The sequence below is a fragment of the Rhizobium sp. CC-YZS058 genome, from assembly GCF_034720595.1.
Taxonomy (GTDB): domain Bacteria; phylum Pseudomonadota; class Alphaproteobacteria; order Rhizobiales; family Rhizobiaceae; genus Ferranicluibacter.
Genome location: NZ_JAYESJ010000001.1, coordinates 1,785,053 through 1,842,723, shown reverse-complemented (window position 1 = coordinate 1,842,723; position 57,671 = coordinate 1,785,053). Strand labels below are relative to the sequence as shown.

The following is a 57,671-nucleotide window of genomic DNA, read 5'->3' as shown; positions in this document are numbered from 1 at the left end:
ACCGACCGTACCCGGGCTTCTTCGTTCTGATATCAGGCGATCCGCTCAGTTCTGCTTGGCAGCCTTCTGGGCTTCTTCCAGCTTCTTGCGCGCTTCCTCGGCCTTCTTCTGCATTTCTTCCTGCAGCAGGCGCTGGCGCTCCTGCAGCTTCGACTGCTCGATCGGCTGGCCGTCGAACACGCCGGTAAAGCCCTCGAGCGACATCTTGATCGGGTTCGGCGCGCGCTGGAAGTTGATCGAGGTGAACACCACCTCGCCGCCCTTCTTCAGGCTGGCGATCATCGCGTCCGTCAGCGGCGCTTCGGCGACGCATTTGTCGGGCATGCAGACGCCATAATCGAGCTTCATCGGCTTGCCGCCATCGATCTGCACCTGAACGCCGGCCGGGATCAGGCGGGCAGAGGGGACGGAGACCTGGATGATCTTGCGGTTCACCTTGCCCTGGACGCTGATCAGGCCTGCGGCGGTGATCAACTGGCCATTACCGGCGGTCAGCAGGTTCTGGACGATGCAGACATCGTTGTCTTCCTGCTTGGTGCAGACCTTGAACCAGCCCTGCGGCGGGCGCTGGCCGGCAGCAGCCTGCTGCGCGAAGGACGCGGACGGCAGAGCGGCGACAGCAACGGCGCCGGCAAAGGCCGAAACCACGGCCTTTTTCATACGGGTGGGCTTGAAGGTCATAACGTGTTCCGTCTCCTCAAAGATCGTGATCGGTGGATGCGGCGGGCGCCGCGGGTCCCCTTGTCAGCCGCCGCTGCTCTGTTCAGCAAATGAGGCATTTGCATGACTCCTGCGCGACCCGGCCCCCGCCAGTTCTGCAGGTCTGTTACAATGTCAAGGCGACGATATCCAGCCTCCCCGCTTCATTTTGACGAATGTCCGTGCAGCAGAGGCGGCTTTTGGCGCGCTGTGATTGCAGCGCCTGCGTCGAAGCCGCTTTTTAGCGATCGGCTGTTTCATTCGAAGCACATCATGTTAATTTGCCGGGAATCACGACGACCGATTTAGGAGAACAGCTTGCGCGCACTGGTTCTAGGGCTCGCCCTTCTTGCCGCGGCGATCGCCCCACGCGGCGCCTCGGCCGATCCCGTCCACGCCATCGCCATGCATGGCGCCCCTGCTTTGCCGGCCGATTTTAAGGCCTTTCCCTATGTCAATCCCGCGGCGAAGAAGGGTGGCCATGTCGCCTACGGCGTCGTCGGGACCTTCGACAACTTGAACCCCTTTATCCTCAAAAGCATGCGCACCACCGCGCGCGGCATGCTGGACCCGGAATATGGGAACCTGGTCTATGACAGCCTGATGAGCCGGTCGCGCGACGAGCCCTTCTCGCTCTATGGCTTGCTCGCCGAAACGGTGGAATGGGACGAAGACCGCACCTTCATCCAGTTCAATCTGAACCCGAAAGCCAAATGGGCCGACGGGCAGCCGGTGACGCCGGAGGATGTGATCTTCACCTTCGAGCTGTTCCGCGACAAGGGGCGCGTCCCGTTCTCGACCCGGCTGGACAAGGTTTCCAAGATGGAGAAGGTGGGGGAGCGCAGTGTCCGCTTCACCTTCAACGAAAAGAGCGACCGGGAGTTTCCGCTGCTGATCGCCATGACGCCGATCCTGCCGAAGCATGCGACCAAGGTCGACACCTTCGATCAGACGACGCTCGAATTTCCGCTCGGCTCCGGCCCTTACCGCGTCAAGTCGGTCTCGACCGGGCAGCGGATCGTCTACCAGCGCAACCCGGACTATTGGGCCAAGGACCTGCCGTCCAAGGTCGGCATGGACAATTACGACGAAATCTCCGTCGAGTATTTCCTGCAGGATTCGACGCTGTTCGAGGCGTTCAAGAAGGGCGAGATCGATCTCTATCCGGAAGGAAGCCCGACACGCTGGTCGCGCAGCTACACCTTCCCGGCGGTCTCCTCCGGCGAGGTCATCAAGGACACGTTCACGCCCAAGACCCCGTCCGGCATGCTGGGCTTCGTCTTCAACCTCCGCCGCCCGATCTTCCAGGACATGAAGCTGCGGCAGGGTCTGGCGCTGGTCTTCGATTTCGAATGGGCCAACAAGAACCTGTTCGACAATGCCTATACCCGGACGCAGAGCTTCTGGCAGAACTCGACGCTCTCCTATCTCGGCAATCCCGCCGACGACCGCGAACTGGCGCTGCTCGGCGATATCCGGAACCGGATCAACCCCGCCATTCTCGACGGCAGCTACCGCCTGCCGGTCACCGACGCCTCGGGGAGAGATCGCAACGTCCTGCGCGAGGCGGTGACCCTGCTGCGCGAGGCGGGTTACTCGATCAAGGACGGCAAGATGGTCTCGGCCGAAGGCCGTCCTCTGAGCTTCGAGATCATGACGCAGAACGACAGCCAGGAGAAGATGGCGCTCGCCTATCAGCGTTCGCTTGCCGCGCTCGGCGTAGAAGCCAATGTGCGCACGGTCGACGACAGCCAGTACCAGCAGCGCAGCCAGTCCTTCGACTATGATGTGATCATCAAATCCTATCCCTCGTCGCTTTCTCCTGGCATCGAGCAGGTGGGGCGTTGGTCGTCGGTCTCCCGCGACCGTCCGGGCAGCGACAATTTTGCCGGCGTTGCGGACAAGGATGTCGACACGCTGGTCAACGCCATTCTCCAGGCGCGCACCATCGAGGATTTCACAGCCGCGGTGCGGGCGCACGACCGGCTGCTGGTCTCCAACACCTTTCTCGTGCCGCTCTACCATGTGCCCGCCCAGTGGGTGGCCCGGCACAAGCGGATCGGGCGACCGAGCACGGTCCCGCTCTACGGCTATTCCCTCAGCACATGGTGGGACCAGAGCGTTCAATAGGAGTGAAAACGTGCAGCATATCTCGATCGACGTCGTGTCGGACGTCGTCTGTCCCTGGTGCTATCTGGGCAAGGCGCGTCTGGACAAGGCCATCGACGCGCTGAGCGCAACGGTGTTCGTCACCGTCAACTGGCGCCCCTACCAACTGAACCCCGATCTACCTGCGGAAGGCGTCGATCACAAGGCACATCTGGCTTCGAAGCTCGGTGGGCAGGAGGCGGTGGACCGCGCGCATGCCATGCTGAGCGGTCTCGGACGCGAAGAGGGTCTCACCTTCGATTTCGATGCCGTGACGATCTCGCCCAATACGCTGGACGCCCATCGCCTGATCCGCTGGGCGGCCGCCGAAGGGGGCGATGTGCAGACGAAGGTCGTCGACGCCTTGTTCGAAGCGAATTTCAGCGAAGGCCGCAATGTCGGCGACCGGGACACCCTGCTCGCCATCGCGGGCGAAAGCGGCCTCGACCGCGCGGTCATCGCGGCGTTGTTTGCTTCCGACGCGGACCGCGAAGCCGTTCAGCAGGAGATCGCCATGGCACGCGAAATGGGCGTGACTGGCGTTCCCTGCTTCATCATCGACGAGCGCTACGCCGTCATGGGCGCGCAGACGGTCGATGTCCTCACCGACGCGCTGCGCGACATTGCCGCCATGAAAACCGGGTCAGGCCTCAACTGATTGCCAAAGCCGCACAGGATAAGCCGGTGGCGCAAGCCGCCGGCTTCGTCACTTCGGTTCGACTTTAGCGGCGCGGACCGCGAGCCACGCGCTCGATCTCCTCGCGCACCAGCCGCTCGACGAGCGTCGGCAGGTTGTCGTCCAGCCATTCCTGCAGCATGGGCCTCAGCATGTCCTCGGCGATTTCGTCGAAGGAGCGGCGCGGCCCCTGGTCGACGGCCATGGCGAGGTCTGTGAAGGCGCGTGACACCTGCTCGCTGACCGCGGCCGAGACGATCGCAGGCATCGGCCGCTCGCCGGCGCGCGTCGGCGAGGCGGCGTGATCGGCCGCAACTGGGGTCGGCGTGTCGCTGGCGGGGGCGCTCTCGACGATCGCGACCGGCTCCAGAGGCTTCTCTTCGCGGACGGCATCCGCGACGGGGGCGACGACCGGCTCTTGCTTGGAGAGCTCCTCCGCACGAATGGCCTTCGGCACGGGCGCCACTGGAGCCGATTGAGCCGGCTGGACCGCATCGCGCAGGATCGCCGGCGGCTCGGACCGCGCTGCGGCAACCGGTTCGGGGCGACCCATCTGACGGTCGGATGCTGCGCGAACGCGAGCGGCCACATCGGCAAGCGAAAGCGGCGGCGGAACGATCGGCGTCTGCGCACTCACGCGCGGCGCGGGCTCGGCCGACCGGTCCGGCTGCGACAGGAACTGAGGTGCGGCGTCCGGCTCGCCGGAATGGGTGGAAACGCCGAGAGCAGCGACCTGCTCGGCCTCGAATTCGGCCGCCAGCATCTCTTCGTCGATGGTCAACTCGATCTCTTCGAGATCTTCTTCGCCATAGGGACGGTCGCTGCGATAGGTGCCGGCGTCGTTGGCAGGCTGGCCAGGGCCCACCGTGTCGTTGCTTTCGATGATCCGGCGGATGGAGGCGAGAATCTCGTCCATCGACGGTTCACGCGCTAGGTTCGACTGGGCCATGATTGTCCTCGCTTCTGCCGCACCGCCGCCAGCGGGCGTCTACTCTGATTGGCCGAGCCTAGGCGCATTTGCACGCTTTCGGAACCGACCGAATCAACCAGAGGCGATGATGCACAGTTTTCTTAACGCCGTCACCTCGCCGCCTTCGGGCTGCGAGCAAGCCCTGGTCGGCGCTCGACTTTCTGCCTGCCAGGCAGCGTCAGCGTCCATCCACCGTGCGCAGCCCGAACCATTTGTCCTGCACGGCCTCGTAGTGGATTTCGGGACGATATTCGGCGACCTGAAGGTTCTGGCCCGTCACGGTCAGCGCGCCCATGGCAGCGAGCAGCGAATAGCTGGCGACGACGGCGTTGCGCTGCGACGAAGCAAGGCTTTCCTTGGCGATCAGCACGCTCTGCTGCGCGTCGAGCACGTCGAGCGTGGTGCGCTGACCGACCTTGCGCTCCTCGATCACGCCGTTCAGCGCCTGCGTCGCGGCGCGGATCTGCTGCTTGTTGGCGGAGATCGCCGCGACCGCCGCCTCGTACTGGGCATAGGCGCTGACGACGGTTTGCTGCACCTCGGCCCGCGCGGAGTCGACGAGGATACGCTGCTGGCCGAGCCGCTCCTTGGCCTGGCGAATCTGGCCATATTCGGCGCCACCCTGGTAGATCGGAATTTCAAGCCGCGCCGTGATCGTGCCCTGCACGCTGTTCGGCCGGTCGGTGTCGCTTGTCTCGCGCGAGACATTGCCCTGGATCGTCACGCCGGGCAGCATGGTGCCTTCCGCCTGCTTCACCCGGTAGCCTGCCGCATCGACATTGTACTGGGCGGCGAAGATGCTCGGATTGTCCCGCAGCCCGGTTGCGACGGCGAGATCAAGCGTGCGCGGCATGCCGATCTTGGCCGGCACCGGCTGCTTCACATCGCGCGGCGCATCGCCGACGATCTGCACATAGGCCGCCTCGCTCTGCTTGAGCTGCGACACGGCATTGACCAGCAGAGCCTGCGCGCTGGCAAGCTCGGCCTCGGCCTGGCTGACGTCGGTGCGCGTGCCCTCGCCCGCCTGCAGCCGCGAATCCGCCGCGTTCAGCTGTTCTTTCAGGAACGCCAGGTTCTGCCGACGAATGGCCACAACCTGCTGGTCGCGGGCGATATTGGCATAGGCTTCGGCAGCGCTCAGAAGGATCGAGATCTCGTTGGCACGCAGCTGCGCGCGACCGGAGAAGACGATCGATTCGTTGGCGCGCACATTGTTGAGGGTCTGGAAGCCGTCGAAGATTCGCTGCGTGATGGTGATGCCGGCGGAGCCGGTGCTGTAGCTCTCCCTTCGTGGCGAGCCGTCAGAATCGATCACCTGCGTGGTGCGCAGGATCTGCGCGCCGACCTGCGGGCGGTATCCGGATTTCGCGATCGGCACGCCTTCGTCTGCGGCGCGCAGCGCGGCACGGGCCGCGTTCAGGTCAGGATTGTTCGCATAGGCCTTTGCCAGGGCGTCGCTCAAAGTCTCAGCCGATGCAAGAGCCGGGAATACAAGGGCAAAGGCCACTGCTGTCATCAATCGCTTGCTGCGAAGCATCGGGTGATCGCCCTGAGTTTGCGTCCGACTTCGGTCATCCGTCCCTTGCGCATCACGCAGGGGGAACTCGCCGAATCCGGCTCTTATGATAGCCACCACTTTCACGTATCATGGTTAATAACCTATTGATCAGGCGCCTGAACAGCGTGCAGCGCAACGATCCAAAAGGAGTCCGAGACGATAATTCAGCTGTCGCCGACGAACTAGAATACAAATTCCTTGGCGAGCCGGAAGCCCGGAAGCGCCTTGACGGCGGTGTTGAAGCCAAGACGCTCCGACGTGCGAGCCCCTTCGCGCAGGAACAGCTTGGCGCGCGAGGCATTGCCGTAGCCGACCACGGCCACCAGGCGTCCGCCATCCTTCAATTGGTCAAGCAGACCCGGCGGAACGGTTTCGACGGCACCGTGGATGAAGATGACATCGAAGGGCGCCAGCTTCGGGCAGCCGGCCTCGAGCGGGCCGGTCACGACGGTGACGGTGGAGAGCCCCAGCGACGCCAACGTGTCTTTCGCCGTGGCGGCAAGCGCGTCATCGCTCTCCAGCGCAACAACCTGGGTCGCGATATGGGCGAGGAGAGCCGCGCCATAGCCCGTTCCGCTGCCGATCTCGAGTACGCTGTCGCTTTTGGCGATCTCGGCAAACTGCAGGAGCTTGGCGAGCGGCGACGGCTCCATCAGGTAGCGGCCACCCTCGGCGTCCGAGAGGGCGATGTCGGTGTCGATATAGGCGAGCGCCTTCTTGCGCTCTGGGACGAAAGCTTCACGCGGCACGGAAAGGAAGGCGGAAAGCACCGAATGCGACGTCACATCGGTCGTCCGGATCTGATTGTCGACCATCTTGGTCCGCGCTGCCTGAAAATCCATCGCCCTGCCTCTTCGGAACATGCTGCCCTCCGGCATGGGGGTCTCGACCGAGACGCTCGCACATGCGGAAAGTCCTAAGCTTGCTCTTAAATGCCCGTCACACGCCTTTCAAGCGGGAATCCATGGGCGACGCGCAAGCGGACAGTCTGTGGCATCACCGCATCGGTTGGGCTTCCAGGCCGACCAGACCGATCTTCGTATATCCGGCCTGCTGGATCAGGTTCATCATTCCCATCAATTGCTCATAGGCGACACTCTTGTCGGCCCGCAGAAGAACACGCGTTTCCTTGGCTCCGTTCGTCATCGCGTCGAGCGCGCTCGCGAAACCCTCGCGTGCGACCGCGTCATTGCCGAGCGTCAGGCTGAGATCGGCCTTCAAGGTGACGAAGACGGGCTTGTCGTCGCGCGGGCTTGGCTGGGCGGCGGATTGGGGCAGATCGACCTTGGTGTCGACGGTCGCCAAGGGCGCGGCGACCATGAAGATGATCAGCAGCACCAGCATGACATCGATGAAGGGGGTGACGTTGATCTCGCTGTTTTCCTCAAGATCGCCGCCTTTGTCGCCGAGACGCGTCGCCATGTCAGCGGCTCCTCGCCAGGCCCGCCTCGGCGGCGGGTGCCGCGCCGCGGCGCGCCAGACGCAGATCGAGATCGCGGCTCAAAAGGCGCTCCACTGCCGATGAAGCATCGGCCAGAACGGCGCGATAGCCGATGATCGAGCGGGCGAAGATGTTGTAGATGACGACGGCGGGGATGGCGGCGACGAGGCCGATGGCGGTGGCGAGCAGCGCCTCGGCAATCCCTGGCGCCACGATGGCGAGGTTGGTGGTCTGCGACCGGCTGATCCCGATGAAGCTGTTCATGATGCCCCAGACGGTGCCGAACAGGCCGACGAAGGGGGAAATGGAGCCGATCGTCGCAAGGAGGCCCGTCCCGACAGCGATCCTCCGTCCGGCGGCCGCCTCGATGCGGGCGAGCCGCGAGGCAACCCGTTCCTTCACGCCCTGCCCCGGAACGAGGTCGATCACCATCTCGGACCGCGTCACCTCTTCCCGCGCTGCGGCCAGCATTGCCGCCGCCGGTCCCGCCAGATCCTCGCCTCTAGACGCATCGGCCAGGCCCGCGGCGGCCACGAGACGATCGACGGCCCTGCGCGCGCGCCGCTTGGCCGCACTAAGTTCCAGCGTCTTGCCGATCAGGATCGCCCAGGTCGCGACCGAAGCCAGCGCAAGCGCGCCCATCACGCCCTTCACGACGTAATCTGCCGCGAGGAACATTCCGATCGGAGAGAGATCGTGCGGCAGGCCGGAGGCAGCGGTCGCGCCAGGCTGTGCGTCCCCAGCCGGCCGAGGACCATCTCCCGCTGCTGCGGCTTCATCGGGAACAGGGCCGCTCGGGGCCATGGCAGTTGGCGGCGGATTGCCGCTGCCGTCCGCCTGCTGGGCCGCGGCTGGACCAGCTGCAACCAGGGCCAGCAGAAGGCAGGCAGCAGGAGCAAGGCGACGCGGCGAGCGGCAGAGGACGGACAGGCGCATGCAAATCTCCATCATTCCCGCAGCCATGAAAGGGCGGCGGTGTGCGTACGAAGCGACATAGGACAGCACGCCCGGCCCTGGCAAGATTACTGGAGGAAAAAGATCATGTTTATTGCGGAGCCGCGTCGCTCTCTTCGTCGGGTTCGAACCGATCCTGCCGCCAGTCATAGGTCCTGTGCCGCTGCCAGGGGCGGTTGAGCGGGCCGAAGCTGGCGTCCATGCGATAGCCTCGCGCTGCGCCCGGATCAGGGAAGAGCATGACGGCGCCGCTGCGCCTCAAACTTGCGGCGGTGAAGAGCAATGCACCGCTTCGACACCCGGGAAAGCGCGGGCTGGAGCCGGTGACCACGATGGCTGCCACATCGCAGGCGAAACCCACGAGACGCACATCCTCGACGGTCATCAGCAGGTCGCCCGATCGAAGGCGCGCGGCACACCATTGTCGCGGCACGCAGGTGAAGACCCCCTCCTCCGCAGCGCCGGCAAGCGCATCGCGCTTCTGCTTGATCCCGTCCTTATCCCCAGGCGGCGGAAGACGGCCACCCGGATGCGGACGCGGCGGCAGCAGGAAGTCAGGAAGCGTGAGGTCCTCACGCTCCTTCGGCGCCCGATGCGGCGGCAGGCGCAGCGCCCTCTGCCACTGGTCATAGATGAAGGCCGGCGGACGCGCGCGATTGCTGGCCGTCGCCCCTCGCGCCTCCAGCGCCACGAGCCGACCATCTTCCGCGATGATGACGGCCGGAGCGGGCAGCGGTGTCAGCGCGGCGATGACGAGACCGATGGCAATCAAGAGAAGACCGGACACGGCGAGCGGCGTGCGGAAGACGCAGGCAAGACAGCCGCCGAGTGCGATCAGCAGGAAGGCCATCGCAGGGATCTGGCCCGTGATGATCTGCCCACCGAGCCCCGCAACGAAGCGGGCCGCGGCAAGCATGGCCTCCACGCTCCAGCCGAAGAGAAACAAAGCCGGAGAATCGAGACCGAGCGGCATGAGCAGCATGGTGAGCAGCGCCGATGGCATGATGACCGTGCCGATCAGCGGCATGACCAGCAGGTTTCCGAGCAAGCCATAGGCCGGAAGCCGGTTGAAATGCGCCGCCGCATAGATGAGGGTCGAGATGCCGCCGATGACGGCGCTCAGGACAAGTCCGGAAAAAGCGGTCAGGCCCGTCTGCGCCCAGGCAGGCAGCACGGCGGAGCGCTCCCGCCGCGCCTGGATATCGCGCCAGCGGGCATAGAGCGCGACAAGCGCCAGCGTTGCCGAAAAGGACATCTGGAACCCGGGTCCTGCCACTGCGGAGGGCTGAACCGCAAGGATGAGAAGCGCGGCCAAGGCGATGTTCCGCAGCGTGATTGACGGTCGATCCAGAAAGACGGCGATCAGCATCAACCCGATCATGACATAGGACCGGACGGCCGAAACGGCGCCGCCCGACATCAGCAGGTAGAGCGTGACAAGCAGGAGGGCGCCGCTGGCGGCGATCTTCTTGATGGCGACTCGGTGCGCAAGGCCCGGCAGCGTGGCGAGAAGGAGGCGCAGCCCGATCAGCAAGGTCCCGGCCGCCAGCACCATGTTCATGCCGGAGATCGCGAGCACGTGGCCGAGGCCCGACAGCCGCAGCGCCTCGACGGTCTCCTCGCTGATCGCCCGCTCCTCGCCGGTGACCAGCGCCGCCGCCACCGCGCCGGCATCCCCGCCGATCGTGGTGCGAATGCGCGCGCCGACCAATTCCCGGACTTGTGAGAGCGCAGTGAACGTACGATCGGGAAGACCGACCGACTGCGTCTCGTCCGGCAGAACCTCCAGCCGACCATAGGCGTAGCCGACCGCACCCTGCCCGCGAAAATAGGCGTCGAAGGCAAAGTCGTTCAGGCCGGGCAGCGCCGGCCCGGACGGCGGCGCAAGCCGAAGCCGGCCGCGCACACGGCGCCCCACCTCCACAGGCTCCGCAACGCCGCGGACGAGAAGGCTGATGAGCCTTGGCGGACGGCGCAGATGCGGGGCGCTCGTGTGATCGATCCGAACAGTGTAGCGAAAGCGTTCCTCGCCCGCGACCTCGCGCGACATGACGCGCCCCGTCACGGTCGTCGTCACCGCACTGTCGAGGAGGATCGTGTCGGCACGGCCGGTCTCGACCGCCGCCGCCATCATGCCGAACAGACCAGCCGAAGCGAGGGCGATCACGCATGGTCCCAGCCCGCCGGCATGGCGAACGCGACATGCCGCTACGGCAAAAATGCATGTCAGCACTGCAAGAAATGCAAAATGAGGGGGTCTGGGCATCTGGAACCAGAGGAGAGCCCCCAGCCCCATCGCCACCGGCAGGAGGAGAAAGAGATGACCGAAGGCGCGCTCCTCGGCCATCCACTGCGGGATCGACCGCCGGAGGGCGGGAAGGGCCACGCCGGGCCGACCTCTAGGTCTTGCGGCCGCAGCCGGATCGCCACGCAACAAAGGGGGTGGAATGACCGCCTCCGCCCGCGGCTCCTCCCCCTCGCGCAAGGCTGCGCGCTCGCCGAGCGTGCTCACGAGCGGCCTTCCGTGCACCCCTGTTTGCGGCTTATCCCGCCCCATCCGCTCCGACCTGCCGAACGAGGCGCAACTGTGACAAAAATTAGACGACCCTACAATTCGTCGGGGCTGCCCAGTAATTAGGCAATCGCGACGCGCTTCGCGTCGCTGTCGCGGTGCATAGCGGACAGGTTCTTGCTTTTACTGAAGAATTAAGGTCTGCTCGTCATACTCGCCCTGCCGCTGTGCGCTGCAGCATCTGCCTTTCGTTCAGCTTGGCAGTCTTGGGCAAATACGGTAGCACAAGATAGACGGTACCAATTTTGGCACAGTTCTGTGCCGCTCGCCGCAAACGGAGGATCGCCTCATGGCAGATAAAAGTGCAACGGTAACGGTCAATGAAAAGTCCGTCGACGTGCCGGTGCGATCCGGTTCGATCGGGCCGGATGTCGTCGATATCGGCACGCTCTACAAGCAGACCGGCTGTTTCACCTACGACCCCGGCTTCACCTCGACCGCATCCTGCGAATCCAAGATCACCTATATCGATGGCGATGAAGGCGTTCTCCTGCATCGCGGCTACCCGATCGAGCAGCTGGCCGAGCAGGGCGACTTCCTCGAGGTCTGCTACCTCCTCCTCTATGGCGAACTCCCGACCGCTGCGCAGAAGAAGGATTTCGACCATCGCGTGACGCACCACACCATGGTGCACGAGCAGATGAGCCGCTTCTTCACCGGCTTCCGCCGCGACGCCCACCCCATGGCCGTCATGTGCGGTTGCGTCGGCGCGCTGTCGGCCTTCTACCATGACTCGACCGACATCACCGATCCGCACCAGCGGATGGTGGCCAGCCTGCGCATGATCGCCAAGATGCCGACCCTGGCAGCCATGGCCTACAAGTATCATGTCGGCCAACCCTTCGTGTATCCGAAGAACGATCTCGATTACGCGTCCAACTTCCTGCGCATGTGCTTTGCCGTGCCGTGCGAGGAATATGTCGTCAATCCGGTTCTGGCCCGCGCCATGGACCGCATCTTCATCCTGCATGCCGATCACGAGCAGAACGCTTCCACCTCGACCGTCCGCCTCGCCGGCTCGTCGGGCGCCAATCCCTTCGCCTGCATCGCCGCCGGCATCGCCTGCCTCTGGGGTCCGGCTCATGGCGGCGCCAACGAAGCCGCGCTCAACATGCTCGCCGAAATCGGCACGGTCGATCGCATCCCGGAATATGTGGCACGCGCCAAGGACAAGAACGATCCGTTCCGCCTGATGGGCTTCGGTCACCGGGTCTACAAGAACTACGATCCGCGCGCCAAGATCATGCAGAAGACCACGCACGAAGTTCTGGCGGAACTCGGCCACAAGGACGATCCGCTGCTCGAAGTTGCGATGGAACTGGAGCGGATCGCGCTGACCGACAGCTACTTCATCGAGAAGAAGCTGTACCCGAACATCGACTTCTATTCGGGTATCACGCTGAAGGCGCTCGGCTTCCCCACCACCATGTTCACCGTCCTCTTCGCGCTGGCCCGCACCGTCGGCTGGATCGCACAGTGGAACGAGATGATCGAGGATCCGGAACAGCGCATCGGCCGTCCGCGCCAGCTCTATATCGGCGAACCGAAGCGCGACTACGTTCCCGTCCCGAAGCGCTGAGACGCTCCGGGCACAGCCCGGCGGACGGAGACGAGAAAACGGAAACCCGGCTCATCGCAGCCGGGTTTTCCATGTCTGCGGCTATGCACCTTCCGATGGGAGCGCGGTATCGGGGACGGACGGGCATCCGCGCGGCTGTTGCGCGCCACGGCGAACCGGAAGCGGGATGGACTGCATGAAGGGAATGCACTCCTCGATCTCGTCCGGTAAATAGAAGCGGAACGCGCCTTGCGGGCCACGCACCATCGCGCCGAGGTACCGCCAGGACGAGGACTGGAGAAGCTCCTCGCTCGTTGGCGTGAGGAAGCTCGGCGGTTCGCCGGCCGCCTGGCGGATCAGACGCAGAGTCCCACCGCCGGCAACAACCGCCAGGGTGATCGCATCGACCCGGTAGAGATTGAAGCGCGGCTCCGGCCAGCTTTCCGAGAACAGCGGCCCAGACTGGCTCGTCCCGAACTGATCGCGGACCAGCATATCGAACATGCCGACGCCGCCTGGCCCCGACCAGCGCCTGAGCGATAGGGTTCCGCCCATCGAAGGAACCGGAACCTCCAGACATTCGCTCGGCAGCAGCATCACCACCGACGCAGTCGTCATCAGGAGCACGACTGACAACACAGCACAGCCGACCTTGATCCTGGCCGACCGCAAGGGCCAAGCCTGCGTCCGCTTCATCGTTGCTTCCAGCACAGGGCCCGACTCCTTCCATGAGGCATCACAAATATACAGGAAAGGCGCAGGTCGTGAAGGACTGATTCCGGGCATGATGCGTGAGCCTTTGCGTCTTCCGCCGCCATCGACTATATCCGCGCGATGACAAACGCTTCTTCCCTCCCCCCCATTCATGTCATCGGCGGCGGCCTGGCCGGCAGCGAGGCTGCCTGGCAGATCGCCGAAGCCGGCATTCCCGTGATCCTGCACGAAATGCGCGGCCTGCGGCCAACGGAAGCGCACAAGACCGATCATCTCGCCGAGCTCGTCTGCTCCAACTCCTTCCGCTCGGATGACGCAACCAGCAATGCCGTCGGCGTTCTGCATGCGGAAATGCGGCTGGCGGGATCGCTGATCATGGCCTGCGCCGATCGCAACCAGGTCCCCGCCGGCGGCGCTCTGGCGGTGGACCGGGAGGGCTTCTCCGCCGCAGTCACGAAGGCGATTGCCAGCCACCCGCTGATCCGCCTGGAACGCGGAGAGGTTCAGGGTCTGCCGCCGCAGGACTGGGGTCTTTCGATCGTCGCGACGGGTCCCTTGACCGCGCCGGCCCTCGCCGCCGCCATCCAGGCGGAGACCGGTGCGGATGCGCTGGCCTTCTTCGATGCCATTGCCCCGATCGTCCACACCGAAACGATCGACATGGATATCTGCTGGTTCCAGTCGCGCTACGACAAGGTCGGGCCGGGCGGCACAGGACGCGACTACATCAACTGCCCGATGGACGAGGCCCAATACAACGCCTTCATCGACGCGCTGGTGGCAGGCGATCGCACCGGATTCAAGGAATGGGAAGGCACGCCCTATTTCGATGGCTGCCTGCCGATCGAGGTCATGGCGGAGCGAGGCCGCGAAACCCTGCGCCACGGCCCGATGAAGCCGATGGGGCTGACCAATGCGCACCGCCCGGATGTGAAGCCCTATGCCGTCGTCCAGCTGCGCCAGGACAATGCGCTCGGCACGCTTTACAACATGGTCGGGTTCCAGACGAAGTTGAAATACGGCGCACAGGCGGAAGTATTCCGCCTGATTCCCGGTCTCGAACAGGCGGAATTCGCACGGCTCGGCGGGCTGCATCGCAACACCTACATCAACTCGCCGATCCTGCTCGACGGGTCGCTGCGTCTGAAATCCCGACCGTCACTGCGCTTTGCCGGCCAGATCACCGGCTGCGAAGGCTATGTGGAAAGTGCGAGCATCGGCCTGCTTGCCGGTCGGTTCGCCAGTGCCGAGCATCGCGGCGAAACCCCCGTCCTCCCGCCGGCGACAACGGCCTTCGGGGCCCTGCTCGGCCACATCACCGGCGGACATCTGACCGCCGAGGACGAAGTCGGGAAATCCTCATTCCAGCCGATGAACGTCAATTTCGGACTGTTCCCGCCGCTGGAGCCCGGGGCCATCACCAAGCCCGAGGGCGTCAAGCGGTTTCGCGGCAAGGAAAAGGCGATCGTCAAGAAGCAGCTTACAGCAGCGCGCGCCCTGGCCGATTGCGCCGCCTGGCTCGAAGGCCCGGTCAGACTGCCCCGATCGGCGTAGAGGGCGACGACGACGGCGTGAAGCTGCCCAGGATCCACAGTGCGATTTCGGCGGCGACGGCCGGGCTCTCGAAGCGATAGGTGCCGTCGAAGCGCGGATGGTCGAGGAAGTGCAGGGTCACCGAATCGGCGGCACTGGCCGGTGTGGCCTGGACACGACCCGGATCCATCAGGTGGCAGATGAAATGCGCGCCCTGGCTCAGCATCATCCCCGCCTTGCCGTCATGAAGACGCACGACATAGGCAGAGCCATCGACCGTGGCATGGATGGCGCGGATCGGCTCGTCGGGAAAGGCGCGGTTGAAGTCGAGAATGGCCTGCCCCTCGTCAGGTGCCGCGGCTTCGGCTTCCGTGCGCATCTTCATCCGCTGGAAAAACGCCGCTGCAGCCACCAGAGCCGCAGCCAGTATCACCCAGGAAATCATCCTTCACTCCCGTTCCGGGCCGCAGGGTCCGCCAGCCTGATCGTCACAGTGCCAATCCAGTCGCCGCGTAGATGACGCGCTGACTATCAGGCTCCGCCCGCATGGCTTTTCGCATGGCAAGCTTGCCCGGAGGCGTCGGGGCGGACTGACATTTCCCTCTACCACCGTCCGGTCCGCGCCGCGCGCCACATCCACCACTGACGTCGCCATTGCGCTGGCGCGATCGGCGCGTCGAAGAGATCGGCCCCTGCCGCCTCGGCCCGGCGGAAGACCGGGTCGGCAAGCGCGACGGTGGCATAGGCCGGCCGATTGGCGCGGCTGATGCGCTGTGCCGTCGCACGCGCCTTCGACAAATGCTCTCGGCCGAGCCCGACGAAGGCGGAGACCGCGCGGCCGATCGCCGCCTTGTCGCGCCCGTCCAGCACCATCTCCCGGCTGGTCCCGGTTGCCGTCAGCAGATCCGCCGGCAGATAGAGCTGCCCGCGCTGGCGGTGAATCGGCGCCAGCATCAAGAGACCGGCGACGGTCTGCGCCACGCCGGCGTGGCCGGCCGCATCGGAACTGGCGCGCGCGCCCTCGGGGTCGAGAATGAGGCAGGAAAGCTGGATGAGCGCGGACGCCGTTTCGCCGGCATAGCCCTCCAGCGCGGTGCGGCTTTCCATCGGATCGTCGTAGAGATCGAAAATGCGGGCGTCGATCATGTCGGTCAGCACGCCGACCGGGAGATGCCAGGTGCGGATCGTGTCGAGAAGCGCTGTTGCGACCGGGTGGCCCTCGCTGCCGGAACCGCCGCCCTGTTCCAGCACGTCCCGCCACCATTGCAGACGGATTTCGCCTGGCAAAGGCTCATGCACCAGTTCGCGGACCCGCGCGATCTCGGCATTGAAGGCATAGAGCGCCGCAAGCGCCGGCCGCTTCTCCTGCGGCGCCAGCAGGCAGGCGAGATAGCGGTCCCGGTCATGATCGCGCAGCGCGGCGAGGCATGGATCGAGCACTGGCGTTGATGAGGAGGCGGAAGCGGTCTGGTCGGTCATCTCTGCGAAGGCCCGGCTGTAAAAATTGGTGCGGGAATGGCGATCGGAGACGAACTCAGCCTGTGCCCGAAAGATGCAGGCATCAGACCGCGATCAGGGCTGCCGCGACGCGGCGCTCCTCGGCCAGCATGATGTTGTAGGTGCGAATGGCCGCGCCGGTGCTCATCGGATCGGAAGCCAGCCCATGCTCGCGAAACGCGCTCTTCAGCGGCGCCGGAAGCGGGCGAATATCGAGGCCCGTGCCGACCAGAAGCGTATCGAGCGCCTCGGCTTCCTCGAGCACGCGGGCAAAGACATCGCGCGTCAGCACATCGCCGCTTTCGACATCCCATCCATAAATGCCCGAGGGGAGAAGCAGCAGGGAGCCGCGGTGCGACATGCCGGCGAAGCGGAAGCCGCCATTGCCATAGCTGTCGATCGGTGCCCGACCGGGAAAGTGGGCGTTGCGAACTTCGATCGGTCGGCGCATCAGGCTGTATCCTTGAGGGGAACGGCAACCCGGTCGGGACGGCGCAGCCGGAAGAGAATGAGGATCGGTCCGGCAACGTAGATGGAGGAGAAGGTCGCCACGGCAATACCGAACATCAAAACGGTCGCGAAGGGACGGATCACGTCACTGCCGAAAGCCGCGAGCGCTGCGAGAGAAAGAATGGTCGTGGCGCCGGTCAGAATCGTGCGGGACAGGGTCTGATTGATCGACGTGTCGAGCAGGATCGGCAGCGGCATCCGCGGGAACTTCTTCAAATTTTCCCGGATGCGGTCATAGATGATCACCGTATCGTTCAGCGAATAGCCGACGACGGTGAGCAGTGCGGCAACGCTCGCCAGATTGAACTCCAGCCCCGTCAGCACGAAGAGACCGATGACGATCAGCACGTCGTGAAGCGTCGCGATGATCGCTCCGGCAGCGAATTGCCATTCGAACCTGACCCAGAGATAGACGAGGATCGACAGAAGCGAGACGGCGATGCCGAGCGTGGCGGCGCGGGCCAGCGCGGCCGAGATCGTCGGTCCGACCACTTCGACGCGCCGGAACTCATAGTCATCCTCCAGTTCGCCGCGTATGAGCAGCACGGCCGTCTGCTCGGCATTCTCCCCGCCCTGGCGCGACTGAACCCGCACCACCGCATCCCGCGCCGTCTGTCCGCGATCGGCGGAAACGGTGCCGAGGTTCAACTCGCCAAGCCGGCTGCGGATATCGGCGAGGTCGGCATTGCCCTCGCGCGCGCGCAGCTCCAGCACGGAGCCGCCGGAGAAATCGATGCCGAGGTTCATGCCGATCATGCCGAAGGCGAGCATGGATCCGAGCGACAGCACGGCCGTCACCGCGAAGACGATGTTGCGCACCGCCATGAAGCGGATGCCGAGCGTGTCGAACAGGCCGGTGCGGATGCTGCGCGGCAGCCGGCTGCGGGCCCGCTTGCGCAGCCAGGCATCCAGCATCACGCGCGTCAGCGTGAACGAGGTGAAAAGCGTGGTCACGATGCCGATGGCGAGCGTGACCGCAAAGCCGCGGATCGCGCCGGAGCCGAGATAAAGGAGAATGATTGCGGCAATCAGCGTCGTGATATTGGCATCGACGATGGCGCCGAAGGCGCGCGAGAAGCCGCTGCGCACCGCATCATAGACCGTGCGGCCGGCCTGGCCCTCCTCGCGCACGCGCTCGTAGACCAGCACGTTGCTGTCGACCGCCATTCCGATCGTCAACACGATGCCGGCAATGCCGGGCAATGTCAGGGGAAGCCCGCTAAGGCTCAAAACGGCGATCATCATGATGACATTGACCACGACCGCGATGCTCGCGATCGTGCCGAAGCTTCCGTAGAAGGCGATCATGAAGGCAACGATGACGATGGTGCTGACCCCGCCGGCAATCACCATGGCGCGGATCGCATCCTGTCCACGGCCGACGCCCGAGGTCCGCTCCTCCGCCACGGTCAATTGTGCAGGCAGCGCCCCGGCCCGGAGCACCAGAGCCAGATCCTGCGCCCCTTCCGGCGTCATCTCGGCCATCAGCCGCATGCGCCCGTCGGTCACCGGCGCCGTTACCGGCTGCAGGCCGATCACGGCATTGTCGAGAACGAGCGCGAGCTGGCTTCCGACCGCGCTGCGGGTCGCTTCGGCAAAACGCCGCGCCGCATCAGGCGTGAAAGTCAGGTCGACGGCGGGCGTGCCGCTCAATTCGTCGTCTACGGCTTCGGCATTCACCACATCATGGCTGGACACGATCGGTACGCGGCGAACGAGAACGGCCACCGGCGGATCCTCGGCCGAATAGAGCACCTCCGAGCCCGCTGGAGGCTGCGCCCCGATCAGTTGGCTGGAGGGGATCGAGGTGTCGATGATGCGGTAGGAGACATCGCCGGCCTGGCCGAGCACGGTTTTCAGCTGTTCGGGATCGTAGAGCCCCGGCACCTGCACGACGATCCGGTTGCCGCCCTGCCGGGAAATGCGCGGATTGGCCACGCCGAGCTCGGTCAGACGGCGGTCAAGCACCTCGATGCTGGCCGCGGCGGCCTCCGCAAGCCGGCTATCGATCCCGTCCCGCGTCAGCGTGACAGTCAGGGTGCCGCCCTCCCCGTCAGCCAGAACGAGCTCACGGCCGGCCCCGTCGCCGCCGCGGTCCGCAGCGCCGGCCAGCGGTGCAAGCGCTTGGCCGGCGGCCTCTCGCTGGCTTGGATCGCGCAGCGTCAGGGTCAGCCGATCGCCGCTTCCGCTCAGATTGGCAAAGGCGATATTCGCGCTGCGCAGCCGTGCGGCGACCGCATCGACGGCGGCCTGCAGGCGTTGGCGCGTGATCTCCGCGCGGTCGATGGCGAGCACGATGCGCGACCCGCCAGATAGGTCGAGCCCGAGCGACACCTGGCGATGCGGCAGCCAGTCCGGAACCCGGTCGAGGACGCTACGCGGCAGGAGGTTGGGCAAGGCGGCCAGGATGCTGGCCACGACGATCAGCCAGATGAAGACGGTTCCGAAGCGTGAGGTCTGCGGCATGACGCTCCTGGCGGTGTCCTTGGCCGATCCCTGGCGCGGCAGCCGCGCAGAATCAGTGAGAAATCGTTTGCGTCCGACCCCTTAGCACAGATCGGACAGGAAAGAGCAGATGCGAAAAGGCCCGCGGCACGGGGTGTGCGCGGGCCTTTGAATGTAACGCGGCGGCTAAGCTTCGGAAAGCCTTATTCCTTGACCGGCTCGCCCTTGACGCGCACTTCCGTCACGCCCGAGCGCACGACGCGGATCTTCACGCCGTCGGTCACTTCCACTTCCAGCTCGTTGTCGTCGATCACCTTGGTGACCTTGCCGACAATGCCGGCGACGATGACCTGGTCGCCGCGGCGAATGTTGCGCAGCAGTTCCTCACGGCGCTTCAGGGCGGCGCGCTGCGGCCGGATGATCAGGAAGTACATGACGACGAAGATCAGCAGGAAGGGCAGGATGGACATCAGGATATCCACGCTGCCGGCGCCGGTGGGGGTCGCCGTCTGTGCGAAGGCTTCCGTAAAGATCATCGATCACTCCTTGAAACTGGGTCTGCGGGCAAAAAGGGCCGTTCTGGCCGCCCGCCTTCGGGACCGCCGCACTATAAGGTCGGGCCTTGCGATTGCAACCGCCACCCGGCCCCGAGACGCTGGTTGTCCCGTCTTGTAAGCCCCGCGGTTGGCGCTTTCACCACCTCGTGATAGAGCGAGCCGCGTTCGCAAGGCCGAACCCACCCTCAAGACAGGCAGGAGAGACAAGATGTCCGCGAGGCTCGACACGCTGATCGCCGAGGTGCGCCGGCTCGCAAGCGCGCTGGAGCGCATGGCCGGCCCGCCGCCGCGGGACACCGACTGGAGTGCCGCGCCCTGCTTTGTCTGGGCACCGCATGAATCCTATCTCCAGCCCGTACCGCGCCCGAACCGCGTCGCCCTGTCTCTGATCCAGGGCGTCGACCACGTGCGCGATATCCTGCTCGACAACACGCTACGCTTTGCGGAAGGCTACCCGGCCAACAATGTGCTGCTCTGGGGCGCGCGCGGCATGGGCAAGTCGTCGCTGGTCAAGGCCGTGCATGCAGCGGTCATCGAGGCAACAGGCGTGGCGATGAAGCTGGTCGAGGTCCACCGCGAGGATATCGCCAGCCTCCCCGCTCTCATGGAGGTCCTCAAAGCCGCCCCAGCACCGGTTATCGTGTTCTGCGACGATCTCTCCTTCGACCATGACGACACGTCCTACAAGTCCTTGAAGGCCGTGCTCGATGGTGGCGTCGAGGGGCGGCCCGGCAACGTACTCCTCTATGCCACCTCCAACCGCCGCCATCTCTTGCCGCGAGACATGATCGAGAACGAGCGCTCCACGGCGATCAACCCGGCCGAAGCGGTCGAGGAAAAGGTCTCGCTTTCCGACCGGTTCGGGCTCTGGCTCGGCTTCCACAAATGCAGCCAGGAGGACTACCTGGCGATGATCGATGCCTATGCCGCCCATTTCCAGCTGGCGGTTTCGCCGGATCAGCTACATGCCGAAGCGCTGGAATGGAGCACGACGCGCGGTGCGCGCTCCGGCCGCGTCGCCTGGCAATTCATCCAGGACCTCGCCGGCCGCCTGCGCCAGCGCATCGAGCTTGGCTGAACGCACGAAAACGCGAAGCGCTCCCTTCCTGGAAGAAGGGAGCGCTCGGCCATCCAGGGACGCAAGACCTATTCGAGGAAGGTGGCCGGGTTGACTGCAGTGGCGTTCTTGCGCACTTCGAAATGCACCTGGGGCTGGCTGGCGCGACCGCTCATGCCGGAGGCGGCGAGCGTCTGGCCGCGCTGGATCTTCTGGCCGCGCTGCACCATCAGTTCCGATGCATTGCCATAAACCGTGACGGTGCCGTCGTCGTGGCGGACGAGAACGGCATTGCCGAGCTCCTTCAGGCTGGAGCCCGAATAGATGACGACGCCGTTTTCGGCAGCCTTGATCGGCGTGCCTTCCGGGACGGAAATGTTGATGCCGTCATTGCGGCTGCCTTCGACATTGGCGCCATAGCCGGCGATGACCGCGCCGCGCACCGGCCAGCGATATTTGCTGATGCCCGTGCCCTTCGGCGCTTCGTCGGAGCCATCGTCGCGCGAGGCGACTTCGGTGACGGACTGCTTGGCGACAGGCTCGGCGGCAGCAGCGGCCGGCGCTGCAGCCTTTACAGGTTCGGCCTTGACCGCGGCCGGCTGGGCTGCGGGGGCAACGGCGGGGGCCTTGGCGGGCAGCGAGGCCGTCGTCATCGGGTCCGCTGCGCCCGCCTTCGGCAGGGTCAGCGTCTGGCCGACGCGGATTGCGCCGCTGGTCAGGCCGTTCGCCTGGCGCAGCGCCTCGACGGAGACGTTGTTGGCCTTGGCGATGCGGTTCAGCGAGTCGCCGGACTTGACGATGTAGGTGCCCGCGCCGCCGCCTTCGCCGTTCGAGGCCAGGCGGCCGGTGTTGAGGTCGGCATTGCCCTTGCCCTTGTCACGCGACTGCGCCTGGGTCGGCAGGATCGCGACATCGCGGTTTTCGGGAAGCACCGGCGTGTTCTTCTGCTTGTCGACATCGAGCCGCGTCGCGGCATCCGAGGCCGATTGCTTGGCGGCGCTGCTGGCAACGCCATAGGTCGGGATGAGGATGCGCTGACCGACTTCGGCGTCGGAGGCGCGCTTCAGACCGTTGGCCCGCAGAATTTCCTTCTCCGGAACGCCAAACCGATTGGCCAGCGTGGCGATCGTATCGCCCTGGCGCAGAAGGACGGCGGGCGCATTGGCGGTGGACCAGCCGGCCTTGGACGGGGTCGAGGCGGTCTTGGTCATGTCCGGTGCGGCGAGAGCCGGCGTCTTGGCGGCGGCGGACGGGAGAGCCTGCGCTGCCGGGCGCAGGGCCGGTTCGCGCATGGCGGTTTCGCTGGCGACGGAAGGCTCCGCAAGTCCGCTGCGCTGGACGCTCATCGGCGTGGAGGCAACGCGGGCGCGGGAAACGGGGGCGGCGGAAACGGGATCCGGGAAAGGCTGGGCACTGGCCGAGGAGCGACCGGAATCCATCGGCGCCATGCCCGCACCGGCAACATCGCCGCGCGGAACCGGCTGGCCGGCCGGCTGCACCGAACTCGTGGTCAGACTGTCTCCGCGGGAAAACAGACCGCCGAAGCGCGTGGAGTCGGAACTGCACCCTGTGGCAACACTGGCCAGAAGAACCGCTGCCAGAACACGAACTGCCGACCGACCGACACTCGACGAAACTCTTACTCGCATGACGCCTACCTACCTGGAACCCTGCCCCGATGTAGGTTTATTAAAGCGTATTAAAGTTACCGGCCGGTTAAGGGGAAGCCCCGAGTTTCGTCTCCGGTGCCATTCCATCATCTGGAAGGCACGGAAAAAGCACAGGCAGATCAGAAGCTTTCGCGGTAGAACCGCTCGATCTCGGAACTCCTGACAGTGCTGTCGCGCTCGGTTTCGTAGGAGAAGGATTGGGTCTCCCAGCCGAACATGTCGCCCTTGACCAGAGGCTGCGATTCGCTGGCGACGGCGCGTGCGAGGTCCGCCTTGTCGGCATCGAGCAGCACGCTGACAAGCGTCTGGAAATCCGTTGGCTCCAGACCGGCTTCATCCTCGTATTCGAGCGAGCGCAGCCCCGCCACAGCGGCCTCGCGCGTGCCGAGATAGCGCAGGCTGTGCTGGTCCTCGGGGCGGAGCGCGTCGAAATAATCGATGAAGGCGCGGTAATAGGCGCGGCCGTCGCCAAGCTCGGTGAATCGGCCGAAAGCGGCATGTTCGCGGGCGGCAAGCTCCGGAGAGAGCTCGTTGTTCCATTCGGCGCGGGTCAACGGCGGATATTTCTCGCGCTCGCGCGCAACGCGACTGAGGAACAGCAGGGTTTCGGCCGAAAGCGCAACGCGGGAGGCGGGATCATAAAGCCCGGGCGCAGACGAAGGCGTCGCCTCGGTCACTTGAGGCGCCGCACTCGGTGCCGGCGCATCCTGCCGCTGGCCGTAGCCACCGCGACCGTCGCCTGCCGTCGGAGTCACCGTAAGCTTGCCTGGAATCTGCATCGTCCGCTCCTTGCGCGGTCCGCCGCGCCCAGCGTCAATCCGATCCTCCGACGCCAGTCTAACAGGACCCTCTTGAACAGGTCTAGCGACGCGAGCTTGCGTGAGGCTTTTGGGTGAACGAAGCGTGGGGCGCAGCCCTTGGCTGTCCCGTTACAGGAACGCAGCCATCTTCGGGACGATCGGCAGGTAGGGCGCGTCGAACAGGTCTTCGCGGTCGAAGCGGCTGCCGGTGCGGGTCAGGCGCACCATCCGGCATTCGGTTTCGCTCGCCATGATCGGCACCATCAGGACGCCGCCCGAGACCAGATGGTCGGCGAAGATGCGCGGAAGGCTTTCGAAGGCGCAAGTGACGAGAATACGATCGAAGGTCCCCTCCCCCTGCAGACCGGCCGCGCCGTCGGCCTGTCGGACGACGACATTGCGCAAACCGACCTTTTCCAGATTGGCCTGCGCCCCGGTCACCAGCGTGCGATAGCGCTCCAGCGTCAAGACACGCTCGGCGATGCGCCCCATCACCGCCGCCGTAAAGCCCGTTCCCGTGCCGACCTCCAGAATGCGCTGGCCGGCCTTGACGCCCAGGTGATGGATGACCCGGACGGCGTAATCATAGCCCTCCATGAACGCGCCGCAGTCGATCGGCACCAGACGCGGGCTCAGCGCTTCGGCCTGATAGAGCGCTGGCGCGAACGCGGTGCGAGGCGTTTCCTCGACTGCGTTGAGCAGGCCTTTGGCGGTAATGCCTTCCGCACGCAGCCGCAGGACCAGCTTCGCAAACCCTTCCTGCTCCATGGCACGTGCGATCATGCACGGTCTCCGGCAAGAGCGTCGGTCAGCGTGTCGAGAACCGAATGATCGGTCAGGTCGAGCTTCAGCGGCGTCACGGAAATCCGGTTCTCGCGCACCGCGTGGATGTCCGTTCCTTCCCGGAACTCGCCCAACCGGTCGCCGAAGCGCAGCCAGTAATAGGGGTAGCCACGCCCATCCGTCCGTTCGTCGACGACCATGCCGAAATCGAGCTTGCCCTGTTCGGTCACCTCTGTCGCGACGACGGCATCGGGCGCGCAGTTGGGGAAGTTCAGGTTGAGGAAGGTGAAGGCGGGAAGCTCAACCGTCATCAGCCTGCGGATCAGCGCCGGCGCATGCGTCTCGGCCACCGCCCAGGGGGCAATGCGGTCCGTGCCGTGCTTGTAGGCTTGGCTGAGCGCCATGGACCGCACGCCTTGCAGCGTGCCTTCGATGGCGCCGGCGATCGTGCCGGAATAGGTAACGTCATCGGCCATGTTGGCGCCCATATTGACCCCGGAGAGGATCAGATCGGGCTTGCCGCCCAGCACCTTGCGGATTGCCATGATCACGCAGTCGGTTGGCGTGCCGCGCAAGGCAAAATGCTTCTCGGAGATCTGGCGCAGGCGCAGCGGCTCGGACAAGGTCAGCGAATGGGCAAGACCGCTCTGATCCGTCTCCGGCGCCACCACCCAAACGTCGTCAGTCAGCGTCCGGGCAATCCGCTCCAGCACCTGCAGGCCCTCGGCGTGGATCCCGTCGTCATTGGTCAGCAAAATGCGCATGAAGTCCGTCTGCCTCTCTGGCCGTCGTGATCAGGCCGCTTTCTCGATCCGCGTTACGCCACCCATATAAGGCAGCAGCGCGTCCGGCACGGTCACGGAGCCATCCTCGTTGAGATAATTTTCCATGACCGCGATGAGGCAGCGACCGACGGCTGTGCCGGAGCCGTTCAGCGTGTGAACGAACTTGAGCGCCTTCTCGTCGCGGGCGCGGTAGCGCGCGTTCATGCGCCGGGCCTGGAAATCGCCGCAGACCGAGCAGGAGGAGATTTCGCGATAGGTATCCTGGCCGGGAAGCCAGACCTCGAGGTCGTAGGTCTTGCGCGCGCCGAACCCCATGTCGCCGGTGCAAAGCGTCATGACGCGGTAATGCAGGCCGAGGCGCTTCAGCACCTCCTCGGCGCAGGCGGTCATCCGCTCATGCTCCTCGACGGCGCTGTCTGCGTCGGTGATCGAGACGAGCTCGCACTTCCAGAACTGATGCTGGCGCAGCATGCCCCGCGTGTCGCGCCCGGCCGAGCCGGCTTCGGAGCGGAAGGAGGGGGTCAGCGCGGTGAAGCGCAGCGGCAGTTTCTCCTGCTCCAGGATCTCGTCCCGCACAAGGTTCGTCAGCGTCACCTCCGCCGTCGGGATCAGCCAGCGGCCATCGGTCGTGCGGAACAGGTCTTCGGCAAATTTGGGCAGCTGCCCCGTGCCATACATGGCATCGTCGCGCACCATCAGCGGCGACGAGACTTCCGTGTAGCCGTGCTCGCCGGTGTGCAGGTCCAGCATGAACTGGCCGAGCGCCCGTTCGAGCCGGGCGAGGTGTCCGGTCAGAACCGTGAACCGCGCGCCGGATAGCTTGGCCGCCCGTTCGAAATCCATCAGCCCAAGGGCCTCGCCGATCTCGTAATGCTCGCGGGCCGCGTGGTTCCAGCCGGGTTTGGCGCCGACGGTGCGGGCGACGACGTTGCCATGCTCATCCTCGCCGACCGGCACGTCGTCATAGGGAATGTTCGGCACGCGGGAGAGCATGTCGTTCAAAGCGGCCTCGACCTGCCGGCTCTCTTCCTCCAGCGCCGGCATCGTGGTCTTCAGCGTCGCGACCTCGGCTTTCAGCTGCTCGGCCAGCGCGCCATCCTGGCGCGCCATGGCCGCGCCGATCTCCTTGGAAGCGCTGTTGCGGCGCGACTGCATGTCCTGGAGAGACTGGAGGAGGCTGCGGCGCTTCTCGTCGAGCGCGAGGAAGGCTTCGGCCTGCGGCGGCGCATGGCGCTTGGCGAGCGCAGCGTCGAGCGCCTGCGGATTGTCCCTGATCCATTTGATGTCGAGCATGTCCCACTCCGAAGTCCGGTCTGGGGGCGGGAAAAGACTGAAGGCCGGCGCCCGCCCCGACACCTGCCTCGTTCGGCCCGGAGAGACGATCATGCGCCGCCCTGCCCGCCGGCTTGTCCGGGGGCACGGCAGCGCCTGCGGCGTCAGTCGTCCTGCTCGGTCAAGGCCCGGGCGGCCGTGTCGCGCGCCCTCTGGCGCTCGATGAGTCGGGCCGTATAGATCGATATCTCGTAGAGAAGGATGGCCGGCACGGCAAGACCGATCTGGGAGACCGGATCCGGCGGGGTCAGCACCGCCGCAACGATGAAGGAGATGACGATCGCATATTTGCGCTTGGCCGCCAGCTGGTCGCCGGTGACGAAGCCCACGCGCGCGAGGAGCGTCGTGACGACCGGCAGCTGGAAGACAAGCCCGAAGGCGAAGATCAGCGACATGATCAGGCTCAGATATTCCGAGACCTTCGGCAGAAGCTGGATCGCCACCTGCCCCTCGCCGCCTTCCTGCTGCATGTTCAGGAAGAACCACATGACCATGGGCGTGAAGAAGAAATAGACGAGGCAGGCGCCGAGCAGGAACAGCAGCGGCGAGGCGATGAGGAAGGGCAGGAAGGCGGCGCGCTCGTTCTTGTAGAGACCCGGGGCGACGAACTTGTAGACCTGCGTCGCGATCATCGGAAAGGCGATGACCAGAGCGCCGAACATCGCGACCTTGATCTGGGTGAAGAAGAACTCCTGCGGCGCCGTATAGATCAGCTCGACGCCCCTTGTATCGAGCCCCGCCCAGGACACTGCCCATTTGAACGGCTGCACCAGCACGTTGAAGATCTGCTTGGCAAAGAAGAAGCAGACGAGGAAGGCCAGAAAGAAAGCGCCGACCGCCCACATCAGTCGGGTGCGCAGTTCGATCAGATGTTCGATCAGCGGCTGGGGCCGGTCTTCGATCTCGCCGCTCATGCCTCGTCTCCGGTCTTGGGTGTGGCAGTCGGCTCGCCGCCAGGTGCAGCCGTCTTCGTCTTGCGGGTGCGCACCGGCTTCTCGCCTTCGAGCGCCGCGACGGCCTTCGCCGTCCGCTTGCGCGGCGCGGGTGTCTCCGCCTCCGGCACCGTCGTTCCCGCCGCAGCCTTCGCGCGGGGCTTGCGCTTCGGCTTGGCAATGTCCTCGACCGTCACGACAGGCGCGGGCTCAACGGAAGGAAGGGCTGCGCTCGTCACCGGGGAGACCGGAGAGGCGGGGAGCGGCGGAGCCGCGCTGGCTGCCGAAGCGGGTGCGGCCTCGCCGGCTGCCAGAGGCGCAGCAGGTGTAGCAAGGGGGCCAGCCGGCGGCACGGCGGAGAGTGGCGGGCTCGGCTCGGCGGGCGCGATCGGCGCCGGCGCGGCGACAGGTGCCGTTTCGCCCGGCTGCGGCGTCATCACCGGCGTATCGGGCCGGGTGGAGCGCTGGAGATCGGCCTTGATCTCGTTCCCCATCTGCCGCAGCGGGTTCATCGCCTCGCGCAGCGTGTTGGCCGGGTTAAGGCTGCGCGCATCGTTGATCGTCTTGCGGACGTCGTCGAGATCGGCCTCCCGCAGGGCTTCATCGAACTGATGGCGGAAATCCGCGGCCATGCCGCGCATCTTCGTCATCATCCGGCCAAAGGTCCTCAGCATGGGCGGCAGGTCTTTCGGACCTACCACGATGATCAGGACGATGGCGATGACCACCAGTTCGGTCCAGCCGACGTCAAGCATGGTTCAGCAACTCCGCACAGAGGCAGACACGGGCTTCGATCGCGCGTCGTGTCGACGGGATCAGCGGACTTCGTCGGATTTGTGTTCGACGGTGCGCGAGTCGAGCGGAACACCCTTGGCGTCATACCCTGCCTTGGGGTCGTAGGGCTTGGTCTCAGCGGTCGAGTCCTCGTCGCTCATGCCCTTCTTGAAGCTCTTGATGCCCTTGGCGACATCCCCCATCAGCTCCGGAATCTTGCCGCGGCCGAAAAGCAGCAGCACGACCACGAGAACGATGAGCCAGTGCCAGATGCTGAAGGAACCCATGTCTTAACTCCTCGAAAATGCTTGGCTCTCATATCGGTCGCCCGACCGGCCATTGCAAACATGATTGTTGGTTAAAGGAAAGGCGAAGAGCGCGCAATGCTTCCGCCTTCAGAGGATCGTGAGCGCGCGCCCTATCCCTCCCCGGATCCGGAGGGCGGCAGCAGGCCAAGCTCTTCAAGGTCGAGCGCGGTGATCGGGTCTTCCTCCTCTGCAAGATCCTCCTCGCTGCCGGGCAGCGGCACGTGGAAATTGGGCGGGATGCGCCCCTGCAGCAGACCCGCACCCTTGAGCTCCTCCAGACCCGGCAGGTCGCGCAGTTCCTCCAGCCCGAAATGATCGAGAAAGTCGCGCGTGGTGCCGAAGGTAACCGGGCGGCCCGGCGTCCGCCGCCGCCCCCGGAAGCGCACCCAGCCGGCCTCCATCAGCACGTCCAGCGTCCCCTTCGAGGTCTGCACGCCGCGAATGTCTTCGATCTCGGCCCGGGTCACCGGCTGGTGATAGGCAATGATCGACAGCACCTCGAGGGCCGCACGCGACAGCTTGCGCACCTCCTGCTCGTCGGTCTGCAGGGCGAAGGAGAGATCGGCGGCGGTGCGAAAGGCCCAATGATCCGCGACCTGCACGAGGTTGACGCCGCGTCCGGCGTAGCGCGTCTTCAAGGCCTGCAGGACAGCCCGCACATCCGTGTCGCGCGGCAGGCGCTGAGCGAGAAAGGCCTCACTGACGGGCTGGGCCGAGGCGAAGACCAGCGCCTCGACGATTCGCTCCGCCTCGCCTGCGCGGAGGATGCTGGCGGAAACTCCGGTCCCGCTGCCTTCGCGGTCCTCAAGCTCTCCGTCAGCCATCGGCGGCCTCGAGGGCGGCCAGCTCGGCCGGTGTCAGCGGTCGCGCGCCGCGCCGCAGGAAGATCGGTGCGAAGGCTTCCTCCTGGCGGATCTCCAGCCTCCCCTCGCGCACCATCTCCAGAGAGGCGGCGAAGGCGCTGGCGATGGCGGTCACCCGTTGTTTCGGGTCGTCGATGTAGCGCAGCAGGAAGTGATCGAGCGCCGTCCAGTCGGTCATGTCTCCCATAAGCCGCGCCAGCATCAGCCGCGCATTGGCGAGCGACCAGACCTGCCGCTTTTCGATCGTCACCTGCATCACCGCCTCGCGCTGGCGCAGCTGCGCATAGGCAGAGAGCAGGTCGTAAAGAGACGCGTCGAAGGCCGAGCGTCGCTCGACCGGGATATGCTCCGGAGCACCGCGGGCGAAGATGTCGCGCCCGAGCCGGTTGCGGTTGACGAGCCGCGTCGCCGCATCGCGCATCGCCTCCAGCCGCTTCAGGCGGAAGGCGAGCGCCGAGGCCATCTCCTCGCCCGAGGGGCCGTCGTCCTTGGCCTGCTGCGGAATGAGCAGGCGCGACTTGAGGAAGGCGAGCCAGGCGGCCATCACCAGATAGTCGGCGGCCAGCTCGATGCGGATCGACCGCGCGCGCTCGATGAAGGCAATATACTGCTCGGCAAGTGCCAGAACCGAAATACGCGCCAGATCGACCTTCTGGTTGCGGGCGAGGTGGAGGAGCAGGTCAAGCGGGCCTTCGAAGCCGGCGATGTCGACCACCAGCGCGTCTTCGTCCCTCGCCCGGTCCGGCGGTTCCCAGGGCGCCTCGTTCGGCCCGATCGCATCCGTCCCCGTGCCGATCACCGGCGTTCGACCTCGCGAGCCTTAGGCACTAGCGAAGATCTCCGCGAATTCGGCGCGCAGTGCCATCTCGTCGGCATCATCCGCCGGCGTGAAGGCGGCCATGGCGCGCTCGGCGCGACGCAACCGGTCGCCGGAAAGCTCCGGCACCACCCCTGCAACGGCGATCATCTCGTCCATGATGCCATGGCAATGGAGAACCAGATCGAGCCCGGCATCCATGATGTTACGGGCACGCTGCGTCATGTCGCCGGCCAGCGCATTCATGGACACGTCGTCGGACATCAGCAGCCCGTCGAACCCCATATGGCCACGGATCACCTGCTCGACGACGACCGGCGAGGTGGTGGCCGGGCGGTCCGGATCGATGGCGGTGAAGACGATGTGCGCGGACATGCCCATCACCTCGTCCTTCATCGCGGTGAAGGGGACGAAATCGCTGACGGCAAGCTCTTCGAAGGATGCCTCCACCACCGGCAGCTTGTGGTGCGAATCGACGACGGCGCGGCCGTGGCCGGGCATGTGCTTCATGACCGGCAGCATGCCGCCGGCCTTCAGCCCCTGCGCGGCGGCGGCGCCGAGTGCGGCCACGGCCAGCGGGTCGCGGCCATAGGCGCGATTGCCGATCGCCTCGCTCGTCCCCTCTGTCAAAACATCCAGAACCGGCAGGCAGTCGATCGAAATGCCGAAGCGCGTCAGGTCGAAGGCATGAAGGCGCGACATCAGCCACGCCGCCCGCAGCCCCTTCTCCGCATCTGCGGCATAGACGGCACCGATCGCCGCGCCGTTCGGATAGGCGGAGACGATCGGCGGGCGGATGCGCTGCACCCGTCCGCCTTCCTGGTCGATCAGGACAGGAGCGTTCGGATTGCCGATGCTGTCGCGCAGGCTGGCCACCAGGTCGCTGATCTGGTTCGCCTCGCCGATGTTGCGGCCGAACAGGATGAAGCCCCAGGGCCGCTCATCGGCAAAGAAGGCTTTCTCGTCCGTGGTGAGTGTCAGGCCCTTGCAGCCGGAAATGAAGGATTTCGATTCGCTCATGCTCTCACTCTAGACCGGCTGGGCGGCGGAAGCGAAGCAGAACCCCTGCCCACCTCCGGCCGCAGCCGGTGGTTATCAACCAAAAAAAGAGGCGCGGAGCCTGCCCCCGCGCCTCGTCTCGATCTCTCGTGCCGTTCGGCCGCCCTACCGGGTGACCAGGCAGCTGCCGCCGGCGCTCTTCAGCTTGGCGCAGAGCGCGTTCGCCTCGTCCTTCGAGCCACCCTGCACCCGCACCCGGTAATAGGTGCCCTTGCCGGCGATCTCGGCCTTCTTGATGTCCATCGCACGGCCGCCGATCACCGAGCCGAACTTGGAGGCCATCTTGGTGGACGAAGCCTTGGCATCGGCTTCGGAGGGGAGCGAGGCGATCTGCACGACATAGCTGCCGGCAGGCAGCGCCCTTGCCGGCGCTTCGGAAGGCGCGGCGTCGCTTGCCGTGGAAGCCGGGGTCGCGAAGGTATCGACGACAGCCGGAGCGGCCTTGGCGACTTCGACGGGCTTGGCGGAAGGCACGGGCTCGCGCACCGAGACAGCTGGCTTGGCGACCTTCGCCGTGGCGCTCGCCGCCGCTTCCAGCGCACCGAGCGATTCCGCATTCGCCTCGGCGATCGGCCGGGTCGTTGCGGTCGTCACGTCGGTTGCCGGCTCGCTCGTCTTCAGCGCCGTGGTCTTGACCGTCGAGATCAGCGGAGAGCTGTCCTGCCCTTCCATTTCCTCGCGGGCCACCAGCGTGCCATCCGGCTTGACGATCATCGTGCGAACCTTGCGCGGCTCGACAGCCGGCTTGGCATCTTCCTCGGCCACCGAGACGCCCCCCTCTTCGGGAAGCAGGCGGTCGCCATCTTCGCCGATCGGCGTCGCCATCGCCATGTCGTCGCCTTCCTCGCCACGCTGCAGCGGCATGGTTTCCGGTGTCAGCGTCCGCTGGACGACATCGATGGGCTCTTCGGTCGAGGAGACCAGCGTGTCCTGAACCGGGCTTTCCTGGGCCGCGCCGGCGACGCGATCGTAGACGGCCTTGTCCTGGTTCGGCACGGTCTTGCCGCCCTTGTCGACCGGCACCATCTTGGTCGGCGACTTGTCGGCCAGGATGACCTGGGGCTCGCCGCTGGAGAACGGGGTGGAGGCGCCGCTGAGATAGGTGAAGGCGGCAGCACCCCCGGCGACCAGCACGACGATCGCCGCACTTGCCATCAGGATCAGGCGACGGCTGCTGCGTGCCGGTTCGTCATGGGCATAGAGCGCCCTTGGCTCGGGGATTTCGCCATCGGCCAGAACCTCCTGGCGCTGCCGCATGGAGCGGCGGAAGTCCACGTTCATCACCTGCTCGAAGTCATCGACCTCCGGCAGCGGCGCGCGCGCCGGCTCGCCGAAACCCGGCATTGCCGCACGGGGCGCGGCAGGCGCAGCCTGGGCAGCGGCTGCCTGCAGATGCGCCGGCTGCGCATAGGCGGACGACGGCGCAGCGGCATAGGCGCTGGCGGCCGGCCGAGCCGGCTCGGCAAAAAGCGTCTCGGCGGTCTCGGCGCGGGCAGCCGGGGCAGCGCGCGTCTTGGCGCTCTGCTGGTCCGCGAAGAGATGCGCCATTTCCGCATCGATATCGAGGTCGTAGTCGCCCTGGTCGAGGACCGGCCGGCTTTCTTCGATCACCGGCAATTGCGGAACATCGAAATCCGCGGCCGCCGGCGGAGCGTCATCGGCATCGGCAATCATCGAGGGGTCGAACGGCAGCTCGATCTCCGGCAGTTCCTCGAAGAAGTCCTCGACCGGCGCCGAAGGGGCAGGCTGGTAGACCGGCGCAGGCGCGGCGGCAACAGGCGCCCGGGCAGGCTGTTCCGGCTGGGCAACCTCGATCTCCATCGCCGCTTCGGCAAGATCGAGCTCGAAGGCGGCAAGATCGAAATCGGGCTCGAAGCTCGGCTCGACCGGCGCAGCAACGGCAGCAGGAGCGACCACAGCCGGCGCGACCGCAACCGGAGCTGCAGGGGCCTGCGGAAGCGGGGTCGCGAAGGTCCTGCCCTGCCCCTGCATGCCACCGGCGACCGGGGTCGCACGGCTGAAATTCGGCGTGAAGGGATAGGCGGCGCGGCGCGCGGGCTCGGCGGGCGCCACAGGCCGTGCGGATACCGAGGCCGAGACAACTGGGGCCGGGACGACCGGAGCCGGCATGGCCGGAGCGACGACGGGTGCCGCGGCAACCGGTGCCGGGACGACGGGCGCGTCCGCCTCTGCTTCCATGGAAAGAGTGAGCTCACGTTCCAGATCGAACGCCGTGTCATACGACGCGATAGGCTGGATCGGAGCTTTCGACATCACGGGCGCCATTTCCGGCTCGGCGTGGTCGAAGACGGGGAGAGGCTCGCGGCGTGCCGCAGCCTCGGATTTCGGTTCGGCCGCAAAGCGCGGCTCGACGGCGCGCGGCGCCGGCGCCGCAGCACGGCGTTCCGGCTCGACGGCAACAGGCGGAGCCACCGGCGCATCATAGGCATCGAATTCGCGAAGGAGCTCTTCCTCGAGATCGACGACCGGATCGAAGCGCATCGCTTCACGATGACGCTCCAGCTCCTTCAACTGCTCGACAGCGGGGCGATGATCATGCGTCACGATCCGCGCCAGCTCGCTCAACGGATCGTCGTCTGCGAAGGTCGAGAGATCGATCGTCTCGCTTCGTGCAAACTGTTTCTCTGCCATTCGCTCCACTCACAAATACCGGGCCGCAACTGCCAGTCCATTGTGGGGAAATGGTGACTGTCAGCGCATCTCCACCGGAGCGTCCGTGCCTGTGATCGACAGGCCGGACTTCAGGACGGAAGCCACCGCATTCACCAGTCCAAGCCTGGCAAGCGTCAATTCTCGTTTTTTAACGTTAACAAAACGCAAATCCGGAGAATCTTTGCCCTTGTTCCAATGCGCATGGAAGGCACTAGCCAGATCGTACAGGTAGAATGCGATCCGGTGTGGCTCCTGTGCAAGGGCCGCGAGCTCGACGATTCGCGGATATTCGGCCAATTTGGCCACCAGCTGCAACTCGCTAGGATCAATGATCTCGCTGCCGATCAGCGACGGGAAATCGAGAGTTTCGACATCGAGCTCCGGGAAAGCCTCCCTCGCCTGGCGGAAGATCGAGGCGCAGCGGGCATGGGCATATTGCACGTAGAAGACCGGATTGTCCTTCGACTGTTCGGTCACCTTGGCGAAATCGAAGTCCAGCGGTTCTGAATTCTTCCGGTAGATCATCATGAAGCGGACCGAATCACGGCCGACCTCATCCACCACCTCGCGCAGGGTGATGAAATCGCCGGAGCGTTTCGACATCTTCACCGGCTCGCCGTTGCGGGTCAGCTTGACGAGCTGGCAGAGGAGAACGGTGAGCTTCGCCGTGCCGCCGGAAACGGCGCGCGCCAGCGCCTCGAGCCGCTTCACATAGCCGCCGTGATCGGCGCCGAGCACATAGATCATCTCGTCGAACTTGCGGTCGAACTTGTCCTTGAAATAGGCGACGTCGGCCGCGAAGTAGGTGTAGGACCCGTCCGACTTGATGAGCGGGCGGTCGATATCGTCGCCCTCCCCGGTCGAGCGAAAGAGCGTCTGCTCGCGGTCTTCCCAGTCCTCCGGCAATTGCCCCTTCGGCGGCGGCAGCGTGCCCTTGTAGACATGGCCCTTGAAGGTGAGGTCGTTGATCGCCGTGCGGATCAGCGAGGCGCCGTCGGCATGCAGGCTGCGCTCGGAGAAGAACACGTCGTGATGGACATTGAGCGCGGCCAGATCGTCCTTGATCATGGCCATCATGGCATCGATCGCCCGATCCTTGACGATCGGCATCCACCGATCTTCCGGCAGATTCAACAGGCTGGGGCCAAACTCCTCAACCAGCGCCTGACCGACCGGCTTCAGGTAATCGCCGGGATAAAGGCCGGACGGGATCTCGCCGATCTCCTCGCCCAGCGCCTCGCGGTAGCGCAGCAGGATGGAGCGGGCGAGCACGTCGATCTGCGACCCCGCATCGTTGATGTAATATTCCTTCACGACCTCGAAGCCTGCAAAGCCGAGCAGGTTGGCCAGCGTGTCGCCGACAACCGCGCCGCGGCAATGGCCGACATGCATGGGGCCGGTCGGATTGGCCGAAACATATTCGACGTTGACCCGCTTGCCGGCGCCGACCTGGCTGCGGCCGTAGTCCTCTCCCGCGGCGGCGACCGCGACCAGCAGCCGCTGCCAGTAGGGCACGGAAAGGCGGATGTTGATGAAGCCGGGGCCGGCCACCGTCGCATCCGCCACGTCGCCGTCCGCGCGCAGCCTGGCTGCGATTTCCTCGGCCAGTTGCCGCGGATTGGTGCCGAGCGGCTTGGCCAGAACCATGGCGGCATTGGTGGCGAGATCGCCGTGGCTCGCATCGCGCGGGGTCTCGACCGTGACGCGCCCGAAATCGAGTGCGTCTCGCTTTTCTCGAACCGCATCAAGCGCTTCGAGAATGGTCTTCACCCGGGATTCAAAGTCGGCAAAAATGTTCATGACATCCATCGTCCGGCCGCGGACTGGCAGATCCTCCGGGCCGTGCTCAAAAAAAGGGGCGGCGTGATAGCCGGGTGCTAGCGCAAATCCGGGGTATGGTCAAACAAGCGCCTGTGCGTGGAATAGGCGTAGGTGTCGGTCATGCCCGCCAGATAATCCGCCACGTGGCGGGCCTTGGCCCCTTCGGAGAGACCGGCGATCTGATCGACCCAGTAGTGCTTCTGCATCTCGCGCGGTTCGGCCATGAAGGCGTGGTAGAGATCGACGAGGATGCGCGCTGCATTCTCCCGCACCCGCATCACTTCCGGATGGCGGTAGATGCGGGTCATCAGCATCTTTTTGATCTGCCGGTCGGTTTCCGCCATCTCGGCCGAGAAGGTGGCCACCACCTGGCCGCCATGGCGGACATCGTCTGCGGAGAGCGGTTTCAGCGCGCGCAGATTCGTCTGCGCCACGGTAATGACGTCCTCCACCATCGCGGTGATCTGCCGGCGCATAATCTCGTGGGTGAAACGCCCGTCTTCCAGCCCCGGATAGCGGTCATGCACCGCTCGCATCAGGCCCATGAGGAAGGGAATGTCCTCCAGCATCTCGAAGGTCAGGTAGCCGGAGCGCAACCCGTCGTCGATGTCATGGGTGTTGTAGGCAATGTCGTCGGCAATCGCGGCAACCTGCGCCTCCAGGCTGGCGAAGGTGGAGAGCTCAAGGTCATGGAGCGCACAATAGTCGAGGATCGGCTGCGGCACGGTCGGATGGCGCGGATCGGCCGCCGGCCCGGTCAGCGGCCCGTTGTGCTTGACCAACCCTTCCAGGCTCTCCCAGGTCAGGTTCAGCCCGTCGAACTCGGCATAGCGCCGTTCGAGCTTGGTGACGATGCGCAGCGACTGGGCATTGTGGTCGAAGCCGCCATAGGGCTCCAGCACGGCATGCAGAGCGTCCTCGCCGGTATGCCCGAAGGGCGTATGCCCAAAATCATGAACCAGCGCCACGCCTTCGGCCAGATCCTCGTCGAGCCGCAGGGCCCGCGCCAGCGCGCGTGCAATCTGGGCGACCTCGATCGTATGGGTGAGCCGCGTGCGGTAATGATCGCCATCGGCGGCGATGAAGACCTGCGTCTTGTGTTTCAGGCGACGGAAGGCAGTGGTGTGGACGATCCGGTCGCGGTCGCGCTGGAAGTCGGAGCGGGTCGGGCTGGCACTCTCTGCGTAAAGGCGGCCGCGGGTCGCCCAGGGATTGGAAGAAAAGACGGCGCGCTCACCGAAACCGAAACCGAGAGCGTTCGTATCGAGACCCATTGCAGCCGCATTCCCATTGACGCCGTTTCCGAGCCTTCATACCTATAAGCCAAACCGCAGGAAAGCGCGGGGCAAGCGGAAAGGCAGGAATCGTACGGATTTCATCGCTTTGCCGCTCTTGCCTCACCAGGCGGTTCCCGTTCCGCCGGCTCGGCCGGCCCACTCTCCGGATCTTGACCCCGGCAGGAGACACGACAATGACCACGACAAGCGTCACGCTTTCTGATTCGGCCGCCAAGCGCATCGCCGCGATCCTGAAATCCGACACCGCCAAGAACGCCATGCGCGTCTCCGTCGAAGGTGGCGGCTGTTCGGGCTTTTCCTACAAGTTCGATCTGGTCGGCGATCAGGCCGAGGACGATCTCGTGCTCGAAAAGGGCGAGGCCAAGGTGCTGATCGACAGCCTGTCGCTCGTCTATATGGACGGGTCGGAAATCGACTTCGTCGACAATCTGCTCGGCCAATCCTTCCAGATCCGCAATCCCAACGCGGTGGCAAGCTGCGGCTGCGGAACGAGCTTCTCGATCTGAGGCAAGCCGGCCCTAGAGATAGGGCGAGCCGAGCCAGAAAAGGCGGTTGAGGAGCCGGGTGGCGAAAGGCTTGGCACCCAGCTCCAGCAGCGTGACCGGCCGGGCATTCGCCCGGACCTCGGCGAATCGGCCCTGCAGCGTCCGGGCGAACGCCTCGTCGAGCACTTCGAGGTCGATCTCGAAATTCAGCCGCAGCGATCGGGGATCGACATTGGAGGAGCCGACATAGCTCCAGCGTCCATCGACCGTCATCAGCTTCGAATGGTTGAACGCGCCTTCAGCGCGAAACACCCGGCATCCGCCCTTCAGCACCTGGTCGAACTGCGCTGTCATGGCGCGATCGACCAGCGTCAGGTTGTTGACGGCCGGCACGACGATCTCGACCTCGACCCCGCGGAGTGCCGCCGTGACCAGCGCCCCCACCAGCTCCCTGTCGGGAAGGAAGTAGGGCGACATGATGCGGATGCTGCGGCGCGCGACCGAGATCGCACCCATCAGCATCTTGTGATTCGATTCATTCGCCCGGTCGGGGCCGGACGGGACGACGCGCATCATCACCGGTGAGCGGCGCTCCGCTTCGGCCAGACCCGGCACCTCCCAGGCTGGCCCTTCGAGAACCTCTCCGCTGGCAAACTGCCAGTCCTCACAGGCGACATGCAGGAGATCGGCCACCACCGGCCCCTTGAGCTCGAAATGCGTGTCGCGCGCCTCGTCCTCGCCCTTGAACTCCCGGGTGAAGCCGGCGCGAATGTTCATGCCACCGGTAAAGGCCGTGACACCGTCGACGACGAGGATCTTGCGGTGGGTGCGCAGGTTCGCGTAGGGCAGCCGCAGGCCCATCACGATATTGCCGTTGAAGACCCTGGCCTGCACGCCGCCCTCGCGCAGCGTGCCGACGATGCTGGGCACGGAGTAGCGGGCGCCCACCGCGTCAATCAGCACCCGCACCTCGACGCCGCGCCTCATCGCGGCAATCAGCGCCTCGGCAAAGCGCAGGCCGATCGGGTCGCGGTCGAAAATATAGGTCTCCAGCAGGATCGCGCGCTCGGCCCCGGCAATGGCTTCCAGCATGCGGGCATAGGCCTCGTCGCCGCCCTCCAACATCAGAATCTGGTTTCCCGCCGTCAGGCGATGGCGGCTCACCCGGTCGCCAAGCACCTTCATGGCGGCGAAGCGCTCGCCATAGCGGTCGCCGATCAGCGCCTCATGCACCTCGAAACGGCGGAGCTGCTCGGCGGTGCGATCCTTCAGGAGCGCGCGCTGGACCCCGATGCTCGTTCGCCGGATGCGGTTGACGCCGGCAACGAAGTAGAGCGCGGCGCCGATGATCGGCGAGAGAATGATGATGCCCACCCAGCCGAGCGCCGCCCTCACCTCATCCTTGGTCATGGCGGCGTGAACGGCCGCAGGAACGCCGAGCAGAATGGACAGGACCGCCAGGATATGGGGCCAGTAGGTCTCGATCGTCTCGATCATGGAGGCGCGTGGCTCGTCGACGGCTGCGTTTCAGGTGCGCTGCGAGCCTTAAGCCGTCCGGGGCGTTTGTCAAACATCCCAACGATGGGTAGAACGACGCAAGGATATCGCCGCGGGAATGATGAGCATGAAGATCGCCACCTGGAACATCAACGGCGTCAGGGCGCGCATCGAGGCGCTTCTCGCCTGGCTGAAGGACTCGCAGCCGGACATCGTCTGCCTCCAGGAAATCAAGACGGTCGACGAAGGCTTCCCCCGCGCGGATATCGAAGCGCTCGGCTACCATGTCTTCACCCACGGGCAGAAGGGGTTCAACGGGGTGGCTCTCCTCTCCAAGCTCAAGCCCGACGAGGTGACGAACGGTCTTGCGGGGGATGACGAGGATCTGCAGTCCCGCTTCATCGAAGGTGTCTTCTCGGTCGAAGGCGGCGTGGTGCGGGTCGTTTCGCTCTATCTGCCGAACGGCAACCCGCCGCAGACGGAGAAATACGCCTACAAGCTCGCCTGGATGAAGCGGCTCAACGCCTTTGCCGCCGAGCGGCTGGCGCTCGAAGAGCCCTTGATCCTGGCCGGCGACTACAACGTGATCCCCGAACCGCATGATTGCTTCGATCCGAAGGTCTGGGCGGAGGATGCGCTGTTCCTGCCGCAGACGCGGGCGGCCTTCCGCCGACTGGAAACACTGGGGCTGACGGACGCGATCCGCGCGACCAGCGATGCCGCTCCGCTCTACACCTTCTGGGACTATCAGGCCGGCGCCTGGCAGAAGAACAACGGCATCCGCATCGACCACCTGATGCTCTCCCCGGAAGCCGCCGACCGGCTGCAGGGCGCTGCCGTGGAGAACCATGTGCGCGCCTGGGAAAAGCCGTCCGACCATGTGCCGGTGGTGGCGCATTTCGATTTCGCGCCCGTCAGCCTCGGCTGAACCAGCATCCTCGATCGGCATGATGGGGGAAGGATAGGCGCGGTTCCGCCTGTCCGGCACACGCGCACTCGCACCGCCTCGAGGGCGGCTCGGCAGGGACTATTCGGTCGCGCCGGCCCGCATGTCGTGCGACATGGCAATCGCCATGCGGCGATCGCCTTCGGTGGCGAGCGAGAAGGCCTGCTCCTGCATCGGCTGCAGCCATTGCCGGTCCTTGGGCGAACAGCGGTCGAGCGCGGCCGTCATATAGGCAAGGCCCCGCACGGTCTGGCCTTCCTGAAAAATGACATTGCCGAAGACGCCCATGGCGCCGGCATGACCCTTCTTGCGGGCGCGGTTCAGCCACTTTTTGGCCTGCGTCACGTTGACCCCGCCGCCATCGCCGGAAAGCAGCATGCGAGCCAGCTGAAACTGCGCTTCGGCGACGCCGAAGGTCGAGGCGGCCTGGAAATAGAGCTGGCGTGCCTGGGACAGGTCGATCTGCACCGGGGAGCCCGGAATGCCGCGTCGATAATAGCCGGCGAGCGAGATCAGCGCATTGACGAAATAGCCGGTATCCTCCGAGCCCGGCTCGATGCCCTTCTCGGCGATCTCGCTGTAGATCTTGAAGGCTTCGAGATCGTTCTCGGCCACGCCGTCGCCATCGGCATACATGTTGGCGAGCGCCCAGCGCGAAGCCGTGTGACCCTTCTCGGCCGCGTAGCGATAGGCCTCGACCGCTTCGTCCTTGCGGCCATTCTTATAGGCGGAGAAGCCGAACTTGAAGAGTGTGAAGGGACCGGACTCCTTGCTGACCCCAGCATTCGGATCAAAGGCGCGCGCCGGCGCGGAACCGTATAGGGCCAGCGCCACACTCAAAACCAGACACGTCGACCACCTGCATTCACGAACCATCAGCGTCAGTTTCTTCCATTCAACGCTCCGGATCGACGGCGCGCTTCCCGCGCCACGGATCCTGATCATCCCCATTTGATCCATGTCCGGCCCTCCCGGAATGACGACCCCTCGCCACTCCTTCAAGCCCGCTCCGCTGCCCCTTCGGGAACAGCTAAGGAAAAGGCTAGCGACGGTTTTCGGCGACACTGCGACTTGGGCAACCAAGCTTCCATCCGTGACCGAACGCCCCGTCCTGCCAGACGTGAACCTCGTCCCGTAACATCATGTTACAAAACCGAATCTTCCAAAGCGGAGCTGTGAACGAACCTGGCCGATTGCCCCCCGGCCGCCCGTTGTCCACACCCCTGCTGCCCTCTTCGGTGCTCCCTGTTTGTGGCGGGAAATGGACCGAAACAAGGGCTCGGAAGTGCTGCCGGATCATATGGAGAATGTGTTGCTGAATCGTCACAAGAAAGTGTGCGGCGGGAGCCTTTCCCAAGGCTTGACACGTCTACCCTCACAGCGAATACCCGGCTCATTGCTGAACCGGGCCTCGCTGCCGAGTTTCGTTCGTCGAGCCTTCAGAACTTGACCTTCAACGAGGTCGAGATGGCCGTGAACACGTCGTTGCCGAAGTCGTAGCGCACGTCGTCGCCATAGGGCCGACCCTCGAAGCTCTTGGGGCCAACCTCGCCGCTGGTCAGGATGCCGACGGCCCCGGCCAGGCGGAACTCGACATTCTTGGTCGGGGCATAGGAAAGCCCGGTGCCGAGCGTCCAGGTGTCGGTCTGGCTGGTGATGCCGGTCGAGGTGCCGCGATCCCAGGTCAGGCTGACCGCGCCGCTCCACTGATCGTTGAAGCGGTGGCCGACGCCGCCGGTCACGGTCCAGCCGTCGCGGTAGAGCAGGTCGAGCGAGGTGGCTTCCGTCGGTCCTCCCGCCCGGCAGGCGGCGAGAGCCTTGGTGCTGGTCGGGCAGAAAGAGATGATCTGCAGGGAGCTCCAGTCGGTCCATTTGACCGAACCGAAGACCAGCCAGTTCGGCGCCACCCCGGTCTGGACCTTCCATTCGAGCGACTGCGGCATGATGGCGGTGCCGTAGACATCGGTCACGCGGCCGAACAGCGGGTTGGCCGGGTTGAGCACGCTCGGGATTTCGGTGAGGTCCAGCGTGCCGTTGATCGTGCCGAGGTCGACCTCGCTGTTGTAGACGAGACTCGTCTGCAGGGCGATGTCGGGGATTTCGTAGCCGAGGCCGGCACGCCAGCCCCAGCCATTGCCTTCGAGATCCAGCCGCCCGGTGCCGGTGAAGCCGGCCAGGGCCGGGTTCTGCTGCAGGCCGCCGACCACGAGGCGCTCCTTGAAACCGCTGACCTCCTGATAGAACCCGCCGCCGATGACGCGGATCTGGCCGCGGCTGAGCGCCCAGCTGTAGGAGCAGGTGGCGGCATAGTTGTCGCTGCGTACCTTGGTTTCGATGTTCTCGTTCGCGCCGACCCAATCCGCGCCCGGATGGACGTGAATGCCCCAGGGCTGGGAGTAATCGGCCATGCAGTCAATGCTGTCGCCGAAGCCGACCTTGGCGCCGATGCGCGGGACGAAATAGTCCTCCGTGTCGCGCACGGAGGTCGCGCCGCCACCGATGCCGTTGGAGCCGAGCCCGTTGGCAGGGTTGATATCCTCGGCATTGTGGAAGTCGCGGTTCGGGTTGACGTAGGTAACGGCTGCCTCGGCCGCGTAGTCTGCCGGGTCGAACAGGAGGTCGATGTTGTAGCCACCACGCTCGAGCCCGCCGGCCTCAGCGCCGGTTGCACCGGCCATCGCCAGAAGCACTGCGCCGATCGCAAGCCGGCCCTGTCCCCGCCGAGACTGAGAAGTGTTCATGATGTCCTCCCTGCATGTCACCGGCATCCCCGACCGGCACCTCACTCCGCCACGAACCGTAGCGGCAGGAGCCGAGACGACGCAAATCCCCAACTTTGGGAGGATGATCATCGAACAGTATGAATTTTGACGTAAGACGATGAAGAAGAGGAGAAATTCCGCGTCCGGCAGAACGATTTGCTTAAAGGGAGCGGCAATAGACCGTCAGCGAGAAACACCATTCCACGAAAACGTCCATGTGTCGCATATCTGACACATGGACGTGAATTGCTCATCCCGGGACAACCGTGCCGGAACGATCGGGCGTGAAAGTCTCAGCCGGCTTCGGCAATGCGTGCGAGCGCGGTTTCCATCGACGCCTTCTGCTGGTCGAGTTCGGCCAGCCGCTCGCGTTCCGCCTCCACCACCTCCGGTTTGGCATTGGCAACGAACTTCTCGTTGCCGAGCTTGCCGAGAATGCGGCCGCGCTCAGCCTCGATCTTGTCCGCTGCCTTCGTCAGGCGCGCCTTTTCCGCCGCCAGATCGATCAGGCTTCCGAGCGGTAGGCAGTAGGTCGCCTCGCCCAGGACCACCTGCGCACTGCCCCGCGGGGCCGCTTCGGCGAGATCGACGGGATCGACGCGGGCAAGCCGCTTGATCGCTGCCATCTGGCGGTCGAGACGCGCGCGCGTCGCAGCCGACGCACCGACGACCACCAGCGGCGCGATCGCACCCGGCGGCACGTTCATTTCCGAACGCGCCGAGCGGATACCGGAGACGAGATCGATCAACCAGTTGATCTCACCCGCCGCCTGCTCGTTCACGAACTCCGCTTCCGGCCACGCCGTATGGCACAGCAGCGCTGCACGCGTCTTGCCCTCGCCGGCCGTCTGCGCCCAGAGCTCTTCGGTCATGAAGGGCATGAACGGGTGAAGCAGCGTATAGGCGGCCTCGAGCACATAGGCGACGCAGGCCTGAGACTCACGCTTGGCCGCTTCGTCCTCGCCGGCAAAGACCGGCTTCAGGAGTTCCAGATACCAGTCGCAGACCTGGTTCCAGACGAAGCGATAGAGGCTGCCCGCCGCATCGTTGAACCGATAGGTCTCGATCGCCGTTGTGACCTCGCGGATCGTGCGGGTCAGCTCGGTCAGGATCCATTGATTGACCGGCAGCCGTGCGGCGTCCGGCCTGAAGCCCGGGTCGGCGGCCACTCCGTTCATTTCGGCAAAGCGCGTGGCGTTCCAGAGCTTGGTGCCGAAATTGCGATAGCCGGCGATGCGGGCCGGGTCGAGCTTCACGTCGCGCCCCTGCGCCGCCATGATGGCGAGCGTGAAGCGCAGCGCATCCGCGCCATATTCGTCGATCAGTTCGAGCGGATCGATGACGTTGCCCTTGGACTTCGACATCTTCTGCCCGTTCTTGTCGCGAACGAGGGCGTGAACATAGACCGTGTGGAAAGGCTCGATCGGCGCCCCCTTCTCGTCCTTCATGAAATGAAGGCCCATCATCATCATCCGGGCCACCCAGAAGAAGATGATGTCGAAGCCGGTGACGAGAACGTCCGTCTGGTAGTAGCGGGCGAGTTCCGGCGTCTTGTCCGGCCAGCCGAGCGTCGAGAACGGCCAGAGCGCGGAGGAGAACCAGGTGTCGAGCACGTCCTCGTCGCGCGTCAGGATCTCGCCGGGACGGAAGTTTTCGAGCAGATCCTCGACATAGGCCTTCATCGGCCCTTCATGCGAGAGATAGTGCTGAATGGCAGCGTGCAGCGCCTCTTCCTCGGTCTTCTCGACGAAGACCTGACCGTCCGGGCCATACCAGGCCGGAATCTGGTGCCCCCACCAGAGCTGGCGGGAGACGCACCAGGGCTGGATGTTTTCCATCCACTCGAAATAGGTCTTCTCCCAGTTCTTCGGGACGAAGTTCGTGCGGCCCTCGCGCACGGAGGCGATCGCCGGCTTGGCGAGCGTCGCTGCGTCGACATACCACTGCTCGGTCAGGCGCGGCTCGATCGGCACGCCGCCGCGGTCGCCATGCGGCACCATGTGCTTGTGCGGCTCGACCTTGTCGAGCAGCTCGCGTTCCTCGAACATGGAGACGATGATCTTGCGGGCGGCGAAACGATCGACATTGTCGAGCAGCTCGATCAGCGCATCGAGCTCGGCGCCCTGGACGAGGCCTTCGAGGAACTCCTCGTTCTCCTTCAGCGTCACATGGCCATCAACCGACAGGATGTTGATCTGGCGCAGCCCATGGCGGCGGCCGACCTCGAAGTCGTTGAAGTCGTGAGCCGGGGTCATCTTGACCGCACCCGTGCCGGCCGTCGGGTCGGCATAGTCGTCGGCGACGATCGGGATCAGCCGGCCAACGAGCGGCAGCACGACATGCTTGCCGATCAGGGTCTGATAGCGCGGATCCTCCGGATTGACCGCGATGCCGGTATCGCCCAGCATCGTCTCGGGCCGGGTGGTGGCGACGACCAGATAGTCGCGCGTCTCGACCTCGGTCGCCCGGCCTTCCTCGTCGAAGGCAATCGGGTGCTCATAGGTGACGCCGGCTTCAAGCGGGTAGCGCAGATGCCAGAGATTGCCCTGGATCTCGACCTGCTCGACCTCGAGATCCGAAATCGCGGTCAGGAGCTTCGGGTCCCAGTTGACCAGCCGCTTGTCCTTGTAGATCAGGCCCTGCTTGTAGAGCGTGACGAAGACTTCGAGGACCGCCTTGGACAGGCCCTCGTCCATGGTGAAACGCTCGCGCGACCAGTCGCAGGAGGCGCCGAGCCGCTTCAGCTGGTTGAAGATCAGGCCGCCGGATTCGGCCTTCCATTCCCACACCTTGTCGATGAAGGCCTCGCGGCCCATCTCGCGGCGATGCTGCTGGCGCTCCATCAGGCGGCGCTCGACCACCATCTGCGTGGCGATGCCGGCATGGTCCATGCCCGGCTGCCAGAGCACATCCTTGCCGCGCATGCGCTCGAAGCGGACCATGATGTCCTGCAGCGTGTTGTTGAGCGCATGGCCCATATGCAGCGAGCCGGTGACATTCGGCGGCGGGATGACGATGCAGAAGCTTTCCGCGCCCGGCTTGGCGCCGGCCCCGGCGCGGAAGGCGTCGCTCTCGTCCCACACCGCCGCGATGCGCGGTTCGACGGCGGCGGAATCATAGGTTTTTTCGAGCATGGCGAGGCCCTAAGGGTCTGTTTCGGAAGGCGCCTGTAAAGCGGATGGCGCCTGCCCTGTCAACTCGCCGGCCACGCCCGGCCGGCGCGCGGCCTGCCGCAAGCCCGCCGGATCTCGGCGCCTTCAGGCCCCTTCAACTCTTGGCGAGGCCGGCCAGCTGCGTCATCACCACGGCCGCCCCGGCCAGCCGCTTTTCAGGCGTCGGGAGATCGCGGAGCAGGAAGAGGCTCTGGTCGGCTCTCAGCTTGGCGGCCATGCCCTGCTTGGCGATCCAGCCAACGAGGTTGGCCGGGTTCGGAAACTCCTTGTTGCGGAAATGGACGACGACGCCCTTCGGGCCGGCATCGAGCTTCTCGACATTGGCGGTGCGGCAGAGCGATTTGACGTAGACGATCTTCAGCAGATGCTGCAGCTCGATCGGCAGCGGCCCGAACCGGTCGATCAGCTCGGCGCCGAAAGCGTCGATCTCGGGAAGCTCGGTGATCTCGCCCAGGCGACGGTAGAGCATCATGCGCAGGTTGAGGTCCGGCACATAGTCGTCCGGGATCATCACCGGCGTGCCGACGGAGATCTGCGGCGACCAGCCGCTATCGGCGATCTCTTCCTCGCCCTTCAGTTCGGCCACCGCCTCCTCCAGCATCTGCTGGTAGAGCTCGAAACCGACTTCCTTGATATGGCCGGACTGCTCGTCGCCGAGCAGATTGCCCGCGCCGCGGATGTCGAGGTCGTGGCTCGCAAGCTGGAAGCCGGCGCCGAGCGTGTCGAGCGATTGCAGCACTTTCAGCCGACGCTCCGCCTGGCCTGTCAGCGTGCGGTTGGCCGGCAGGGTGAAGAGGGCAAAGGCGCGGACCTTCGAGCGGCCGACACGGCCGCGCAGCTGGTAGAGCTGGGCGAGGCCGAACATATCGGCACGGTGGACGATCAGCGTGTTGGCGCTCGGCACGTCGAGTCCGGATTCGACGATGGTGGTGGAGAGCAGCACATCGTAGCGCCCTTCGTAGAAGGCGTTCATCACGTCTTCCAGCTCGCCCGCCGGCATCTGACCATGGGCGACGGCGACTTTCAGTTCCGGCACGTCGGACTGCAGGAAGTCGTGGATCTCCGCGAGATCGGCAAGCCGCGGGCACACATAGAAGCTCTGGCCGCCGCGATAATGCTCGCGCATCAGCGTTTCGCGGATCACCAGCGCATCGAAGGGCGAGATGAACGTGCGCACCGCCATGCGGTCGACCGGCGGCGTGGTGATGAGCGAGAGCTCGCGCACGCCGGTCAGCGCCAGCTGCAGCGTGCGCGGAATGGGCGTGGCCGAGAGCGTCAGCACATGCACGTCCGACTTCAGCTCCTTCAGCCGCTCCTTGTGCTTGACGCCGAAATGCTGCTCCTCGTCGATGATCAGCAGGCCGAGATTGGCGAAGGTGATCGACGAGCCGAGCAGCGCATGGGTGCCGACGACGATGTCGGTCTTGCCCTCGGCGATCTCCTTCTTCGTCAGCGCCAGCTCCTTGGACCCGACGAGGCGCGAGGCCTGGGCAAGCCGGATCGGCAGGCCGCGGAAGCGCTCGCTGAAAGATTTGAAATGCTGGCGGGCGAGCAGCGTCGTCGGCACGACGACGGCCACCTGCACGCCGTTCATGGCGGCGAGGAAGGCGGCGCGCAGCGCCACCTCCGTCTTGCCGAAGCCGACATCGCCGCAGACGAGGCGGTCCATCGGCCGACCGGCGGCGAGATCGTCGCGCACCGCCTCGATCGAGGTCATCTGGTCCTCGGTCTCGTCATAGGGGAAGCGGGCGGCGAACTCGTCATAGAGCCCTTCCGGCGCCGCCAGCACCGGCGCGCGGCGCGTCATGCGCTCGGCGGCAATACGGATCAGGCCGCCTGCCATATCGAGCAGGCGCTTCTTCAGTTTTGCCTTGCGCGCCTGCCAGGCGACGCCGCCGAGCTTGTCAAGAATCGCGTCGCTGCCTTCCGAACCGTAGCGGGAGAGGAGGTCGATGTTCTCGACCGGAAGATAAAGCTTGGCGTCGTCGGCATAGACGAGTTCGAGGCAGGCATGCGGCGCGCCGGCCGCCTCGATGGTGCGCAGGCCGACGAAGCGGCCGATGCCGTGCTCGGCATGGACGACGATCGAGCCCTCGTCGAGCCCGGCAACTTCCGCAATGAAGTCGGCGCCGCGCTTGCGGCGCTTGGCGCGGCGAACCATGCGGTCGCCGAGAATATCCTGTTCGCCGACGACGACCAGCTTGCCCGTCTCGAACCCGCTTTCGAGGCTCAGCACGGCGGAGGCCGCCTCGCCGGGCTTCAGCCCGCCGACCTCGGCCAGCGTGGTCACCGGCTTCACATTGCCGAGCCCATGTTCGGAGAGCACCTGCATCAGCCGGTCGAGCGAGCCTTCCGACCAGGCCGTGATCAGCACCTTGTCGCCCTTGGCGCGGCGGTCGGCGATGTATTTGACGGCGAGATCGAAGACATTGACCCTGTCTTCGCTGCGCTCGTCCGCCGTCACGTTCTTCGCCCAGCGCACGCCGGGGCGCGCATCGATGGTCAGCACCTGCCGGGCCTCGCCCTCGTGCTCCAGGAAGGGCGAGAGGCGGATCGCCTGATGTTCGGCCAGCCGCGCCGCGAAATCCTCCGCCGTCAGATAGAGCTGCTCGGGCGGGACAGGCTTGTAGGGCGTGCCCTGGGCCAGCTGGGTCTTGCCGGTCGAGCCGCCCTGCAGCCGCGCCTCGTAATAGTCGCGCACCAGCTTCATCCGCTCGGCCGCCGCCTCGCGCGCCACATGGTCGGTGACGATGCGGAAGCCGGAGAGCGCGTCGAAGATCGTATCCAGCTCGTCGTAGAACAGCGGCAGCCAGTGCTCCATGCCCGCATAGCGCCGGCCTTCGGACACGGCCTGGTACAGCGCATCCTCGCGCGTCGCGGCGCCGAAGAGGGCGAGATAGCTGCGGCGGAACTGGCTGATGGTCTCGGGCGTCAGCGACACCTCGCTCATCGGGTTCAGTTCCAGCGCCCGGGCCTGACCGGTGGTGCGCTGGCTGGCGGGATCGAAGGAGCGGATGGTCTCCAGCGTGTCGCCGAAGAAATCGAGCCGCAACGGCTCTTCCGCGCCCGGTACGAACACGTCGAGAATACCGCCGCGGACGGCATATTCGCCGACCTCGCGCACCGTCGTCACCCGTTCGAAGCCGTTGCGCTCCAGGAGATGGGCGATGTCGTCCATGCGCGCCGTGCCGCCGGGCTTGGCGGAAAAGGCCATGCCCTCGATGACGCTGCGCGGCGCCATGCGCTGCAGCGCGGCATTCACGGTGACGAGCACGATGGCCGGATGCGGCTTCCTGGCATGGGCGGCAAGCGCCGCAAGGGCGGACAGCCGCCGTGCCGACACTTCGGCGCTTGGCGACACGCGGTCATAGGGCAGGCAGTCCCAGCCGGGCAGCGTCAACACCGGAATGTCGGGCGCCGCGAAGCCGAGCATCTGCTCGAGATCGGCGAGCCGCTGGCCGTCGGACAGGATATAGGCAAGCGGCCCCTCGGCCCGCGCCAGATCGGCGAGCAGGAAGGCCTCGGCACCCGCGGGCACGGGGCCGATCGTCACCTCGCGCAGCGCGCCGGCAATGGTCTTCAGGTTCAGCCCGGCAATGATCATTCGCGCCATCCCGGAATAGGGGCGTCGAAATCGGGCTTATAGGCAGCGATGCGATCGAACAGCGGCGTGCGGAAGCGGTCCGGCACCTCACGCTCTCCCAGGATCCACTTGACGAGATCGCCATCCTCCTCGGCCATGATCGTTTCGAGCTCGTCGAGATCGGCTTCGGGAAGGGTCGCCAGCTCCTTGTCGGCGAACTGGCCGAAGACCAGGTCCATCTCGCGGATACCGCGGTGCCAGGCGCGGAACAGGATCCGCCGCCGGCGCGGATCGAGGTCGGCGCTCGTCTGGGTGATGCCCGTCATCGATGGTCCTTCCTGCCCGCAAACCCGGGCCTTCACTGCCTGCGCGCTCTATAATCGCTGGACAGGCGCTTGTCAGCCTTGTCAAAGGCGCTTTCTAGTGGTCTCATTTTGACATTTGCTGTCGCTCGCAGCACCCTCCAGAGCAAATGTCAAAATCCTTAAAGACCACTAGCAAGCTGCTGATTCTAGTGAAATTTTTTGAATTTGACATTTGCTCGAGACCGCCTCTGATGGGAACAAGTGTCAAATTCATTCCACCAGCGGAAGTTCCCGTTCCATTCTCATTCCGGTCTCTGCCGCCGGACAAGACAGACTGCCTGCCATGCGCCCTGCTCTCCTCGATCCGCTCTTCGCCTCGCTCGACACGCTGCCCGGCGTCGGGCCGAAACTTGGCGAACTCTTCGCCCGGCTGTTCGGTCGCGAGAGCGTCGAGGAGTGCCGGGTTCTCGATCTTCTCTTCCATGCGCCGCATGCGATCGTCGACCGCCGTCATCAGCCGGGGATCGCCAACAGTCCGGCCGGCGCCATTGTTACCATCAAGGGCCGCGTCGACCGCCACCAGCCGCCGCCGCCCGGTCGCGCCTCCCTGCCGACCCGTGTCTTCATTCAGGACGAGACGGGGGAGCTGGCGCTCACCTTCTTCAAGGTAAAGGGCAACTGGCTGGAAAAATCGCTGCCGATCGACGAGACGGTGATCGTCAGCGGCAAGGTCGACTGGTTCAACGGCCGCGCCTCCATGGTTCACCCGGACCTGATGGTCCTCGAGGCGGATGCAGCCAGCATGGCGATGGTCGAGCCGGTCTATGGCCTGACGGCGGGGCTCTCCCAGAAGGTGCTGCGCCGAACGCTGGAGGCGGCCCTTGCCCGCCTGCCGGCGCTCCCCGAATGGCAGGACGACGCCTTTCTCCGCAAACAGGGCTTCGAGCCGGCGCGCGAGGCCTTCCTTGCCCTGCATGCGCCGCGCGACGCCACGGATATCGACCCGCAGGCGCCTGCCCGGCGGCGGCTGGCCTATGACGAATTCCTTGCCGGCCAGCTCTCGCTTTCGCTCGTCCGCCAGCGTCTTCGCGCCGTGCCGGGAACGCCGGTGCGCGGAACGGGCGCCCTTACCCGACCCGTGCTCGACGCCCTGCCCTTCACGCTCACCGGCAGCCAGAGGCAGGCCGTTGCCGATGTCACCGCCGACATGGCGAAAGACGAGCGCATGCTGCGCCTGCTGCAGGGCGATGTCGGCTCGGGCAAGACGGCGGTGGCGCTGATGGCGATGCTCGCCGCCGTCGAAGCCGGCGGACAGGCGGCGCTGATGGCGCCGACCGAAATCCTCGCCCGCCAGCACCACGCCACACTCTCCCGCATGGCGGCGCCCGCCGGCATCACCATCGACATCCTGACCGGCCGCACCAAGAGCCGCGAGCGCGACGCCGTTCTGGAGCGGATCGCCAGCGGCGAGACGCAGATCGTCATCGGCACCCATGCGCTGTTCCAGGATACCGTCGCCTATCACCGGCTGCTGCTCGCGGTGGTCGATGAGCAGCACCGCTTCGGGGTCCACCAGCGTCTGCGGCTGACCGCGAAGGGCGTCTCGCCGCATATGCTGGTCATGACCGCGACGCCGATCCCCCGCACGCTGGTGCTGGCCGCCTTCGGCGACATGGATGTGTCCAAGCTGACCGAGAAGCCCGCCGGCCGGAAGCCGATCCAGACCGTGACCCTGCCGACCGAGCGGATCGGCGAGATGGTCGAGCGGTTGCGCGCCGCGATCGCCGAGGGGAAGAAGATCTACTGGATCTGCCCGCTGGTCGAGGAATCGGAAGAGTCCGACCTGATGTCGGCCGAGGAGCGGTTCCAGACCCTCGTCGCCGCGCTCGGACCGGTGGCAGGCTTGGTGCATGGACGCATGGCGGGAGCGGAGAAGGATGCGGCGATGCTCGCCTTCAAGTCCGGCGAGACCCGACTATTGGTCGCCACCACGGTCGTCGAGGTCGGTGTCGACGTGCCGGATGCGACGATCATGGTCATCGAACATGCCGAGCGCTTCGGCCTTGCCCAGCTCCACCAGCTGCGCGGCCGCGTCGGGCGCGGCGATGCGGCGTCGAGCTGCATTCTTCTCTACAAGGGCCCGCTCAGCCAGACGGCGCATGCGCGGCTTTCGATCCTGCGCGACACGGAGGATGGGTTCGTCATTGCCGAGGAGGACCTGAAACTGCGCGGCGAAGGCGAGCTGCTCGGCACCCGCCAGTCCGGCACGCCCGGCTTCCGGCTCGCAAGCCTCGAAGCCCATGCCGACCTGCTCGAAACCGCCCGCAAGGATGCCGCCTATATCATCGAGCGCGACCCGGACCTGACCACGCCCCGCGGCGAAGCGCTCCGCACCCTTCTCTATCTCTTCCGCCGCGACGAGGCGATCCGGTTCCTGCGAGCGGGGTGAAGGGGTCGTCGTTCAAGAGACTGAAAGGAAGACCCTCTCTGGCCTGCCGGCCATCTCCCCCACATCAGGGGCAGAAACCGTGGGCCTGCTCCCAGCGAGAGGAGCTCCCTCTTCGGCAGACAAGTCTGAGCGACCCTTCAGGTATCGAGGCCAGAGATTTCGGCGAGCGGTCGCCTCTGGGTCTCTCCCCCCATGTGAGGGAGATGGGCGGCAGCCCAGAGGGGGTTTTTCCGCCGAGGCCAAAGAGTCCGAAACGGCCCCTTCAGCCCCCCGTCCGCTCCTGCTCGACCACCGGCGCCGCGGCAGCGCGGCGGCTGCGGCGGGGGATGGGCGGGCCCTCCGGAGGGGTGACGAGGCCGACGGAGATGACGAGCTTGGCGGCATCCTCCGGGCTCATGTCGAGCGGCACGATCTTTTCCCGCTCGACGAAAACGAGGAAGCCGGCCGTCGGCACCGGCGTCGGCGGCATGAAGCAGGCGACCATGTCGCGGCCCATGGCGTCGAATTTGGAGGCGACCTCGCCCTTGGCGTCGGTGGCGATGAAGACCAGCGACCAGAGCCCCGCGCTCGGATATTCGATCAGCGCCGCCTTGTTGAAGGGCGTACCCTGGTCCTTCAGCACCGTTTCGAAAATCTGCTTCAAACTGCGATAGAGGCCGCGCACCAGCGGCATGCGGTCCATGATGGATTCGCCGAAATCGACGATCGAGCGGCCGATCAGGTTCTTGCCGAGAAAGCCGATGATGGTGATGACGATCAGCGCGATCAAAAGGCCGAAGCCCGGCACCGCGAAGTTGAGATAGCTTTCCGGATTGTAGCGGGCCGGAATATAGGGCTTCACCCAGCTGTCGGCCCAGCGGATGAAGGTCCAGGTGAGCCAGATGGTGATGGCGATCGGCGCGCAGATGACGAGGCCCGCCAGGAAGTTGTTCCTGAGCCGGGTGGCAAATGACAGGCGGGGCGAGGTCTCGGTCATGCGCCGATCTTAGGAGTTTGCTGCCGTGCGGTAAATCGGGAAACTGCGCTGCACAATCCCCTCACTCGACCGTGACGGATTTGGCCAAATTGCGTGGCTGGTCGACATCCGTGCCCATGAAAACCGCCGTATGATAGGCGATCAGCTGGATGGGCAGCGAGAAGATCATCGGAGCGATCAGCTCGTCGACCGTCGGCAGCACGATGGTGCGCATGGTGGCGAGCTTGGAGGCGGCCGCCCCCTTCTCATCGGTGATGAAGACGATCCTGCCGCCGCGCGCCGCCACTTCCTGCATGTTGGACACGGTCTTGTCGAAGAAGCGGTCGTGCGGGGCGATGACGATCACCGGCATGTTTTCGTCGATCAGCGCGATCGGGCCGTGCTTGAGCTCGCCCGCCGCATAGCCTTCGGCGTGGATATAGGAGATTTCCTTGAGCTTCAGCGCCCCTTCCAGCGCCAGCGGATAGGCGGTGCCCCGGCCGAGATAGAGGACGTCGCGGCAGCGCGACAGCTCGCGCGACAGGCTCTCCATATCCGGCTGGATGGCGTTGAGGACGCGGGCCATGATGCGCGGCATTTCCACGAGATGACGCACCAGCGCCTGCTCTTCCTCCGCCGACACCGTGCCGCGCGCGCGGCCGGCCCCGATGGCAAGGGCCGCCAGAACGGCGAGCTGGCAGGTGAAGGCCTTGGTCGAGGCAACGCCGATCTCCGGCCCGGCCATGATCGGGAAGACGGCATCCGATTCCCGCGCCATGCTCGATTCGCGCGCATTGACGACCGTGCCGATCGTCAGCCCGGCCTCCCGGCAATAGCGCAGCGATGCCAGCGTGTCGGCAGTCTCCCCCGACTGCGAAATGAACAGCGCTGCGGAGGCCGGAGACAACGGGATGTCGCGATAGCGGAACTCCGAGGCGACGTCGATTTCCACCGGCAGGCGGGCATAGCGCTCGAACCAGTATTTGCCGATCAGTCCGGCCAGATAGGCCGTCCCGCAGGCGGACATGGCAAGGCTGGAAATGGCCGCGAAGTCGATCGCTGCGGCCGAGGGGCGGACGCGGTTCTCGATGAAATCGACGTAATGGCCGAGCGCGTGGGAGATCACCTCCGGCTGTTCGTAGATTTCCTTCTCCATGAAATGGCGGTGATTGCCCTTGTCGACCAGATAGGCGGCCGCCTGGGAGACCTGGCGCGGCCGCGAGACGGGGTTGCCGGCCCGGTCGAAAATCTCGACGCCGGTCTGCGACAGCACGGCCCAGTCGCCGTCGATCAGATAGGTGATGTCGTTGGTGAAGGGCGAGAGCGCGATGGCGTCCGAACCGAGGAACATTTCGCCGCGACCGTGCCCGATGGCGAGCGGCGGGCCGGACCGGGCGGCGAGGATCGCATCCGGCAGATCATCGAACAGGACCGCGAGGGCATAGGCGCCGGTGACGCGGGCGAGCATGGCCTGCATGGCAGCGCGCGGCGCCAGCCCTTCGCGCCGCAGCCGGGCCAGCAATTGCGCCACGACTTCGGTATCCGTCTGGGTGACGAAGGTCGCACCGCCGGCGATCAGCTCGTCCTTGATCTCGGAAAAATTCTCGATGATCCCGTTATGGACAACCGCGACGCCGCCCACGAAATGCGGATGGGCGTTGATCTCGGTCGGTGCGCCATGGGTGGCCCAGCGGGTATGGGCGATGCCGATCGTACCGCCGAGCGGGAGAGCGGCAAGCTTGGTCTCGAGGTTGAAGAGCTTGCCCTCGGCGCGGCGGCGATCCAGCCGGCCTTCATTCAAGGTGGCGACGCCGGAGGAATCATAGCCGCGATATTCCAGCCGCTTCAGCGCCTCAACCAGTCGCTGCGAAACCGCTGAATTGCCGACGATGCCGACGATGCCGCACATGAGCTTCTCCAAAATCTTCTGTCTTGCGAGGCTTGCTAGCCTGTTCCGCGCACGCAGAAAACGGGTCCGAAGCTCACTTTGAGAGTCAGGCGGTAACGTCCCGCCTGACGGGCCTATTTCGCCTTTTGCCGGGCGGCCTTTTCGGCCCGGTACCGCTCGCGCAGAAGGGCCGCGCGCCCTTCCTTCACCTCCTGGCGCGCGCGGCCGAAGGCCACCGCATCGGCCGGCACATCGGCGGTGATAACACTGCCGGAGGCAACCAGTGCGCCGTCGCCGATCGAGACGGGGGCAACCAGGGCGGAATTCGAGCCGATGAAGGCGTTGGCCCCGATCTTCGTCACATGCTTGTTCACGCCGTCGTAATTGCAGGTGATCGTGCCGGCGCCGATGTTGGTCTCCGCTCCCACCGACGCATCACCGATGTAACTGAGGTGATTGACCTTGGCGCCCGCCCCGATCTCGGCCTGCTTGACCTCGCAGAAATTGCCGACCTTCGATTTTTCCTGCAGCCTGGCACCGGGCCGAAGCCGCGCATAGGGGCCGACGCTCGCCCCGGACGCGACATGCGCGCCTTCGAGATGGGAAAAGGCGTGGATGAGGACATCGGGCTCGACGGTGACACCGGGGCCGAAGACCACATTCGGTTCGACCACCACATCCTGGCCGAGCACCGTGTCATGAGAGAGGAAGACGGTCTCCGGCGCGATCATCGTCACACCGGCGAGCATCATGTCGTGCCGGCGGGTCTGCTGCCAGGCGGCTTCGATCCGCGCCAGTTCGGCACGCGTGTTGCAGCCCATCAGCTCGGCTTCCGGGGCTTCAATCGCCACCGCCCGGCCACCGCGGGCACGCGCCACCTCGACGATATCGGTCAGGTAATATTCGCCCTTGGCATTGGCATTGCCGATCTCCGACAGGAGCGCCAGGGCTTTGCGGCCATCGATCGCCATCAGCCCGCCATTGCAGAAATCGATCCTGCGTTCCGCATCGCTCGCATCCTTCTCCTCGCGGATCGCGACGAGGGCCCCGTCCTCGATGAGCAGCCGGCCGTAGCCGGTGGGGGCGGCAGTGCGGAAGCCGACGACGACGACATCATGGCCCTGCGAAAGGGGCGCACGCGCCTTGGCCAAGGTTTCCGGGGTGACGAGCGGCGTATCGCCGAAGACGACGATCAGGTCGTCATAGCCGGCTTCGATCGCGGACCGGGCGGCCAGCACGGCGTGGCCGGTGCCGAGCCGTTCGGTCTGGATGACGGTGGTGGTCGGCAGGTCGGGGCGGGCCGCGGCCTTTTCGACCGAGGCGGCATCGCGCCCGAGCACCAGCGCGGCATGGTCGACGCCCGCGCGGCTGAGCGTCTCCATCACATGGCCGATCAGCGGACGGCCGGCGAGCGGGTGCAGTACCTTGGAGAGCGAGGATTTCATGCGGGTGCTCTCGCCGGCGGCGAGGACGATGGCGAGACAGCGACGAGCCATGGTTTCGAGCTTCCTTCCCCGGCGCAGCCGCGCCGCCTGTGGTCCGCATCGGACTGTGAGCAAAGCCCGAGGCGCGAATCCGGTTCCCCGCCTCATAGAGCAAAAGCCGGGACAGACAAACGGCTCTTCGCAGAGGAGACCGAAAAGCCTGCGGGACACGGCGTCCGGTCACATTCGAATGATAAAATTTACCGGCCGCAAAGGGGAAGAGTGCCATAGCAGGACAACACCCACTTGCATGAGGCTTGTGATGACCGTGTCTTCGCCTGTGCCCCTTCCGCTCGACAGACGATTTGCCCGCCCGACCCGCCGCTTCAGCCCGCTTCTCGTGCTGATCGGGGCACTGATTCTGCTGCCGCTCTTCCTGATCGTCACGATCCCGCAGCCGATCGGCCCGATGTTCTGGGATCAGTATCTCTATCTCGATGCGGCCAATCGCATCCATGATGGGCAGATACCCTCGGTCGATTTCTTCGCGCCCGTCGGCGCGCTCGGCTATTATGTCTTTGCGCTGGCCTTGAAGCTCTTCCCGTCCGGCAGTCCCCTCCTCCTGTCCAGCTGGTCGCTGCTCTTCGTGTCCGCGCCGCTGATGGCCCTTGTGCTGATCGACGTCTCCCGCCGATCCGTCCTCATCGCCTTCGCCCTGCTCATCCCCTTCCTGTTCTTCTCGCTGCTGCCTTTCAATCTCGGCGAGTTCTATCCCTTCCCGGGTTCCGACGGGTTCGGCATCTACAACCGGCAGGTCTGCCAGCTTCTCTATGTTCTGGCCGCAGCACTCCTCTTCATCGAGCAGACGCGGTTGTTGATCGCCGCGGTGGCGCTCGGCATGCTGGCCCTGTTCCTGACGAAGGTGACCGGCGCCGTGGCCGGCACGGCGCTGTGCTTCATGGCGCTGATCGCCGGTCGCCTGAGCTTGAGAGCCGGTGTGGCGGCGGCCCTGATCGTGCTTGTCGCGCTCGGCCTGTTGGAAATAGGCTTCGGCCTTGTCTCCGCCTATCTCGGCAACATCCTTGCGCTCGTCGAGGTCAACGAGGGCAGCCTGATGCCGCGCCTGCTTCAGGCCGCGTCCCTCAATTTCGGGGCCGCGCTTGCGATCGTGCTGCTTGCCGCAGCGCTCTTCGTTCTCGACCGCGCCCTCCTCGCCCAGCGCCTTGCGATCCTCCGGCGCAAGCGGTCGCTTGCAGCCCTCACCCGTCTCCTCGACCATCCGAGCCTCTGGCTTCTCGCCTTCCTGGTGGCCGGCCTGCTGTTCGAAAGCCAGAACACCGGCAGCCAGGCGCTGATCTTCGTCTGGCCGCTGCTGATCGCCATCCTGGCGGACCGCATGG

General features: G+C 65.4%; 45 protein-coding genes (1 of these 45 cut by a window edge). 9 read left to right on the top strand and 36 right to left on the bottom strand.

Features of this window, described 5'->3' with window-relative positions; genetic code table 11:
* Window positions 1–45: 45 nt before the first annotated feature.
* Entirely contained in the window at window positions 46–681 is a 636-nt protein-coding gene (locus tag U8330_RS08700) for an invasion associated locus B family protein (RefSeq protein ID WP_323104821.1), read from the bottom strand.
* A 336-nt stretch (window positions 682–1,017) separates the two neighbouring features.
* Here U8330_RS08700 and U8330_RS08695 point away from each other — a divergent pair, with 336 nt between their 5' ends.
* The gene (locus tag U8330_RS08695) at window positions 1,018–2,829 is read left to right on the top strand and encodes an extracellular solute-binding protein (protein ID WP_323104820.1); all 1,812 of its coding nucleotides are present in this window, start codon (window positions 1,018–1,020) and stop codon (window positions 2,827–2,829) included.
* 10 nt (window positions 2,830–2,839) lie between these two features.
* On the top strand, window positions 2,840–3,505 hold the full coding sequence (locus U8330_RS08690) for a DsbA family oxidoreductase (protein ID WP_323104819.1): 666 nt from the start codon (window positions 2,840–2,842) through the stop codon (window positions 3,503–3,505).
* 64 nt (window positions 3,506–3,569) lie between these two features.
* Here U8330_RS08690 and U8330_RS08685 read toward each other — a convergent pair whose 3' ends face one another.
* The 6 genes from U8330_RS08685 to U8330_RS08660 form a co-directional block, all read right to left on the bottom strand.
* Window positions 3,570–4,472 carry a DUF2497 domain-containing protein gene (locus U8330_RS08685; RefSeq protein ID WP_323104817.1) on the bottom strand — a complete coding sequence of 301 codons (903 nt, stop codon included), beginning with the start codon at window positions 4,470–4,472 and terminating at the stop codon, window positions 3,570–3,572.
* Between the two features lie 199 nt (window positions 4,473–4,671).
* Window positions 4,672–6,030: a TolC family outer membrane protein gene (locus U8330_RS08680; RefSeq protein ID WP_416236835.1), complete on the bottom strand. Its 1,359-nt coding sequence runs from the start codon at window positions 6,028–6,030 to the stop codon at window positions 4,672–4,674.
* Between the two features lie 203 nt (window positions 6,031–6,233).
* The gene (locus U8330_RS08675) at window positions 6,234–6,893 is read right to left on the bottom strand and encodes a protein-L-isoaspartate O-methyltransferase (protein ID WP_323104814.1); all 660 of its coding nucleotides are present in this window, start codon (window positions 6,891–6,893) and stop codon (window positions 6,234–6,236) included.
* Window positions 6,894–7,047: 154 nt separating this feature from the next.
* A complete protein-coding gene (gene exbD / locus U8330_RS08670; RefSeq protein WP_323104813.1) occupies window positions 7,048–7,473 on the bottom strand; it encodes a TonB system transport protein ExbD in 426 nt (141 codons plus the stop codon).
* 1 nt (window position 7,474) lies between these two features.
* On the bottom strand, window positions 7,475–8,428 hold the full coding sequence (gene exbB, locus U8330_RS08665) for a tonB-system energizer ExbB (protein WP_323104811.1): 954 nt from the start codon (window positions 8,426–8,428) through the stop codon (window positions 7,475–7,477).
* 109 nt (window positions 8,429–8,537) lie between these two features.
* A complete protein-coding gene (locus U8330_RS08660) occupies window positions 8,538–10,958 on the bottom strand; it encodes a ComEC/Rec2 family competence protein (RefSeq protein WP_323104810.1) in 2,421 nt (806 codons plus the stop codon).
* 349 nt (window positions 10,959–11,307) lie between these two features.
* Between U8330_RS08660 and gltA the strand changes: the two genes are divergently transcribed.
* Complete coding sequence (gene gltA / locus U8330_RS08655; protein WP_323104808.1) at window positions 11,308–12,597, top strand: citrate synthase; 1,290 nt, start codon at window positions 11,308–11,310, stop codon at window positions 12,595–12,597.
* A gap of 81 nt (window positions 12,598–12,678) precedes the next feature.
* Here gltA and U8330_RS08650 read toward each other — a convergent pair whose 3' ends face one another.
* Window positions 12,679–13,194 (bottom strand): hypothetical protein, encoded by a 516-nt coding sequence (locus U8330_RS08650; RefSeq protein ID WP_323104807.1) that lies wholly within the window; start codon window positions 13,192–13,194, stop codon window positions 12,679–12,681.
* Window positions 13,195–13,410: 216 nt separating this feature from the next.
* Here U8330_RS08650 and trmFO point away from each other — a divergent pair, with 216 nt between their 5' ends.
* Window positions 13,411–14,844 carry a methylenetetrahydrofolate--tRNA-(uracil(54)-C(5))-methyltransferase (FADH(2)-oxidizing) TrmFO gene (gene trmFO, locus U8330_RS08645; protein ID WP_323104805.1) on the top strand — a complete coding sequence of 478 codons (1,434 nt, stop codon included), beginning with the start codon at window positions 13,411–13,413 and terminating at the stop codon, window positions 14,842–14,844.
* Here the strand turns inward: trmFO and U8330_RS08640 are convergent.
* From U8330_RS08640 to yajC, 5 genes are all read right to left on the bottom strand, one after another.
* Window positions 14,822–15,268 carry a hypothetical protein gene (locus U8330_RS08640; RefSeq protein WP_323104804.1) on the bottom strand — a complete coding sequence of 149 codons (447 nt, stop codon included), beginning with the start codon at window positions 15,266–15,268 and terminating at the stop codon, window positions 14,822–14,824. The genes trmFO and U8330_RS08640 overlap by 23 nt on opposite strands.
* 158 nt (window positions 15,269–15,426) lie before the next feature.
* A complete protein-coding gene (locus U8330_RS08635; protein WP_323104802.1) occupies window positions 15,427–16,302 on the bottom strand; it encodes a phytoene/squalene synthase family protein in 876 nt (291 codons plus the stop codon).
* Between the two features lie 82 nt (window positions 16,303–16,384).
* Window positions 16,385–16,771 carry an Mth938-like domain-containing protein gene (locus U8330_RS08630; protein ID WP_323104800.1) on the bottom strand — a complete coding sequence of 129 codons (387 nt, stop codon included), beginning with the start codon at window positions 16,769–16,771 and terminating at the stop codon, window positions 16,385–16,387.
* Window positions 16,771–19,296 carry a protein translocase subunit SecD gene (secD, locus tag U8330_RS08625; RefSeq protein ID WP_323104799.1) on the bottom strand — a complete coding sequence of 842 codons (2,526 nt, stop codon included), beginning with the start codon at window positions 19,294–19,296 and terminating at the stop codon, window positions 16,771–16,773. Before secD ends, U8330_RS08630 begins: the two co-directional genes overlap by 1 nt.
* Before the next feature lie 182 nt (window positions 19,297–19,478).
* Complete coding sequence (gene yajC, locus U8330_RS08620) at window positions 19,479–19,811, bottom strand: preprotein translocase subunit YajC (protein WP_323104797.1); 333 nt, start codon at window positions 19,809–19,811, stop codon at window positions 19,479–19,481.
* A gap of 229 nt (window positions 19,812–20,040) precedes the next feature.
* Between yajC and U8330_RS08615 the strand changes: the two genes are divergently transcribed.
* Entirely contained in the window at window positions 20,041–20,910 is an 870-nt protein-coding gene (locus tag U8330_RS08615; RefSeq protein ID WP_323104795.1) for an ATP-binding protein, read from the top strand.
* 68 nt (window positions 20,911–20,978) lie between these two features.
* On the opposite strand, the gene U8330_RS08610 is transcribed toward U8330_RS08615, so the two are convergent.
* The 14 genes from U8330_RS08610 to U8330_RS08545 all read right to left on the bottom strand — a co-directional run bounded on the left by U8330_RS08610 (window position 20,979) and on the right by U8330_RS08545 (window position 36,780).
* Window positions 20,979–22,538, bottom strand: a complete 1,560-nt coding sequence (locus tag U8330_RS08610; protein ID WP_323104794.1) for a LysM peptidoglycan-binding domain-containing M23 family metallopeptidase — start codon at window positions 22,536–22,538, stop codon at window positions 20,979–20,981.
* Between the two features lie 140 nt (window positions 22,539–22,678).
* A complete protein-coding gene (locus U8330_RS08605) occupies window positions 22,679–23,338 on the bottom strand; it encodes a biotin biosynthesis protein BioC (RefSeq protein ID WP_323104793.1) in 660 nt (219 codons plus the stop codon).
* Window positions 23,339–23,488: 150 nt separating this feature from the next.
* The gene (locus U8330_RS08600) at window positions 23,489–24,142 is read right to left on the bottom strand and encodes a protein-L-isoaspartate(D-aspartate) O-methyltransferase (protein WP_323104791.1); all 654 of its coding nucleotides are present in this window, start codon (window positions 24,140–24,142) and stop codon (window positions 23,489–23,491) included.
* Entirely contained in the window at window positions 24,139–24,906 is a 768-nt protein-coding gene (surE, locus tag U8330_RS08595) for a 5'/3'-nucleotidase SurE (RefSeq protein WP_323104789.1), read from the bottom strand. The genes U8330_RS08600 and surE overlap by 4 nt, the downstream gene beginning before the upstream one ends.
* Window positions 24,907–24,936: 30 nt before the next feature.
* Window positions 24,937–26,220 carry a serine--tRNA ligase gene (gene serS / locus U8330_RS08590; protein WP_323104788.1) on the bottom strand — a complete coding sequence of 428 codons (1,284 nt, stop codon included), beginning with the start codon at window positions 26,218–26,220 and terminating at the stop codon, window positions 24,937–24,939.
* 143 nt (window positions 26,221–26,363) lie between these two features.
* A complete protein-coding gene (gene tatC / locus U8330_RS08585; RefSeq protein WP_323104787.1) occupies window positions 26,364–27,173 on the bottom strand; it encodes a twin-arginine translocase subunit TatC in 810 nt (269 codons plus the stop codon).
* Window positions 27,170–27,946, bottom strand: a complete 777-nt coding sequence (gene tatB / locus U8330_RS08580; protein ID WP_323104786.1) for a Sec-independent protein translocase protein TatB — start codon at window positions 27,944–27,946, stop codon at window positions 27,170–27,172. The genes tatC and tatB overlap by 4 nt, the downstream gene beginning before the upstream one ends.
* Window positions 27,947–28,006: 60 nt before the next feature.
* On the bottom strand, window positions 28,007–28,252 hold the full coding sequence (locus U8330_RS08575) for a twin-arginine translocase TatA/TatE family subunit (protein ID WP_323104785.1): 246 nt from the start codon (window positions 28,250–28,252) through the stop codon (window positions 28,007–28,009).
* Window positions 28,253–28,383: 131 nt separating this feature from the next.
* Window positions 28,384–29,097 (bottom strand): SMC-Scp complex subunit ScpB, encoded by a 714-nt coding sequence (gene scpB, locus U8330_RS08570; protein WP_323104784.1) that lies wholly within the window; start codon window positions 29,095–29,097, stop codon window positions 28,384–28,386.
* Window positions 29,090–29,911 carry a ScpA family protein gene (locus tag U8330_RS08565; protein WP_323107237.1) on the bottom strand — a complete coding sequence of 274 codons (822 nt, stop codon included), beginning with the start codon at window positions 29,909–29,911 and terminating at the stop codon, window positions 29,090–29,092. Before U8330_RS08565 ends, scpB begins: the two co-directional genes overlap by 8 nt.
* A gap of 45 nt (window positions 29,912–29,956) precedes the next feature.
* On the bottom strand, window positions 29,957–30,973 hold the full coding sequence (gene nagZ, locus U8330_RS08560) for a beta-N-acetylhexosaminidase (RefSeq protein ID WP_323104783.1): 1,017 nt from the start codon (window positions 30,971–30,973) through the stop codon (window positions 29,957–29,959).
* 144 nt (window positions 30,974–31,117) lie between these two features.
* Entirely contained in the window at window positions 31,118–33,664 is a 2,547-nt protein-coding gene (locus tag U8330_RS08555) for an SPOR domain-containing protein (RefSeq protein ID WP_323104781.1), read from the bottom strand.
* A 60-nt stretch (window positions 33,665–33,724) separates the two neighbouring features.
* Window positions 33,725–35,485, bottom strand: coding sequence for an arginine--tRNA ligase (argS, locus tag U8330_RS08550; RefSeq protein ID WP_323104780.1), 1,761 nt, complete (start codon window positions 35,483–35,485; stop codon window positions 33,725–33,727).
* Window positions 35,486–35,562: 77 nt separating this feature from the next.
* Window positions 35,563–36,780 carry a deoxyguanosinetriphosphate triphosphohydrolase gene (locus tag U8330_RS08545; RefSeq protein WP_323104779.1) on the bottom strand — a complete coding sequence of 406 codons (1,218 nt, stop codon included), beginning with the start codon at window positions 36,778–36,780 and terminating at the stop codon, window positions 35,563–35,565.
* A 197-nt stretch (window positions 36,781–36,977) separates the two neighbouring features.
* On the opposite strand from U8330_RS08545, the gene erpA reads away from it, so the two are divergent.
* On the top strand, window positions 36,978–37,310 hold the full coding sequence (gene erpA / locus U8330_RS08540; protein ID WP_323104778.1) for an iron-sulfur cluster insertion protein ErpA: 333 nt from the start codon (window positions 36,978–36,980) through the stop codon (window positions 37,308–37,310).
* A gap of 12 nt (window positions 37,311–37,322) precedes the next feature.
* Here erpA and U8330_RS08535 read toward each other — a convergent pair whose 3' ends face one another.
* Window positions 37,323–38,786 carry a phospholipase D-like domain-containing protein gene (locus tag U8330_RS08535; protein WP_323104777.1) on the bottom strand — a complete coding sequence of 488 codons (1,464 nt, stop codon included), beginning with the start codon at window positions 38,784–38,786 and terminating at the stop codon, window positions 37,323–37,325.
* 127 nt (window positions 38,787–38,913) lie between these two features.
* Here U8330_RS08535 and xth point away from each other — a divergent pair, with 127 nt between their 5' ends.
* Complete coding sequence (gene xth, locus U8330_RS08530; RefSeq protein ID WP_323107236.1) at window positions 38,914–39,714, top strand: exodeoxyribonuclease III; 801 nt, start codon at window positions 38,914–38,916, stop codon at window positions 39,712–39,714.
* 99 nt (window positions 39,715–39,813) lie between these two features.
* Here xth and exoR read toward each other — a convergent pair whose 3' ends face one another.
* The 5 genes from exoR to U8330_RS08505 all read right to left on the bottom strand — a co-directional run bounded on the left by exoR (window position 39,814) and on the right by U8330_RS08505 (window position 49,576).
* Window positions 39,814–40,608: an exopolysaccharide production regulator ExoR gene (exoR, locus tag U8330_RS08525; RefSeq protein ID WP_323107235.1), complete on the bottom strand. Its 795-nt coding sequence runs from the start codon at window positions 40,606–40,608 to the stop codon at window positions 39,814–39,816.
* 563 nt (window positions 40,609–41,171) lie between these two features.
* A complete protein-coding gene (locus U8330_RS08520; RefSeq protein WP_323104776.1) occupies window positions 41,172–42,473 on the bottom strand; it encodes an OmpP1/FadL family transporter in 1,302 nt (433 codons plus the stop codon).
* A 314-nt stretch (window positions 42,474–42,787) separates the two neighbouring features.
* A complete protein-coding gene (locus U8330_RS08515; protein WP_323104775.1) occupies window positions 42,788–45,628 on the bottom strand; it encodes a valine--tRNA ligase in 2,841 nt (946 codons plus the stop codon).
* Window positions 45,629–45,761: 133 nt separating this feature from the next.
* Window positions 45,762–49,271, bottom strand: coding sequence for a transcription-repair coupling factor (gene mfd / locus U8330_RS08510; protein WP_416236834.1), 3,510 nt, complete (start codon window positions 49,269–49,271; stop codon window positions 45,762–45,764).
* Window positions 49,268–49,576, bottom strand: coding sequence for a succinate dehydrogenase assembly factor 2 (locus U8330_RS08505; RefSeq protein WP_323104773.1), 309 nt, complete (start codon window positions 49,574–49,576; stop codon window positions 49,268–49,270). The genes mfd and U8330_RS08505 overlap by 4 nt, the downstream gene beginning before the upstream one ends.
* 322 nt (window positions 49,577–49,898) lie before the next feature.
* On the opposite strand from U8330_RS08505, the gene recG reads away from it, so the two are divergent.
* Entirely contained in the window at window positions 49,899–52,004 is a 2,106-nt protein-coding gene (recG, locus tag U8330_RS08500) for an ATP-dependent DNA helicase RecG (RefSeq protein WP_323104771.1), read from the top strand.
* Window positions 52,005–52,266: 262 nt separating this feature from the next.
* On the opposite strand, the gene U8330_RS08495 is transcribed toward recG, so the two are convergent.
* From U8330_RS08495 to glmU, 3 genes are all read right to left on the bottom strand, one after another.
* Window positions 52,267–52,980 carry a DUF502 domain-containing protein gene (locus U8330_RS08495; RefSeq protein ID WP_323104770.1) on the bottom strand — a complete coding sequence of 238 codons (714 nt, stop codon included), beginning with the start codon at window positions 52,978–52,980 and terminating at the stop codon, window positions 52,267–52,269.
* 61 nt (window positions 52,981–53,041) lie between these two features.
* Window positions 53,042–54,868 carry a glutamine--fructose-6-phosphate transaminase (isomerizing) gene (gene glmS / locus U8330_RS08490; protein WP_323104768.1) on the bottom strand — a complete coding sequence of 609 codons (1,827 nt, stop codon included), beginning with the start codon at window positions 54,866–54,868 and terminating at the stop codon, window positions 53,042–53,044.
* A gap of 113 nt (window positions 54,869–54,981) precedes the next feature.
* Window positions 54,982–56,343, bottom strand: a complete 1,362-nt coding sequence (gene glmU, locus U8330_RS08485) for a bifunctional UDP-N-acetylglucosamine diphosphorylase/glucosamine-1-phosphate N-acetyltransferase GlmU (RefSeq protein ID WP_323104767.1) — start codon at window positions 56,341–56,343, stop codon at window positions 54,982–54,984.
* A 250-nt stretch (window positions 56,344–56,593) separates the two neighbouring features.
* Between glmU and U8330_RS08480 the strand changes: the two genes are divergently transcribed.
* Window positions 56,594–57,671: the 5' portion of a hypothetical protein gene (locus U8330_RS08480; protein WP_323104765.1), read on the top strand. The gene runs 671 nt beyond the window's last position; the window shows 1,078 of its 1,749 coding nt (coding positions 1–1,078); its start codon is at window positions 56,594–56,596; its stop codon lies off the right edge, out of view.

Bases quoted from the DNA above. Each gene is read 5' to 3' on its own strand.
- U8330_RS08700 (WP_323104821.1), bottom strand. From the start codon at position 681: ATGACCTTCAAGCCCACCCGTATGAAAAAGGCCGTGGTTTCGGCCTTT.
- U8330_RS08685 (WP_323104817.1), bottom strand. From the start codon at position 4,472: ATGGCCCAGTCGAACCTAGCGCGTGAACCGTCGATGGACGAGATTCTC.
- U8330_RS08680 (WP_416236835.1), bottom strand. From the start codon at position 6,030: ATGCTTCGCAGCAAGCGATTGATGACAGCAGTGGCCTTTGCCCTTGTA.
- U8330_RS08675 (WP_323104814.1), bottom strand. From the start codon at position 6,893: ATGGATTTTCAGGCAGCGCGGACCAAGATGGTCGACAATCAGATCCGG.
- exbD (WP_323104813.1), bottom strand. From the start codon at position 7,473: ATGGCGACGCGTCTCGGCGACAAAGGCGGCGATCTTGAGGAAAACAGC.
- exbB (WP_323104811.1), bottom strand. From the start codon at position 8,428: ATGCGCCTGTCCGTCCTCTGCCGCTCGCCGCGTCGCCTTGCTCCTGCT.
- gltA (WP_323104808.1), top strand. From the start codon at position 11,308: ATGGCAGATAAAAGTGCAACGGTAACGGTCAATGAAAAGTCCGTCGAC.
- U8330_RS08650 (WP_323104807.1), bottom strand. From the start codon at position 13,194: ATGACGACTGCGTCGGTGGTGATGCTGCTGCCGAGCGAATGTCTGGAG.
- trmFO (WP_323104805.1), top strand. From the start codon at position 13,411: ATGACAAACGCTTCTTCCCTCCCCCCCATTCATGTCATCGGCGGCGGC.
- U8330_RS08640 (WP_323104804.1), bottom strand. From the start codon at position 15,268: ATGATTTCCTGGGTGATACTGGCTGCGGCTCTGGTGGCTGCAGCGGCG.
- U8330_RS08635 (WP_323104802.1), bottom strand. From the start codon at position 16,302: ATGACCGACCAGACCGCTTCCGCCTCCTCATCAACGCCAGTGCTCGAT.
- U8330_RS08630 (WP_323104800.1), bottom strand. From the start codon at position 16,771: ATGCGCCGACCGATCGAAGTTCGCAACGCCCACTTTCCCGGTCGGGCA.
- secD (WP_323104799.1), bottom strand. From the start codon at position 19,296: ATGCCGCAGACCTCACGCTTCGGAACCGTCTTCATCTGGCTGATCGTC.
- yajC (WP_323104797.1), bottom strand. From the start codon at position 19,811: ATGATCTTTACGGAAGCCTTCGCACAGACGGCGACCCCCACCGGCGCC.
- U8330_RS08615 (WP_323104795.1), top strand. From the start codon at position 20,041: ATGTCCGCGAGGCTCGACACGCTGATCGCCGAGGTGCGCCGGCTCGCA.
- U8330_RS08610 (WP_323104794.1), bottom strand. From the start codon at position 22,538: ATGCGAGTAAGAGTTTCGTCGAGTGTCGGTCGGTCGGCAGTTCGTGTT.
- U8330_RS08605 (WP_323104793.1), bottom strand. From the start codon at position 23,338: ATGCAGATTCCAGGCAAGCTTACGGTGACTCCGACGGCAGGCGACGGT.
- U8330_RS08600 (WP_323104791.1), bottom strand. From the start codon at position 24,142: ATGATCGCACGTGCCATGGAGCAGGAAGGGTTTGCGAAGCTGGTCCTG.
- surE (WP_323104789.1), bottom strand. From the start codon at position 24,906: ATGCGCATTTTGCTGACCAATGACGACGGGATCCACGCCGAGGGCCTG.
- serS (WP_323104788.1), bottom strand. From the start codon at position 26,220: ATGCTCGACATCAAATGGATCAGGGACAATCCGCAGGCGCTCGACGCT.
- tatC (WP_323104787.1), bottom strand. From the start codon at position 27,173: ATGAGCGGCGAGATCGAAGACCGGCCCCAGCCGCTGATCGAACATCTG.
- tatB (WP_323104786.1), bottom strand. From the start codon at position 27,946: ATGCTTGACGTCGGCTGGACCGAACTGGTGGTCATCGCCATCGTCCTG.
- U8330_RS08575 (WP_323104785.1), bottom strand. From the start codon at position 28,252: ATGGGTTCCTTCAGCATCTGGCACTGGCTCATCGTTCTCGTGGTCGTG.
- scpB (WP_323104784.1), bottom strand. From the start codon at position 29,097: ATGGCTGACGGAGAGCTTGAGGACCGCGAAGGCAGCGGGACCGGAGTT.
- nagZ (WP_323104783.1), bottom strand. From the start codon at position 30,973: ATGAGCGAATCGAAATCCTTCATTTCCGGCTGCAAGGGCCTGACACTC.
- U8330_RS08555 (WP_323104781.1), bottom strand. From the start codon at position 33,664: ATGGCAGAGAAACAGTTTGCACGAAGCGAGACGATCGATCTCTCGACC.
- argS (WP_323104780.1), bottom strand. From the start codon at position 35,485: ATGAACATTTTTGCCGACTTTGAATCCCGGGTGAAGACCATTCTCGAA.
- U8330_RS08545 (WP_323104779.1), bottom strand. From the start codon at position 36,780: ATGGGTCTCGATACGAACGCTCTCGGTTTCGGTTTCGGTGAGCGCGCC.
- erpA (WP_323104778.1), top strand. From the start codon at position 36,978: ATGACCACGACAAGCGTCACGCTTTCTGATTCGGCCGCCAAGCGCATC.
- U8330_RS08535 (WP_323104777.1), bottom strand. From the start codon at position 38,786: ATGATCGAGACGATCGAGACCTACTGGCCCCATATCCTGGCGGTCCTG.
- xth (WP_323107236.1), top strand. From the start codon at position 38,914: ATGAAGATCGCCACCTGGAACATCAACGGCGTCAGGGCGCGCATCGAG.
- exoR (WP_323107235.1), bottom strand. From the start codon at position 40,608: ATGGTTCGTGAATGCAGGTGGTCGACGTGTCTGGTTTTGAGTGTGGCG.
- U8330_RS08520 (WP_323104776.1), bottom strand. From the start codon at position 42,473: ATGAACACTTCTCAGTCTCGGCGGGGACAGGGCCGGCTTGCGATCGGC.
- U8330_RS08515 (WP_323104775.1), bottom strand. From the start codon at position 45,628: ATGCTCGAAAAAACCTATGATTCCGCCGCCGTCGAACCGCGCATCGCG.
- mfd (WP_416236834.1), bottom strand. From the start codon at position 49,271: ATGATCATTGCCGGGCTGAACCTGAAGACCATTGCCGGCGCGCTGCGC.
- U8330_RS08505 (WP_323104773.1), bottom strand. From the start codon at position 49,576: ATGACGGGCATCACCCAGACGAGCGCCGACCTCGATCCGCGCCGGCGG.
- recG (WP_323104771.1), top strand. From the start codon at position 49,899: ATGCGCCCTGCTCTCCTCGATCCGCTCTTCGCCTCGCTCGACACGCTG.
- U8330_RS08495 (WP_323104770.1), bottom strand. From the start codon at position 52,980: ATGACCGAGACCTCGCCCCGCCTGTCATTTGCCACCCGGCTCAGGAAC.
- glmS (WP_323104768.1), bottom strand. From the start codon at position 54,868: ATGTGCGGCATCGTCGGCATCGTCGGCAATTCAGCGGTTTCGCAGCGA.
- glmU (WP_323104767.1), bottom strand. From the start codon at position 56,343: ATGGCTCGTCGCTGTCTCGCCATCGTCCTCGCCGCCGGCGAGAGCACC.